General features: G+C 69.3%; 35 protein-coding genes, 1 other RNA gene and 1 pseudogene (2 of these 37 running past the window's edge). 15 read left to right on the top strand and 22 right to left on the bottom strand.

Features of this window, described 5'->3' with window-relative positions; genetic code table 11:
* From IHE47_RS07895 to IHE47_RS07905, 3 genes and pseudogenes are all read left to right on the top strand, one after another.
* Positions 1–578, top strand: the 3' portion of a protein-coding gene (locus tag IHE47_RS07895) for a methylglyoxal synthase (RefSeq protein WP_192105347.1). It extends 307 nt beyond the left edge of the window; only the last 578 of its 885 coding nucleotides appear in the window; the start codon falls outside the window, past its left edge; it ends in the stop codon at positions 576–578.
* Positions 579–658: 80 nt separating this feature from the next.
* Positions 659–947 (top strand): annotated as a pseudogene (locus tag IHE47_RS07900) (type II toxin-antitoxin system RelE/ParE family toxin).
* A gap of 3 nt (positions 948–950) precedes the next feature.
* Positions 951–1,244, top strand: a complete 294-nt coding sequence (locus IHE47_RS07905; protein WP_192105348.1) for an addiction module antidote protein — start codon at positions 951–953, stop codon at positions 1,242–1,244.
* Between the two features lie 76 nt (positions 1,245–1,320).
* Here IHE47_RS07905 and IHE47_RS07910 read toward each other — a convergent pair whose 3' ends face one another.
* From IHE47_RS07910 to IHE47_RS07920, 3 genes are all read right to left on the bottom strand, one after another.
* Positions 1,321–2,700, bottom strand: coding sequence for a DNA polymerase (locus IHE47_RS07910; RefSeq protein ID WP_192105349.1), 1,380 nt, complete (start codon positions 2,698–2,700; stop codon positions 1,321–1,323).
* Between the two features lie 330 nt (positions 2,701–3,030).
* The gene (locus tag IHE47_RS07915; protein WP_192105350.1) at positions 3,031–3,699 is read right to left on the bottom strand and encodes a MarC family protein; all 669 of its coding nucleotides are present in this window, start codon (positions 3,697–3,699) and stop codon (positions 3,031–3,033) included.
* A 180-nt stretch (positions 3,700–3,879) separates the two neighbouring features.
* Entirely contained in the window at positions 3,880–6,018 is a 2,139-nt protein-coding gene (locus IHE47_RS07920) for a beta-galactosidase (RefSeq protein ID WP_192105351.1), read from the bottom strand.
* 73 nt (positions 6,019–6,091) lie between these two features.
* Here IHE47_RS07920 and IHE47_RS07925 point away from each other — a divergent pair, with 73 nt between their 5' ends.
* From IHE47_RS07925 to IHE47_RS07945, 5 genes are all read left to right on the top strand, one after another.
* Positions 6,092–7,114, top strand: a complete 1,023-nt coding sequence (locus tag IHE47_RS07925; protein WP_192105352.1) for a phosphotransferase — start codon at positions 6,092–6,094, stop codon at positions 7,112–7,114.
* A complete protein-coding gene (locus tag IHE47_RS07930; RefSeq protein WP_192105353.1) occupies positions 7,107–8,441 on the top strand; it encodes an aminotransferase class III-fold pyridoxal phosphate-dependent enzyme in 1,335 nt (444 codons plus the stop codon). Before IHE47_RS07925 ends, IHE47_RS07930 begins: the two co-directional genes overlap by 8 nt.
* 340 nt (positions 8,442–8,781) lie before the next feature.
* Positions 8,782–11,334: a TonB-dependent receptor gene (locus tag IHE47_RS07935; RefSeq protein WP_192105354.1), complete on the top strand. Its 2,553-nt coding sequence runs from the start codon at positions 8,782–8,784 to the stop codon at positions 11,332–11,334.
* Between the two features lie 158 nt (positions 11,335–11,492).
* Positions 11,493–13,487 (top strand): trehalase family glycosidase, encoded by a 1,995-nt coding sequence (locus IHE47_RS07940; protein WP_192105355.1) that lies wholly within the window; start codon positions 11,493–11,495, stop codon positions 13,485–13,487.
* A 225-nt stretch (positions 13,488–13,712) separates the two neighbouring features.
* Positions 13,713–15,011, top strand: coding sequence for an amino acid permease (locus tag IHE47_RS07945; protein ID WP_225561696.1), 1,299 nt, complete (start codon positions 13,713–13,715; stop codon positions 15,009–15,011).
* Between the two features lie 35 nt (positions 15,012–15,046).
* Here the strand turns inward: IHE47_RS07945 and IHE47_RS07950 are convergent, their stop codons facing one another.
* The 7 genes from IHE47_RS07950 to IHE47_RS07980 all read right to left on the bottom strand — a co-directional run bounded on the left by IHE47_RS07950 (position 15,047) and on the right by IHE47_RS07980 (position 21,753).
* The gene (locus IHE47_RS07950; RefSeq protein WP_225561697.1) at positions 15,047–16,438 is read right to left on the bottom strand and encodes a sugar porter family MFS transporter; all 1,392 of its coding nucleotides are present in this window, start codon (positions 16,436–16,438) and stop codon (positions 15,047–15,049) included.
* 223 nt (positions 16,439–16,661) lie between these two features.
* Positions 16,662–17,579, bottom strand: coding sequence for an SMP-30/gluconolactonase/LRE family protein (locus IHE47_RS07955; protein WP_192105356.1), 918 nt, complete (start codon positions 17,577–17,579; stop codon positions 16,662–16,664).
* The gene (locus tag IHE47_RS07960) at positions 17,576–18,343 is read right to left on the bottom strand and encodes an SDR family oxidoreductase (RefSeq protein WP_192105357.1); all 768 of its coding nucleotides are present in this window, start codon (positions 18,341–18,343) and stop codon (positions 17,576–17,578) included. Before IHE47_RS07960 ends, IHE47_RS07955 begins: the two co-directional genes overlap by 4 nt.
* A 5-nt stretch (positions 18,344–18,348) precedes the next feature.
* Entirely contained in the window at positions 18,349–19,497 is a 1,149-nt protein-coding gene (dgoD, locus tag IHE47_RS07965) for a galactonate dehydratase (RefSeq protein ID WP_192105358.1), read from the bottom strand.
* Entirely contained in the window at positions 19,494–20,123 is a 630-nt protein-coding gene (locus IHE47_RS07970; protein ID WP_192105359.1) for a 2-dehydro-3-deoxy-6-phosphogalactonate aldolase, read from the bottom strand. Before IHE47_RS07970 ends, dgoD begins: the two co-directional genes overlap by 4 nt.
* Positions 20,117–21,049: a 2-dehydro-3-deoxygalactonokinase gene (locus tag IHE47_RS07975; RefSeq protein ID WP_192105360.1), complete on the bottom strand. Its 933-nt coding sequence runs from the start codon at positions 21,047–21,049 to the stop codon at positions 20,117–20,119. The genes IHE47_RS07970 and IHE47_RS07975 overlap by 7 nt, the downstream gene beginning before the upstream one ends.
* Complete coding sequence (locus IHE47_RS07980; RefSeq protein WP_192105361.1) at positions 21,046–21,753, bottom strand: FadR/GntR family transcriptional regulator; 708 nt, start codon at positions 21,751–21,753, stop codon at positions 21,046–21,048. Before IHE47_RS07980 ends, IHE47_RS07975 begins: the two co-directional genes overlap by 4 nt.
* Positions 21,754–22,201: 448 nt before the next feature.
* On the opposite strand from IHE47_RS07980, the gene IHE47_RS07985 reads away from it, so the two are divergent.
* From IHE47_RS07985 to IHE47_RS08000, 4 genes are all read left to right on the top strand, one after another.
* Entirely contained in the window at positions 22,202–24,118 is a 1,917-nt protein-coding gene (locus tag IHE47_RS07985) for a chloride channel protein (protein ID WP_192105362.1), read from the top strand.
* A 237-nt stretch (positions 24,119–24,355) separates the two neighbouring features.
* Positions 24,356–27,295 (top strand): TonB-dependent receptor, encoded by a 2,940-nt coding sequence (locus IHE47_RS07990; RefSeq protein ID WP_192105363.1) that lies wholly within the window; start codon positions 24,356–24,358, stop codon positions 27,293–27,295.
* A 193-nt stretch (positions 27,296–27,488) separates the two neighbouring features.
* Positions 27,489–29,090 (top strand): glycoside hydrolase family 30 beta sandwich domain-containing protein, encoded by a 1,602-nt coding sequence (locus IHE47_RS07995; RefSeq protein WP_192105364.1) that lies wholly within the window; start codon positions 27,489–27,491, stop codon positions 29,088–29,090.
* A gap of 55 nt (positions 29,091–29,145) precedes the next feature.
* Positions 29,146–30,552, top strand: a complete 1,407-nt coding sequence (locus tag IHE47_RS08000) for an alkaline phosphatase family protein (protein ID WP_225561698.1) — start codon at positions 29,146–29,148, stop codon at positions 30,550–30,552.
* 262 nt (positions 30,553–30,814) lie between these two features.
* On the opposite strand, the gene rpiA is transcribed toward IHE47_RS08000, so the two are convergent.
* The 6 genes from rpiA to IHE47_RS08030 form a co-directional block, all read right to left on the bottom strand.
* The gene (rpiA, locus tag IHE47_RS08005) at positions 30,815–31,453 is read right to left on the bottom strand and encodes a ribose-5-phosphate isomerase RpiA (protein ID WP_192105365.1); all 639 of its coding nucleotides are present in this window, start codon (positions 31,451–31,453) and stop codon (positions 30,815–30,817) included.
* Between the two features lie 34 nt (positions 31,454–31,487).
* A complete protein-coding gene (locus tag IHE47_RS08010) occupies positions 31,488–31,943 on the bottom strand; it encodes an EVE domain-containing protein (protein ID WP_192105366.1) in 456 nt (151 codons plus the stop codon).
* Positions 31,940–32,545, bottom strand: coding sequence for a 5-formyltetrahydrofolate cyclo-ligase (locus IHE47_RS08015; RefSeq protein WP_192105367.1), 606 nt, complete (start codon positions 32,543–32,545; stop codon positions 31,940–31,942). The genes IHE47_RS08010 and IHE47_RS08015 overlap by 4 nt, the downstream gene beginning before the upstream one ends.
* A gap of 59 nt (positions 32,546–32,604) precedes the next feature.
* Positions 32,605–32,791, bottom strand: a non-coding RNA gene (gene ssrS / locus IHE47_RS08020) — 6S RNA.
* A gap of 12 nt (positions 32,792–32,803) precedes the next feature.
* Positions 32,804–33,169, bottom strand: coding sequence for a cell division protein ZapA (locus IHE47_RS08025; protein WP_192105368.1), 366 nt, complete (start codon positions 33,167–33,169; stop codon positions 32,804–32,806).
* 4 nt (positions 33,170–33,173) lie between these two features.
* On the bottom strand, positions 33,174–33,413 hold the full coding sequence (locus IHE47_RS08030) for a TIGR02449 family protein (protein WP_192105369.1): 240 nt from the start codon (positions 33,411–33,413) through the stop codon (positions 33,174–33,176).
* A 147-nt stretch (positions 33,414–33,560) separates the two neighbouring features.
* Here IHE47_RS08030 and IHE47_RS08035 point away from each other — a divergent pair, with 147 nt between their 5' ends.
* Positions 33,561–34,127, top strand: a complete 567-nt coding sequence (locus IHE47_RS08035; protein WP_192105370.1) for a UPF0149 family protein — start codon at positions 33,561–33,563, stop codon at positions 34,125–34,127.
* Positions 34,124–35,470, top strand: a complete 1,347-nt coding sequence (locus tag IHE47_RS08040) for an aminopeptidase P N-terminal domain-containing protein (protein WP_192105371.1) — start codon at positions 34,124–34,126, stop codon at positions 35,468–35,470. The genes IHE47_RS08035 and IHE47_RS08040 overlap by 4 nt, the downstream gene beginning before the upstream one ends.
* 275 nt (positions 35,471–35,745) lie before the next feature.
* Here the strand turns inward: IHE47_RS08040 and IHE47_RS08045 are convergent, their stop codons facing one another.
* The 4 genes from IHE47_RS08045 to pepQ all read right to left on the bottom strand — a co-directional run bounded on the left by IHE47_RS08045 (position 35,746) and on the right by pepQ (position 54,689).
* Positions 35,746–50,328, bottom strand: a complete 14,583-nt coding sequence (locus IHE47_RS08045; protein ID WP_192105372.1) for an autotransporter-associated beta strand repeat-containing protein — start codon at positions 50,326–50,328, stop codon at positions 35,746–35,748.
* Positions 50,329–50,734: 406 nt separating this feature from the next.
* Complete coding sequence (locus IHE47_RS08050) at positions 50,735–52,591, bottom strand: ATP-binding protein (protein WP_192105373.1); 1,857 nt, start codon at positions 52,589–52,591, stop codon at positions 50,735–50,737.
* Positions 52,591–53,265, bottom strand: coding sequence for a response regulator transcription factor (locus IHE47_RS08055; RefSeq protein ID WP_192105374.1), 675 nt, complete (start codon positions 53,263–53,265; stop codon positions 52,591–52,593). Before IHE47_RS08055 ends, IHE47_RS08050 begins: the two co-directional genes overlap by 1 nt.
* A 104-nt stretch (positions 53,266–53,369) precedes the next feature.
* Positions 53,370–54,689, bottom strand: coding sequence for a Xaa-Pro dipeptidase (gene pepQ / locus IHE47_RS08060; RefSeq protein ID WP_192105375.1), 1,320 nt, complete (start codon positions 54,687–54,689; stop codon positions 53,370–53,372).
* A gap of 257 nt (positions 54,690–54,946) precedes the next feature.
* Between pepQ and IHE47_RS08065 the strand changes: the two genes are divergently transcribed.
* Positions 54,947–56,569, top strand: coding sequence for a tryptophan halogenase family protein (locus tag IHE47_RS08065; protein WP_192105376.1), 1,623 nt, complete (start codon positions 54,947–54,949; stop codon positions 56,567–56,569).
* Positions 56,570–56,746: 177 nt separating this feature from the next.
* Here IHE47_RS08065 and IHE47_RS08070 read toward each other — a convergent pair whose 3' ends face one another.
* A complete protein-coding gene (locus IHE47_RS08070; RefSeq protein WP_192105377.1) occupies positions 56,747–57,076 on the bottom strand; it encodes a PilZ domain-containing protein in 330 nt (109 codons plus the stop codon).
* Positions 57,073–57,671, bottom strand: the final stretch of a protein-coding gene (locus IHE47_RS08075) for a DUF1631 family protein (RefSeq protein WP_192105378.1). The gene runs 1,729 nt beyond the window's last position; the window shows 599 of its 2,328 coding nt (coding positions 1,730–2,328); its start codon lies beyond the right edge, outside the window; the stop codon is at positions 57,073–57,075. Before IHE47_RS08075 ends, IHE47_RS08070 begins: the two co-directional genes overlap by 4 nt.

Below are 57,671 nucleotides of genomic sequence, written 5' to 3' on the forward strand. Positions count from 1 at the left end.
TCCCCGAGGCGGTGGCGCTCAAGCGCCAGTGCGTGATCCACGCCAAGCCCTTCCTCTCCACGGTGGCCTCGGCCCGCGACTGGATCGAGCTGGAGCGCATGCACGCCGGGCTGGCGCCCGATCCCGGCGCGGACGACCTGTACGCGCTGGAGTCGCAGACGCTGGCCCTGATCGCCCACGACGCGATGAAGCCAGCGATGCTGGACTACGCCGCCCGCCACTTCGACGTGCTGTCGCGCTTCGCCCGCCGCGTGTCCACCGGCACCACCGGCCAGCGCCTCAACGAACTGGCCTGGAGCCGCGGCTGGCCGCAGGGCAGGCCGTGGGTGGACCGCTACCAGAGCGGCCCGCTGGGCGGCGACGCGCAGATCGCCGACCTGGTGCTGGAACGCCGCTGCCACCGCGCGATCTTCTTCGAGGACCCGCACGTGGCGCGCCAGCACGAGGCCGACATCCAGTTGCTGGAGCGCGCGGTGACCACGCTCACCGATGTGGCGGTGTGCATCACCACGCCGCGTGTGGCGGCGCGCTGGGCGGAGGCGGTGGAGTTGCGGCGGGGAAGGCGGGAGGCTGATTGAGTGTCAGTCTGGAAGTGAGTTCCCGGTTAGAGCTGTGAACTGCACTTGACAGCCATCATTGTGTGATCCACAGTTCACACATGGTCGAAATCATCACGAGCAACGTGTTCGATGCTTGGTTCGCGGGCTTGCGCGATGCTCACGCAAAGCGACGGATTCAGGGACCGGCTTGCCGTGGGTAATCCGGGTGACGTGAAGCCGGTGGGCGAAGGCGTCAGTGAGCTGCGTATCGAGCACGGCCCCGGCTACCGGGTGTACTTCCTGCAACGTGGCATGGTGCTGGTGGTGCTGCTCTGCGGCGGCGACAAGCGCACGCAAGCGGCGGACATTGCCGATGCCAAGGCCATCGCCAAACAGTGGAGAGGGTGAAAGATGACTACCGCAACGTTTCGCAAATGGGACAGCGCCGAGCACCTGCGCACCGAGGAAGATATTGCCCTGTATCTGGATGCCTGCATGGAGGATGGCGGCGATGATCCGGCTTTCATCGCGCATGCGTTGGGCGTGGTGGCCCGCGCCCGCAACATGAGCCAGCTTGCCCGCGATACCGGCATGACGCGCGAAGGCCTGTACAAGGCCTTGTCCGGCGAAGGCAATCCCAGCTTCGCCACGGTCTTGAAGGTGGCTCGAGCGCTGGGGCTGAAGCTTGCGTTCCAGCCAGCGTAGAAGAAGCTGCTGATGGTTTCCTTCCTGTTGAGGAAGAAGACTGATGGGGCCATCGCCAAAGGAAAAAATGGCGAGGCTAGTCGCGACTAGATGGTTTCCACGCGCGCGCACCGCTTTGCTCTTTTTCCCGCCGCCGATGCTCCCCTTCAGCCATCGCCTTGAACCGGTTGAGCGATTGCAGCCATAGCGCGTTGTGTTCGGCTTCCTGTTCGCTGTCGCCATCGGGGATGCGGTTGAACGGGATGCGCATCGGTGCGGCGTCGTGCTCCAGCGCGGCCTGCATGCCGCCGAAGTAGACCTTGTTGAGGCCGTATTTCGCGTTGATGCGATCCACCACGGCATCGATCCTGTGCGTGTCGCCGCTGGGTGCGAACAGCGAGCCGCTGGTCTGCGTGCGCTCGGCGAGGCGCGTCAGGGTGACGCTTGCCGACAACGGCACGGCACGCGCGGGGCCGGGCAGCGGGCGGTTGCGCACGCTGCCGGCGTCCAGCATCGCGGTGAGCAGGTGCAGCAGGTTGCGGCTGTCGTCGGTGGGGTCGAAGTTGATGCTGCTTTCCCAGCGCTGCTCGTAGCCGACGAAGCGGATGGCCACCGTCATCGCGCCGGCCAGCAGCTGCTCGCGGCGCAGGCGCATGGCGGCCTTCACCAGCAGCTTCTTCAGCACCGCCAGCGCGCCTTCGGGCGTACGCAGTTCGGGGCCGAGCACGTGCGAGTGGCCCAGCGAGCCACGCGTGGTCGCGGCGGCGGGCAGCCACGCGCCGCGCAGCAGGCCCCACATGCGTTCGCCTTCGATGCCGCCCCAGGCACGGCGCAGCACCAGTTTCGAGGCGGCGGTGAGTTGCGCCACGGTGGTGATGCCTTCGGCATGCAGGCGCGCTTCCATCGAGGCGCCGATGCCGCACAGGTCGCGCAGCTCCAGTCCGTGCAGCGCGTGCGGCAGGTCGGCCTGTTCGATCACCACCAGGCCGTCGGGCTTCCGCATGTCGGTGGCGGTCTTGGCGAGGAAGTCGTTGGGCGCGATGCCGACGGAGCAGCGGATCGCGCCACCGGGTGCGACCTTGGCGATCTCTTCCTTCACCTGCCGCGCGATGCGCTCGGCTTCCGCGCGCTGGCGCTGGCGGCCCACCAGTTCGCAGGCCATCTCGTCGATGGAGCCGACGTGGGCGATGGGGATGGCGTGGTCGATGGCTTCCTTCAGCCTGACGTGCCATTCCACGTACAGCTGTGGCCGTGCGGCGACGATGGCGATGCCGGGGCACAGCCGCCTCGCTTCGCGCACCATGGTGCCGGTGGAAACGCCGTGCGCCTTGGCCTCGTAGCTGGCGGCGATCAGGCTGGTGGTTTCCGCCGCCACCGGCGCCACGCCCACCGGCCGGCCGCGCAGCTCCGGCCGCTCGTGCTGCTCCACCGAGGCGAAGTAGCTGTTGAAGTCGATGAACAGGCTGCGCAGGGTCATGGCGGATGTATAGCTTGTGCCTGTCGCGCGGGGCGAGACTTGGTTTGAGGCCTTTTCCTGCAAGGGCAGAGGGGGCGATGGCGTGGCGCCCATCGCCACTCTACGCCTCCCTTGCCGGGACCTGATTGGCGTCGAGTCCCAGTCGCGCCATGTTCTGTCTCCCTCCTTTGCGTGCAGGGGAGGGCCGGGGTGGGGTCAAGTGCTTGCGAAAGCCATCCATGAGCGTCTTTCGCCAGGGTTCACCCCCTCCCGACCTCCCCCTGCACGCAGGGGGAGGAGCAAATCAGCTCACCGCTGGGACTCGACGCTCATCAGGTTGCCGGGCCGGCGTCAGCCAAACAGCGCCTTGAGTCCGGTGGTGGCGATCTGCAGGCCGATGCAGAAGATGAAGAACGCGATCAGCCGGTTGAAGATCTTCTCGCCCTGCGAGCCGAGGTAGCGCTCGATGCGCTGGGTGTTGAGGTAGAACACGGAGATCATTGCGCACATCACCACGATGGCCAGCAGGATCGCCGCCATGTTGAGCGCCAGCTGGCGCAGGTCGGTATCCGCGCCATGCGCACTCAGAGTCAGCAGCACCGAGATGGTGCCCGCGCCGGTGGTCAGCGGGAACGTCAGGGGGTAGAACAGCAGGTTGTCGATGTTCTTGTGCTTCGGCTCGGCGACGTCGCCGCCGGTGTTGCTGTCGGCGCTGTCGTCCTTGTCGGAGGTGAGGAAACCCCAGCCCATCTTGCAGATCATGATGCCGCCGGCCAGCTGCACCACGGGGATCGACAGGCCGAACAGTTTCAGCACCCATTCGCCGGCGATCAGCGTGACCGTGCAGATGCAGAACGCGTACAGGGTGATCTTGCGCACCGCCTGCTTCTTGCCGGCCTTGTCCAGCGGCGCGAGGTAGGGCATCACCACGAAGGCGGTGCCGATGGGGTTCACCACCGGGAACAGCGCCACCACGCCGATGAAGAGCAGGTGGATGAAGGTGTGGATTTCGGCGGCCATGCGCGGCGGGTCCTCGGGCGGGATCTGGCTGCGCATTCCGCTGGGGACGGCCATGCGCGCCGGGTATGCATGATACCGCCCATGTAGGAGCGCACCCCCGGATCAAGTCCGGGGCAGGCTCTGTGCGCGAATGCCTTGATGCTCGATCGGAGCAAGAGCCATCGCGCACAGGGTGTGCTCCTACGGCTGCTTCCACACCAGTACGCTTGCCGGGACCAGCGGCGTTTGCCCGTGCACGATGTTGGCCGAAGCCGGCAGCCGGACGTCGTAGGGCATGGGGTTGTAGTTCACCATGAAGTCGTAGCCGCCGCGCCACTCGTGGAACACGCCGGTGGGCAGGTCCTCGATGGCCACGCCCGCGCGCTGGTAGACGCTGCGCACGATCGCGCGCTCCAGCGCGCCGTCGTCGGTGGAGACGCCGATCATGGTGACCGTGCCCTTGCCCAGCTTGCGCGTGGTGGCGGCGGCCTTGCCGGCGTAATAGTTGTTGGCGTAGGTGGCGAGCACTTCGGTGCCGGGGCGCGGCACGAGGATGTCGGCCCAGCGGTGCCAGGCGTGCGTCTGGCCGTCGGCCTTCACTTCGCCGTCCGCCCCCTTGCCATCGGTATTGGGCGGCAGCATGTCGAAGCCGTCCACGTCGTCGCCGATCAGGTCGAGGATGGGTGCGTACCACGGCCCTTCGGGGAAATGGCCCAGCTCGTTCTTCTGCCCGGTGCGGCTGGTCAGGATCAGGTGGCCGCCCTGTTCCACGTAGCGCTTCCACTTCGCCACCAGCGCGGGGCTGACCATCTGGTAGGCCGGCGCGATGAGGAAGGGGTAGCGCTCGAAGTCGTCGCTTTCGCGGATGAAATCCATCGGCGCGCCGGTGGTCTTCACCGCCAGCGTGTAGCCGTTGCGGTAGGCCCAGCTGTGCCACAGCGTGGTCTGCGGCTGGATCTCCAGGTCCCAGAACACGTCCTGGCTCCACAGGTAGCCGGTGTAGCGCGCGGCGAGCCGTGCGGGCAGTTTGGCGTTCAGGTCGAGTTTCGCTTCCAGCGCCTTGATGTCGCGGATGGTGGCTACGTATTCGCGGCCGGTGCGCGAGGGCGTCACGCCGTCGGTGCCCACGATGCCCTCGTGGTACATCTCGCTGCCGCTCAGCGGGTGGCGGTAGCGGTAGGTGGCGACCAGCGAGGCGCCGGAGGCGAACGCGTGCCACAGCCACATGCCCACCGTGCCGGGCATGGGCTGCGGATTGATCCCGGCCCAGTTCACCTGGCCGGGCTGCAGCTCCATCACGCCGAAGGTGCCGTTGATGGTGCGGAAATACGCCGCGGCTTCCATCAGGTTCGCCGGCTTGCCGATGGCGTAGCTGTCGCCGCCCAGCACGTTGGTGCCGGCCACCGGGTAGAGCGTGAAGGTGGGGAAGTCGAGGTCGCGGGTGCGGCGCGGGTCGGTGTCGGTGCTGACGTTGGTGTAGTCGGTGGTCACCCACTGCCGGTTGCCGGCGTACCGGTGGATGATGTCGGCCTGGTCGTCGAGGAATTGTGCCTGCGTGTCGGCGCGGAAGCGCGCGAGGTCGAGCACGGCGTGCGGGCTCAGCTTGTCCTCGGCGGCCAGCGTGGTGTTGGGCAGCAGCACTTCGTCGAAGCTGCCGTAGCGCGTGCTCCAGAACGAGCCGCCCCAGGCCGCGTTCATCGCGTCGATGCTGCCGTATTTCCTGCGCAGCCAGGCCTGGAACGCTTTGCGCGCGCTGTCGCTGAAATCGGGGAAGGTGCTGGGCTCGTTGTCGATCTGCCAGCCCCACACGCGCGGGTCGTGGCCGTAGCGCTCGGCCATCGCGGTGACGATCTTCGCCACGAAGGCCTTGTAGGTGGGATCGGTCAGCGACACCTCCGCGCGGATGCCGTGCTCGTGGCGCTGGCCGTGCTCGTCCACGCGGTAGACCTGCGGGTAGCGCTGGCCCATCCAGCTCGGCACCGCCGCCGAGGGCGTGCCGAGGATCACGCGCAGGCCGGCCGCGTGGGCCAGTTCGATGGCGTGGTCCAGCCAGCGGAAGTCGTACTGGCCTTCCTTCGGCTCCAGGTAGGTCCAGCTGAATTCGGCCATGTGGGTGAACTTGAAGCCGAGCTTGGCCATGCCGTCGAAGTCGCGCTGCCACTGCGCCTGCGGCCACTGCTCCGGGTAGTAGTACACGCCGAAGCTGGTCGGTTCCGGCTGGTGCAGCAGCGCCGCGCCCTGCAGCTGCGAGGGCTGCCAGTGGCCGGTATCGGCGGGAGCGGCAGCGGCGGCGGTCGTCGCGAAGGCAGCGAGCAGGGCCGTCAGCAGGGACTTGCGCATGGTGGTTCGCCTTGAACTGGATGGGTGTTTATTTGTAATACTATATGCCTTCCCGCCATCAGGGTGTGCACCCTTGCCTGCATTGACTCCCGAAGCCGCACTGGCGCTGGCCGACCGGCATTGGCGCATCCGGGGCGTGGTGCGCGCGCTACCCTCGTATGCCGACCAGAACTTCCGCATCAGCGGCGAGCAGGGCGACTACGTGCTCAAGGTGGCACATCCCGCGTGGGCCGGCGCCGACCTGGACCTGGAAAACCAGGCCATGCTGACGCTGGCCGCACGCGAACCCGCGCTGCAATGGCCGCGCGTGATGCCCAGCGTGGGGGGCGAACACCTGCTGGCGCTGCCCATGGAAGGCGGCGTGCGCCACGTGCGTCTGCTGAGTTTCGTTCCTGGCATGACCTATGCCGTGGCCATCGACGCGGTGTCGCGCCAGCATCGCCCGGCATTGCATGAAAGCCTGGGCCGCGCCGTGGGCCTGCTGATCCGCGGCCTTGCAGGTTTCCGGCATCCGGCTGCCGCTCGCGCGCAGGACTGGAACCTGATGAGCCTGCCCGACGTGCGAGACGAGACCGACCACATCGAGGACGCCGCGCTGCGCGCCATCGTGGCGGCGCAGGTGGAATCGTTCTGCGCGCAGCTGCCTGCGTGGCGCACGCAGTTGCCGATCACCGTGCTGCACAACGATGCCAACGACCTCAACGTGATCGTGGCGCTGGACGGCGAGGGTGGTGGCGGGGTCAGCGCGGTCATCGACTTCGGCGACATGTGCACCAGCTTCCGCCTTTGCGAACTCGCCATCGCCTGCACCTACGCGATGCAGCACGAGGCCGATCCGGTGGCCTGCGCGCAGGCCATCGTGTGCGGCTGCCTGGAACTGTGCCCGCTGCAACGGGTGGAGCTGGAACAACTGCACGCCTTCATCCTCGCGCGCCTCTGCCACAGCGTGCTGATGGCCACGCGCGCGCACCGCGAGCAGCCGGACAACCCCTTCGTGCTGGTCTCGCAGCAGGGCGTGCGCGCCTTGCTGCGCACGCTGGCCGGCACCGATCCCCACGCCATCGTCGCCCCTTTCCTGGAAGCCTGCCATGAGTGATCGCACCGTCGCCGAAACCGTCCTTGCCGGCGTGCCCGAGCGCGGCAATGCCGAGCTGCTGGACCTGCGCAAGCGTCATCTCAATCCCACGCTCAGCGTGTCCTACCGCGAGCCGCTGAAGATCGTGCGCGGCGAAGGCGTGTGGCTGTACGACCAGCACGGCGAGGGCTACCTCGACATGGTCAACAACGTCTGCCACGTCGGGCATTGCCATCCACGCGTGGTGGCGGCCGGGCAGGCGCAGATGGCGCTGCTCAACACCAACACGCGCTACCTGCACGACAACATCGTCGAGTACGCGATGCGGCTCGTGGCGACGTTGCCGTCGCCGCTGTCGGTGGTATTCCTGACCAACTCGGGCACCGAGGCGAACGACCTTGCGCTGCGTTTGGCGCGCGCCCATACCAAGCGGCGTGGCGTGCTGGTGCTCGACCACGCCTACCACGGCCATTCGCCGTCCATGGTCGAGTTGAGTCCGTACAAGTTCAACGGCAAGGGCGGCGAAGGGCAGGTGCCGCATGTCGGCGTGGTCGGCATGCCGGACGTCTACCAAGGTGAATTCAGCGATGCGGCCACGGCGGGCAGGCAATACGCCGACCAGTTGCCGGCGGAGATCGCGGGGCTGCGCAAGCGTGGCTTCGATCCGGCGGTGTTCTACTGCGAATCGCTGCTCGGCTGCGGCGGCCAGATCGTGCTGCCGGACGGTTACCTGCGCGCAGCCTATGCGACCGTGCGCGCCGCCGGCGGCGTCTGCCTCGCGGACGAGGTGCAGGTGGGCTTCGGCCGCGCGGGCGAGCATTTCTGGGCGTTCGAGCAGCAGGGCGTGGTGCCGGACATCCTCACCATCGGCAAGCCGATCGGCAACGGCCACCCCATCGGCGCCGTAGTCACCACGCCGGAGATCGCCGCCAGTTTCGTCACCGGCATGGAGTACTTCAACACCTTCGGCGGCAACCCGGTGTCCAGCGCGATCGCGCTGGCCGTGCTTGACGTGATCCACGAGGAAGGGCTGCAGGAGAATGCGCGCGTGGTCGGCAACCTGCTGATGGACGGCCTGCGCGAGCTGCAGCAGCGCCATGCCTGCATCGGCGACGTGCGCGGCTGCGGCCTGTTCATCGGCGCCGAACTGGTCAGCGATGCCGCGGCGCGCACGCCCGACCGCGCCAGGGCGAAGCAGGTGGTCGAGGCGATGAAGGCCCGCCACATCCTGCTTTCCACCGAAGGCCCTGCCGACAACGTGCTGAAGATCAAGCCGCCGGTGGTATTCAGCGGACGCGACGCCGCGGAGTTCCTGGAAAAGCTCGACGCGGTGCTGCGCGAAGGCTGAGCGGGCGGCTGCCGGGCGAAAGAAAGCACGGGGCCGCAAGGCCCCGTTTTCGTCGGAGGCGCTTGGCCCCTGGCCGCCCCGCTTGATTCCGGCAATCGCGAAATGGCTGTCCGGTTCCGGCTTTCCATTCGTCTCCGAATGGAGGTTTCCGCACGTGGCGCTTGACTATTTTCATATTGTAGTATGAATAAACATTTTGTAATACGATGGGTCCACAGGCGTGGACTTCGCGTTCGAGCCGACCGCTCAAAAGAGGCAACGAGCCCGGTGAGCAGGTCCGCATGGGAAGGCGCCTGAGCAGCAACCAAGGCCAACATTCACTCCGGTAGGGGAGATCGACATGAAGCACCACCCGCAAATCAATCGACGCGCCTTGGCGGCCGCCATCAGCTTCATGCTGCTGTCGGGCGCTGCGGTCGCGCAGGACGCCACCACGCAGCCCGCGACGCAGCAGGCCGCGCCGGCGAAGACCAGCAAGGCCAAGCCGCAGCCGTCGGACACGAAGTCCGCGCAGACGCTGGACCAGGTCGTGGTCACCGGCACTCCCTCGGTCGGCGGCATCCGCAAGATCGACGCCAGCTACTCGATCACCACGGCGAGCAGCGAACAGATCCGCGAACTCAATCCGGTCAGCACGGCCGACCTGCTGAAGCTCTCGCCCGGCGTGTACCCGGAATCCTCCGGCGGCGAGACCGGCGCGAACATCGAGGTGGCCGGCTTCCCGTCGGACAGCGGCGCGCCCTTCGTGACGCTGCAGATGAACGGCTCGCCGCTGTTCCCGAAGTGGGATTACTTCACCGACGCGATGTTCCGCATCGACGACACCATCGACCGCGTCGAAGCGGTGCAGGGCGGCACCTCGGTGCTGTACGGCAACGGCCAGCCCGGCCTGATCGCGAACTTCATCCTGAAGGAAGGCTCCTCCAAGCCCGGCGGCGACATCGGCATCACCTACGGCTCGGAAGGCATGGAGCGGCTGGACGGCTTCTACGGCTTCCCGCTGGGCGCGAACAGCGGCTGGTACGCCAGCGTGGGCGGCTTCTGGCGCAAGTCCGACGGCGTGCGCGATCCGCAGTTCGCCTCGGACAAGGGCGGCCAGCTCAGCGCCACGCTCAGCCACGACCTGGAGCATGGCTCGCTGATGTTCTACGCGCGCGACCTCAAGGACAAGAACCAGTGGGTCACCGACACGCCGATCTACAACCCGTCCGCGGGCAAGTTCACGCCCTATCCGGGGTTCAACCCGCTCACCGGCACCTTCGGCAGCAATGCTGACCGCTACCAGTTCCTGCAGACCACGCCCTGCTTCACCAGCGGCTGCACGCCCGGCGGCGTGAACATCGACATGGCCAACGGCCAGGGCGGCGACATGCACGTGGTCGGCGCCAACCTCGACCTGGACTTCGACAACGGCTGGTCGCTCTCCGACAAGGCGCTGCTGGTCGGCGGCGACATGGACACCACGGCGTTCTTCAGCACCGGCGCCAACCCGAGCTCGCTGGGCGACTTCATCACCAGTTCCGCCGAAGGCTTCGGCCTGCCCGCCGGCGGCACCGCCACCGCGGTCTACACCAACAACGGCCAGGCGGCGGACCTGAACCAGAACGTCACGGTGCAGAACCCGGAGTACATCCACAAGCGCATCCACTCGATCAGCAACGAGTTCCAGCTGAGCAAGGAGATCTTCGAGGGCAACACGCTGACCTTCGGCAACTACACCGCGGTGTACGGCATGGACCACTCGGAGGACGACGGCCTCAACATGCTGTTGCAGGCGAAGAGCAACCCGACCCCGATCGCGGTGAACTACAACGTCGGCGGCACCGTCTACCAGCTCACCGACAGCCAGGGCCTGTTCTGGGCGCCGGGCCCGGCCTCGTGGATGGCGTTCAACGAGCACTGGCATGCCACCACGACGGCGTTCTACCTCGCCGACAACTGGACCGTGGGCCAGTGGCGCTTCGACGGCGGCGTGCGCTGGCAGCACGACAACATCGGCGGCAACTTCCAGAACACCACGTCGGGCGACCTCGACGACAACCCCCTCACCGTCTACAACAACCAGGCCGAATACCTGGTCGACAGCTGGACCCACTACGGCCAGAACCGCGGCGCGGCTTCCTGGACGCTGGGTGCCAACTACGAGCTGGCCAGCAACATGAGCGTGTACGGCCGCGTCAACAACGGCGCGTTCCTGCCCAGCTTCGACGACATCGTGAACCTCGGCAATCCGCCGACCGAGCACATCCACAACTATGAGATGGGCTTCAAGTACCAGGCGCCGTGGATCTACGCGGACATCGGCGTGTACCACCGCCAGTTCATCGGCGTGCCGTACTCGATCCAGTTGAGCACGGGCCTGGTCAGCCTGGTCTACGGCTCGATGACCAACGGCGTCAACGCGCAGGTGATGCTCAAGCCGTTCGAGAACTTCACGCTCGCGCTCAGCGGCAACTACATGCACGGCCACTACAACCGCTACTCGGGCTGCGTGACGTACCAGGCGCAGGACGGCAGCTACCTGTGCAGCAGCATCAACGGCATGCAGGTGGACCGCCAGCCGGAAATCCAGTACCGCGTGACGCCGGCCTACGAAGTGCCGACCCGCTGGGGCAGCCTGAAGTTCTGGGCCACCTACGAACACATCGGCGACCGTTACAGCGACCAGTTGCAGCAGCAGCCGATGGGCAGCTACTACGACCTGAGCTTCGGCGCCAACGCCAACATCGGCGAAAAGTGGGTGCTGAGCCTGCGCGGCACCAACATGACCAACCAGATCGGCATCACCGAAGGCAATGCGCGCCTGTTCGGCTTCGCCAGCGAAGGCGGCGTGATCCTGGCCCGCTCGATCGAGGGCCGCGAGGTGAACTTCCAGGTCAAGTACAAGTTCTGACGCCAGTCGTCGCGTGGAATGCCTGAGCCCCTCTCCCGCATGCGGGAGAGGGGTTGGGGAGAGGGGCTCTTCGCGGCAAGTCGTACCCTCTCCCCCAACCCCTCTCCCACAAGTGGGAGCGGGGAGTCATTGCTTGCCTCAAGCGGAGACACGGCTCCATGCGTCCATTCATCAAGCCTCTGCTGCTTGCCGCGGCCATGGCCGCGGCATTCGCCGTGCAGGCAGGCCAGCCTGCCGCGCCATACCAGGACCTGCTCGATTTCCACGGCTCGCCGCGCACGGCGGCGGACCGCAGCTTCAACATCTTCTTCGACATGGGCGCGTGGCAGGGCTACAGCCTGCCGCGCGCCGGCGATGCGGGCACGGGTTTCTCCGGCCCCTTCGTGCACAGCCTCGGCGCCGGCCAGTGGGCGGGCGTGCGCCTTGCCGCGCTGTCCTTGCGTGATGCCAGCGGCGACATCGCGCTCAAGGACGTGGCCAGCCATGCCATGCCGGGTGCGCTGGAGCGCGAGTTCTCGGCGCAGGGCCTGGACGTGCGGCAGACGCTGTTCTTCGCGGACTCGTGGCACGCGCTGGTGCGCATAGAGCTGGAGGCGGGCAAGGCGCGCGACGTCGAGCTGGCGATCGGCGGCAACACGATGCCGCTGCCGGGCAGCCACCTTGCCAGCGATGGCGCCGCGGTGACGCAAGGCTTCGCCGGTTCGCCTTCCACGCTCACCACGCAGTTGCACGCGGATGGACTGGCGGCGGACCACGCCAGCGTATCGGGCAACGACTATCGCATTGCGCTGGACCAGCCGCTGCATCTCGAAGCCGGCAAGCCCGTCACGCTCTACTTGGTGCAGACGCTGCGCTACGACACGCAGGCGCAGCCGCCCGCCATCGACTACGCCCACGCGTGGGACGCGAATCGCGCGCGCTGGGCGGCCTACCTGAAATCCGCGGACACCAGCCATCTCGCCGGCCTGCCCGACGACGTGGCGCGGCGCGTGGCCGCCAAGGCCGTGGTCACCCTGATCGGCAACTGGCGCGCAGCGCGCGGCGACCTGCACCACGACGGTGTGATCCCCTCGTATTCCAATCCGGACTTCAACGGTTTCTGGGCCTGGGATTCGTGGAAGCACGCGGCGGCGCTGGCGTGGTTCGCGCCGGATCTCGCGCGCGCGCAGATCCGCGCCATGTTCGATTACCAGGGCGCCGACGGCATGGTGCCCGACTGCATCTACCTCGACCACGCCGACGACAACTGGCGCGACAGCAAGCCGCCGCTGGCGACCTGGGCGGTGATGCAGGTGTATCGCGCCACCGGCGACCGCGCCTTCCTCGCGGAGATGTACGACAAGCTGGTGCGCTACCACCGCTGGTGGTTCGCCGACCGCGACCACGACCACAACGGCCTCGCCGAATTCGGTTCCACCGACGGCACGCGCATCGCCGCGGCATGGGAGAGCGGCATGGACAACGCCGTGCGTTTCGACGGCGCGAAAATGCTCAAGAACAGCGAACACGCGTGGTCGCTGGACCAGGAATCCGTCGATCTCAACGCGTACCTCCAGCGCGAGGCGGCGGAACTGGCGCAAATCGCCGGCGTGCTGGGCAAGCCGCAGGACCAGCGGCAGTGGCAGGCCCAGGCCGACGCGATGAAGGCCGCGATCCAGTCGCGCATGTACGACGCCAAGCTGGGCTGGTTCTTCGATGCCAGGCTGGGCAAGCCGGACCTGGTGCGCGTGTACGGTTCGGAAGGCTGGGCACCGCTGTGGGCCGGCGTGGCGACGCCCGCGCAGGCCGCGGCGGTCGAAAAGACCATGATGGATGCGCGCAAGTTCGCCACCACCATGCCGTTCCCCACGCTGGCCGCGGACGATCCGCACTTCTCGCCGATCAAGGGCTACTGGCGCGGGCCGGTGTGGATGGACCAGTCGCTGTTCGGCGTCGAGGCGCTGCAGCGTTACGGTTACACCAGGGAAGCCGATGCGATGGCGCGCCGGTTGGTACTGAACGCGAAGGGGCTGGCGGCAGGGCAGGCGACGTTCCGCGAGAACTACGACCCGCTGACCGGCAACGGCTACCAGTCGCAGAACTTCAGCTGGTCGGCGGCGAGCTATCTGTTGTTGCTCGGAGACAAGGACGATACTGCGCCAAGGATTCAATGATCAGGGGAGTTTGGACGCTGGTCATTCCGGTGCAGGCCGGACAAGCGCGAAGTGCACAGAACACCCATAGGGCGGCCCCGCAGGGGCGGGCGCAGCGAGTCATCCAGTAACGACGACGCCTGCTCGAGCTGTACGGCCACCGGACGACCAGCTTCGCTGTTGTGACGCGTCTCCGGCCTGTGCCGGAATGATGGGCAGTCGGGTTTTCCCCAGGGGGCATCGCGCATGGGCACGAGCAAGCGTCAGATCGGGCTGGTCGCCGCCACGGCGCTGGTGCTGGGCAACATGATTGGCTCGGGCGTGTTCATGTTGCCCGCGACGCTGGCGCCCTACGGCGGCTACAGCGTGGTCGGCTGGCTGGTCAGCGCCGCTGGCGCGCTGCTGCTGGCCGGCGTGTTCTATCGCCTCGCCCGCCGCGCGCCGCGCGCCGGCGGGCCGTATGCGTACAGCCGCGAAGCCTTCGGCGACTGCGTCGGTTTCCTGGTGGCGTGGGCCTACTGGTTTTCGACGGTTGGCGGCAATGCGGCGATCGCGGTGGGGTTCGCCAGTTACCTCTCGATCTTCGTGCCGGCGATGGGCGCCAGTCCGCTGTTTGGCGCGCTGGCCGCGCTGGCGGCGATCTGGGTGACCACGCTCGTGAACATGGCCGGTGTGCGCAGCGCGGGTGCGATGCAAGTGGCGACCACGGTGCTGAAGATCGCGCCGCTTCTGGCGCTGATGCTGTTTGGCCTGGCGCACTTCGATCCGCACCTGCTGGTACCCGGCAAGGGCGCGGGGTCGCCGTGGAACGCCATCAACGTCAGCGTGGCGGCGACGCTGATGGCGTTCATCGGTCTGGAGTGCGCCACGATCCCGGCGGGGCACGTGCGCGACCCGGAGCGGACCATCCCGCGCGCCACCTTGCTGGGCACCCTCATCGCGGCGCTGGTGTACGTGGCCTGCACCACGGTGGTGATGGGCATGCTGCCCGCAGCCGCGCTGGCGAAGTCGCAGGCGCCGTTCGCCGATGCGGGGCAGATCCTGTGGGGCGGCTGGGCGAGGTATCTGATCGCGGGCGCAGCCGCCGTCTCCTGCTTCGGTGCGCTCAACGGCTGGACGCTGGTCGCCGGGCAGTTCCCGCAGGCGGTGGCGCGGGACGGCTTGTTCCCGAGGTTCTTCGCGCGCGAGTCGAAGCGCGGTGCGCCGGTGCCGGCCCTGCTGGTCGCGGCGGGGGTCAACAGTCTGCTGGTGCTGGCGAACTATACCCGCGGCATGGTCGGCATGTTCACCTTCATGGTGCTGCTGACCGTCCTGGGCAACGTGATCGCCTACCTGTTCTGCGCCATGGCGGACGTGGCGCTGGCGTACCGGGAAGGTCGCCCGGTGCCGCTGCGCGATCCCGTGCTGGCCTGCGCCGCCTTCGGCTTTTCGATCTGGGCTGTCATCGGCGCGGGCGCGGACGCGGCGTACTGGAACCTCATCCTGCTGGTGCTGGGGCTGCCGGTCTACGTGTGGCAGACACGGCGCCGTGCATCCGCTGCGTGACGACCGCCGTTGCGGCGGCCGTCACGGTGGGGCGCTTACTGCCCGATCCTGCGCAACGCCTTGCCGGCCATCAGGTTGCGCTCGATCTGTTCCAGCGTGACGCCCTTGGTCTCCGGCACCAGCCAGACGGTGAGCGCGATGAACACCACGTTGAAGGCGCCGTAGAGCCAGAACGTCTCGGCCTGGCCGATGCTGTTGAGCAGCGGCAGGAACGAGAGGCCGACCAGCCAGTTCGCCACCCAGTTGGTGAAGGTGGAGCAGCCGATGCCGAAGTCGCGGCCCTTGAGCGGCTGGATCTCCGAGCACAGCGTCCAGATCAGCGGGCCGGCCGACATCGCGAAGCCCACGATGAACACCAGCAGCATGCCCACGGTGAAGAACTGCTCGCCGTGCGTGTGGATGCCCAGCTTCATCATCGTGCCGACCACGCCGAGGCCGATCGCCATCACCACGAAGCCGATGTACAGGATGGGCTTGCGGCCCAGCTTGTCCACCAGGCCGATGGCGATGAAGGTGGCCAGCACGTTGACCAGGCCGACGATGGCGGTGAACCACATCTGCGACTCGGTGTCGTAGCCCATGCCCTGGAAGATGCGCGGCGCGTAGTACATCACCACGTTCATGCCGGTGAGCTGCTGCATCACCTGCAACAGCACGCCCAGCCACACCGAACGGCGGAAGTTGGCGTTCTGCAGGAACATCCCCACGCCGCCCTGCGGCGTCTTCAGCTGTTCCTGGATCTCGCCGACCTCCTTGGCGATGGCGGCGCGGTCGCCGAGCAGCCGCTGCAGCACCTGCTCGGCCTCGGTCTGGCGACCCTTCATCAGCAGCCAGCGCGGGCTTTCCGGCAGGAAGGCCACGCCGAGCAGGAACAACGCGCCGGGGATCGCGATGATGCCCAGCATCCAGCGCCAGTTGCCCGAGTAGCTGAGCGCGGTGTCGGAGAGGAAGGCGACCAGGATGCCGATGGTGATCATCAGCTGGTACATCGAGATCATCGCGCCGCGGATCGATTCCGGCGCCACTTCGGCCAGGTACAGCGGCGCGGTGAAGCTGGCCAGGCCGATCGCGACGCCCAGGATGAGGCGGCCCACGATCAGTACGTCGGGCGTCGGCGCCGCGCCGCACAGCACCGAGCCGCCGACGAACAGCACGGCGCCGAGGATCATCGTGCGCTTGCGGCCCAGCTGGCTGGACAGCCAGCCGGCCACCAGCGCGCCCAGCGCGGCGCCGAGCATCATCACGCTGACGATCCAGCCGAGGGTGTCGTCGCTGATGCCGAAGTCCTTCTGCAGGAACTGCTGCGCGCCGGAGATCACGCCGATGTCGAGGCCGAACATCAGGCCCGCCAGCGCGGCGAGGATGCAGACGAAGATCGCGGTGGCCTTGCTGTGCCTGGCGGCGGGTTGTGCGCTGGTGATGCTCATCAATGTCTCCCCGTGGAATGGCGTGCGTGCGGCTTGTGCTTTTGCGCCCACCGTCCTTGGCGGGCGCCCTTCGGGCCATCGCTGGCGCGTTGTCAAAAATCGCTCCAGGCGATTTTTTGCCGTCATTCCGGCGAAAGCCGGAATCCAGTGACTTTGCACTTCATGCCGACAGGCACTGGATCCCGGCCTGCGCCGGGATGACGAGCAGAGTCGTCGTCCGTAATCATGGAGTGTCGCCCACCGGCGGCCTGCCTGCAAAGCGCCGCTCGGGCAGGCCGCGCCGGCCGACCTGCGCGGCGAACAGCGCGCCGGCCAGCGGTTCGCCTGCCAGCACGTCGGCATCCAGCCCATCGCGCGCGCTGGTGACGTAGAGCGTGTCGAGCGCGGCACCGCCGAAAGCCGGCCGCGTGGGCTGGCTCGCGGCCAGCGGCAGGATGCGGTCCACGCTGCCGTCCGCGCGGTAGCGCACCACGCGGCCCAGGCCCCATTGCGCGTTCCACAGGCCGCCGTCGACGTCCACGCAGGAGCCGTCCGGCTCGCCCGCGGTGTCGCGCAGGTCGGCGAACAGACGCGTGTCGCCCAGCGTGTCGCCGTAGTCGCAGCAGCGGATCGTGCGCGCCAGCGAATCGCAGTAGTACAGCGTGCCGCCGTCGGGGCTGAAGGCGAGGCTGTTGCTGATCGCCACGCCTTCCAGCGGCAGCCTTTCCAGCGCGAGGTCGGCGTCGAGCCGCCAGAAGCCGCCGATGGGCTGCTTCGCGCCGCCGTCGGCGGGCTCGTGCAGGGTGCCGAACACGAAGCGGCCTTGCCGGTCGCAGGCGCCGTCGTTGCAGCGCGTGGGCAATTGCGGTTCGACTTCATGCAGCGTGTGCAGCGCGCCGTCTTCGAGGCGGAAGAACGCCAGCCGCGAAGCCAGCGCCAGCAGCAGCCAGCCGTCCGCTTCGCACAGCGCGAACGAGGCGAGGCGCTCGGGCAGCTGCCAATGCCTCGCCTCGCCGCTGGAGGGGGTATAGCGCCACAACGTCGAAGCGTGGATGTCGGTCCAGTACAGCGCCTGCGCGCGCCCGCACCAGGTGATGCCTTCGCCCAGCGTGTTGCGTGCCTCGAGTACCGCCTGCATGGCCGCCTGCGCCGGCGCGCTCATACCCAGCCGCCGTCGACGATGAAGTCCTGCCCGGTGCACATGCGGCTGTCGTCGGCGGCGAGGAACAGCGCCATGCGCGCCAGGTCCCCGGCCATCAGGTAGCCGGGCATGCACTGCACGCGCGCGATCTCGGCCTCGCCCTCGGCGTCCAGCCACAGCGCGCGCTGCTTCTCGGTGATCGCCCAGCCGGGCACCAGCGCGTTGATGCGGATGTGCTGTTGCCCCAGCTCGCGCGCCATGCCGTTGACGAAGCCGTGCACCGCGGCCTTGGCCATCGCGTACAGCGGGTAGCCGGCGTTCTTCTTCATCCAGCCGGTGGAGCCCAGGCAGATGATGGAGCCGCCGCCCAGCCGCTGCATGTCGGGGATCACCGCCTGCGTGGCGAACACCTGGTGGCGCAGGTTCACCGCCACGTTGCGCTCGAACGCGGCGGCGTCCACGTCGGCCAGCGCATGGCGCACGTCGTTGGCGGCGTTGTTGACCAGCACGGCGATCGGGCCGATGTGCGCGCGTGCCGTGGTGATGGCGGCCTGCAGCGCATCGAGGTCGGTGAGGTCGCAGCGCAGGAACAGCGGCGCGTGCGCCACGTCCTCCAGGCCGTCGAGCACGGATTGCGCGCCCGTGGCGTCCACGTCGAGGAAGGCCACCTTCGCGCCCTGCCGCGCGAAGTGCTCGACGAAGGCGGCGCCGATGCCGCTGGCGCCGCCGGTGACCAGCACGCTGCGGCCCTGCAGGCTGGGATAGCTGGCGTAGCGGTCGGCCATTGCGCTCACCACTCCGCCACGCTGCCGTCGGCGTGGCGCCAGACCGGGTTGTGCCACTGGTGGCCCACCGCGGCACGCTCGGCCACGTAGGCCTCGTTCACCTCGATGCCCAGGCCCGGACCCTTCGGCATGGCCACGAAGCCGTCGGCGTAGGCGAACACGCTGCGGTCGGTGACGTAGTCGAGCAAGTCGTTGCCGGCGTTGTAGTGGATGCCCAGGCTCTGTTCCTGGATGAAGGCGTTGTGGCACACCGCGTCGATCTGCAGGTTCGCGGCCAGCGCGATGGGGCCGAGCGGGCAGTGCAGCGCCAGCGCCACGTCGTAGGCCTCGGCCATCGCGGCGATCTTGCACGTCTCGGTGATGCCGCCGGCATGCGAGGGGTCGGGCTGGATGATGTCCACGCCGCCGGTCTGCAGCACGCGCTTGAAGTCCCAGCGCGAGTACAGGCGCTCGCCCAGCGCGATCGGCGCAGGCGAGATCGCGGCCAGCTCGGGCAGGCACTCCAGGTATTCGGAGAGCACCGGCTCCTCGATGAACATCAGCTTGAACGGCGCCAGCTCGCGCATCAGCACCTTGGCCATCGGCTTGTGCACGCGGCCGTGGAAATCCACGCCGATGCCGACGTGCGGGCCCACCGCGTCGCGGATCGCCTGCACGTTTTCCAGCACGCGCTCGACCTTGTCGTAGGTATCGACGTACTGCAGTTCCTCGGTGGCGTTCATCTTCACCGCGGTGAAGCCGCGCGCCACGGCCTCCTGCGCGGCGCGCGCGGTGTCGGCGGGGCGGTCGCCGCCGATCCAGGAGTACACGCGGATGCGCTCGCGCACCGGGCCGCCAAGCAGTTCGTGCACCGGCTTGCCGAGGTCCTTGCCCTTGATGTCCCACAGCGCCTGGTCGATGCCGGCGATCGCGCTCATCAGCACCGGGCCGCCGCGGTAGAAGCCGCCGCGGTAGAGCACGCTCCAGTGGTCCTCGATGTGGCGCGGGTCCTTGCCGACCAGGTAGTCCGACAGTTCCTCCACGGCGGCGGCCACGGTGTGTGCGCGGCCCTCCACCACCGGCTCACCCCAGCCGCTGATCCCGGCATCGGTGTCGATGCGCAGGAACAGCCAGCGCGGCGGCACCTTGTAGACGGTGAGCTTGGTGATCTTCATGCGTAGGTGTCCAGATTGTGCAGGGCATGCGCGAAAGCGTGCGCACGCCGGGAGGTGTCGTCGAGGGTGCGGCCCGGCGCGAACAGCGCCGAGCCGATGCCGAAACCGGTGGCGCCGGCGGCAAGCCACGGCGCCATGTTGTCGGGCGCGATGCCGCCCACCGGCAGCACCGGCACGTCGCGCGGCAACACCGCGCGCCAGGCCTTGAGCACGGCGGGCGAGGATTGCTCGGCAGGGAACAGCTTCAGGCCGTCGGCGCCGGCGGCGAGCGCGGCGAAGGCTTCGGTGGGCGTGGCCACGCCGGGCACGCAGAGCAGGCCGGCGGCCTTGGCGGCGCGGATCACCGTGGTGTCGGCATGCGGCATCACGATCAGGCGGCCGCCTGCGTTCGCCACGGCCTCCACGTCGGCCGGCGTCATCACCGTGCCCGCGCCGACCAGCACGTCCGTACCCAGTGCCTCGGCGAGCAGGGCGATGCTGTCGAACGGCTGCGGCGAGTTGAGCGGTACTTCCAGCACGCGGAAGCCGGCTGCGACGATGGCGCGGCCGGTGGCCACCGCTTCGTCGGGCACGAGGCCGCGCAGGATCGCCACCAGCGGCAGGGGTTGTAGCCACGGGGTCAGCATGCGCGGGATTCCTCTGGAGCGGGATGGACCAGCCCGGCCAGCGTCGCCAGCTGCCGCAGGCCGTGGGCGGCGGCGTCCGCGATCGGCGGCGGCAGGTCGATGTCGAACAGCGCGGCGGCGCGGCGATAGCGCCCGCACAGCGCAGCCTCGCCGATCAGCTGCAGCGGCGTGTCGCGGCGGGCCAGGCCGCTGGCCAGCGCGGCGCGGAATTCCTCGCCGATCAGCAGGCCGGAGAGATAGTCGGGCACGGACGCGGGCGCCAGCGCGCCGTCCAGCATCAGCGCGCGCGCGGAGAACAGGCGGCCCAGTGCGCCGGCCGCGCCGCTGCCGCGCGCATCGGCGACGCCGCGCGCGAAGGCTTCCGCGTCGTCCGCGGCCTCGGCGCCGGTGGCACCGAGGATGGAATGCCGCAGCAGCACCGCGAACAGCTCGCCGGTCATCACGGTGCGGAAGCCGGTCACCGCGCCGTCGCGCACCACCGCCCACTTGCTGTGCGTGCCGGGCAGGATGAAGGTGGCGGCCCCGGCCAGCGCCGGGCGCAACGCCAGTGCGCCGACCAGCTGGGTTTCCTCGCCGCGCATCACGTCGGGGCCGAGCGGGTCGCGCAGGCCGGGGACCAGATGGACGTCCATGCCGTCGGCGGCACGCACACTGCCCAGCGCGCCGCCGAGCTGCATCGCGTTGGCGGGCGTGTCGAGGTAGGGCATCTCATGCCAGCCGTTGCGGCTGCCCACCATGCCGCAGGCCAGCCGCGGCAACGCGGGCCAGCCGGCGGTGATGCCGGCCAGCGCGGCGTCGCAGCCGCCCTCGGGCAGGTGGCGGATGCCCCAGGGGCGCGTGCGTGTTTCCGCCAGCCGGCCCGCGCCGTCGAAACGGAAGGCGCGCAGGCTGCTGGTGCCCCAGTCGAGTGCGATCAGCCCGCTCATGTCTTCTTCGTGTGGCGCCGGATGTTGCTGCGCGAATCGCTCACCGTCTTCTGCATCGCCGCCCGCGCCACTTCCGGCTGGCGGCGGCGGATCGCGTCCAGCACCTTCTTGTGGTGCGGCAGCGAGTACTTGAAGTCGATGGCCTTGCGCGCGGACAGCGCCAGGTAGCTGCCCAGCGCCGTCTCGACCACCGAGAACAGCGAGATCATCAGCTCGTTGTGCGTGGCGTGCAGGATCGCCTCATGGAAGGCCAGGTCCGCCACCGACCATTCCTCGCGGCCATTCGCTGCGGCCATGGCCTCGTAGGCGCCCTCGATGGCGGCGAGCTGCTCCGCGCTGCGCCGGCGCGCGGCAGCGGCCGCGGCGGCGGGCTCGATCACCTCGCGCATCTCGGCCAGCTTCTCGACGAAATCCTCGGTGGGCATCGAGGCGCAGCGCCAGGCCAGCACGTCGGCATCGAGCTGGTTCCAGTGCAGGGTGTCGCGCACGCGGGTGCCGGTCTTCTGCTTGGACTCGATCAGGCCCTTGGCCGACAGCACCTTCATCGCCTCGCGCAGCGCGGTGCGGCTGACCTTCATGCGCTCGGCCAACAGTTCCTCGCGCGGCAGGTTCTCGCCCGGCGCGATCTCGCCGCCGACGATCAGCCGACCCAACTCCTGCACCACCTGACCGTGCAGGTTGCGTACCACGACGGGCTTCACCATGCCTGTTCTCCCTGCGATGCATCGTGGCCCCGGGGCCACTGGAATGAATTTGTAATACTTTATAGCAGCTTGGCCGCGCCGCGTCATCGTTTGTGCCGGTGGCGGCGTGCGGACCCCGGTCACCGGCCCCGGGGCTGCCCCTTGCCGCGGGTGGCACGGTGGCGGGCCGGATGGAGGCTGCAGCGCGGAGAACCTTGCCGCGATCCTCCCCGTCCCGCCCGGAGCGCCGTGGCAAGGATGGCCGTCCCGTGTCCGGCGAAAACGCAAAACCCGTCACCCTCGCCGATGCGGGCAAATGGACGAAAGACCACGCCAGGCCCGCGGCGTGGCCGGTTCCGGCCGTCTGGACGTCCGTCGATGGCCGACCGGCATCCCGCAAGATCCTGCCTCTTCGGTTCATTTGGCCCGCGGCGTAGAATCCCCGCTTTTGAATCCTGGCGGACCTCCGATGACCTTCCCGGCTGACCATTCCCCCGGCCACGCGGACGTGCGCACCGAGGGCAGCACCGACGCGCTGCCGTTGTCGCCAGCGCTGGGCGTGACGCTGGATGCGGCGAAGATGCCGCGCCGCTCCACCCTGGTCGACCGCCGCGTGCTGCGCATCACCGCGGTGTCGGTGGTGCTGGGCATCGGCGCCGCGCTGATCGCGAAGGTCCTCACCATGCTGATCGGCCTGATCACCAACCTGGTGTTCTACGGCCGCATCTCCACCGCGTTTTCCTCGCCTGCCGACGCGGTGCCGCACCTGGGCTGGTGGGTGGTGCTGATCCCCGCGCTGGGCGGCGTGATCGTGGGCTTCATGGCGCGCTGGGGCTCGCGCGCGATCCGCGGCCACGGCATCCCCGAGGCGATGGAGCAGGTGCTGCTCAACGAATCGAAGATCCCGCCGCGGATCACCTTCCTCAAGCCGATTTCCTCGGCCATCGCGATCGGTACCGGCGGCCCGTTCGGCGCGGAGGGCCCGATCATCGCCACCGGTGGCGCGCTGGGTTCCTTCGTCGGCCAGGTGATGAAGGTCACCGGCAGCGAACGCAAGGTGCTGCTGGCTGCCGGTGCGGCTGCGGGCATGTCGGCGATCTTCTCTTCGCCCATCGCGGCCGTGGTGCTGGCGGTGGAGCTGCTGTTGTTCGAACTGCGCCCGCGCTCGCTGATCCCGGTGTCGCTGGCCTGCGTGGCCGCCACCGGCATGCGCTATGTGCTGATGGGCACCGCGCCGGTGTTCGCGATGCCGGTGCTGGCCTCGCCGGGCGGCTGGGCGCTGGCGACCTACGTGCTGGTCGGCGCGGTGGTCGGCCTGGTCAGCGTGTGGACCACGCGCATCGTCTACGGCATCGAGGACTGGTTCGAGAAGCTGCCCATCCATTGGATGTGGTGGCCTGCGCTGGGCGGCCTGGCGGTGGGTGTGATCGGCTACTTCGCGCCGCTGACCCTGGGCGTGGGCTATACCAACATCGAGGACATCGTGAACGGCCGGCTGACGCTGGCGGCGCTGGCCTTCCTGTGCGTGATGAAGTTCCTGTCCTGGTCGATCTCGCTGGGCAGCGGCACCTCCGGCGGCACGCTGGCGCCGCTGTTCACCATCGGCGGCGCGCTGGGCGCGATGATGGGCATCGGCGTGGCCGCGCTGGCGCCGCACTTCGGCGTCGACCCGCGCATCGCCGCGCTGGTGGGCATGGCGGCGATCTTCGCCGGTGCCTCGCGCGCGCTGCTTACCGCGGTGGTGTTCGCGTTCGAGACCACCGCGCAGCCCGCGGGCCTGCTGCCGCTGCTGGGCGGTTGTGCCGCGGCCTACCTGATCTCCGCGCTGATGATGCGCAACACCATCATGACCGAGAAGATCGCGCGCCGCGGCGTGCGTGTACCTGCCGAATACGCGGCCGACTACCTCGACCAAGTGGCGGTGGGCGACGCCTGCGCGCGCGACGTGGTGACGCTGAAGACGACGCAGGCGCTGGCCGAAGTGCGCCACTGGTTCATCGAGGGCACGCCGGAAACCCAGCACCAGGGCTACCCGGTGGTGGACGAGCAGGGCCGCGTGCAGGGCGTGCTCACCCGCCGCAGCCTGCTCGACCCGCAATGGCACTACACGCTGACCCTGGGCGAGCTGGTCACGCGCCCGCCGGTGGCGGTGACCGAGGACAACTCGCTGCGCGAGGCCGCGGACCACATGGTGGCCGAGGGCGTGGGCCGGCTGCTCGTGGTGAGCAAGGACGACCCGCACAGGCTGGTCGGCTTCCTCACCCGCGGCGACATCCTCGCCGCGCATGGGCGGCGCCTGCGCGAGGCGCGGCATTCCTCGCGCTACCTGCGCTTCCGCGACGGGCTCAAGCCGCGGCCGGAGGAGGCGGTGGCTTCCCGCCACTGAACCGACCGTTGGAACAGCACGAAAAAACGGCCCTCGCGGGCCGTTTTTTCGTGTTGCGTGCGACATGCTGCGATCCGCGATTTGTTGCGCACGCGGGTGAAGATCATGGATGCTCGCAGGCAGCGTCGCGCGGATCGCGGCCCGATCAGGGGCGGGCCGTTTCCTCCGCATGGCGCCGCGCGCCGTGAAGCGCGGCAGGGGGACCATGGCAGGAATCACTTCGGGGAGGCAAAACGGATGAATCGACAGAATCAAGCATGGGGCGGGAAGGGCGTCGCGTTGCGGCGGCGCCGGCTGGCGGTGGCATGCGCCACTGCGTGGCTGTTCGCCGTGCCGGGCGCCGCGGTGCTGGCGCAGGACGCATCGGGCCAGCAGCCGTCGGACCAGCAGGCCCAGGCGAAGCCGGCGGCGGCGAAGGATGCGAAGCAGGAATCCAAGGCCGACAAGCAGAAGAAGGCCGACGCCAGCCAGCTCGGCGCGGTGGTGGTGAACGGCATCAGCACCAGCATCCAGAGCGCGCTGGACACCAAGCGGAACTCCAACGACATCGTCGAGGCGATCTCCGCCGAGGACATCGGCAAGCTGCCGGACGTGAGCATCGCCGACAGCCTGGCGCGCCTGCCGGGCCTGACCACGCAGCGCGTGGACGGCCAGGCCAGCGCGATCTCGATACGCGGCCTGGACCCGAATTTCGCGGGCACCACGCTCAACGGCCGCGAGCAGGCGACGATAGGCGAGAACCGCGGCGTGGAGTACGACCAGTACCCGGCCGAGCTGATCAACGGCGCCACGGTCTACAAGACGCCGGACGCCAGCGTGATCGGCCAGGGCCTGGCCGGCACGGTGGACCTGCAGACCATCAATCCGCTGGACCTGTCCAAGCGCACCATGGTGTTCAACCTGCGCGGCGAGCACAACAGCAACGGCGACCTCAATCCCGGCACCGGCACGGGCACCATGGGCCATCGCGCCAGCTTCTCCTACATCGACCAGTTCCTCGACCACACGCTGGGCGTCGCCATCGGCTTCGCGCAGCTCGCCCAGCCGACCCAGCGGAAGCAGTACCAGGCCTGGTGGTGGGGCGCCGACAACGGCAGCGCGGGCATGGACCAGAACTGGGGCGCGCCCACCGTGCCCGGCATGCCGGACAACGTGAACGCGCTGCAGGGCATGCAGCTGCGCTCGCAGTCGCAGGACGAGAAGCGCAACGGCCTGATGGCCGTGCTGGAGTGGGCGCCCAACGAGACGTACTACTCGAAGCTGGACATGTACTACTCCACCTTCAACAAGCGCGCGTTCAACAACGGCCTGCAGTGGAACAGCAACGTCTACGGCCCGCCCTACGACGGCATTTCCTACTCGGACCTGGGCCTCTCGCCGGGCTCGCCGCTGCCCGTGGTGACCTCGGGCAACATGAGCGGCATCGCGCCCATCCTGCAGAACGAATACACCAAGGAGCACGACAAGCTGTATTCGATCGGCTGGAACAACAAGCTCTACCTCGGCGACTGGACGACCTCGCTGGACCTGTCGTCGTCCTCGGCGCGGGTGAAGCTGCACGACGCCTACCTGTTCGCCGGCCTCGCCAACGGCGGGCTCACCGACGTGGGCTTCAACATCCCGACCGGCCAGGGGTTCCCCGATTTCAGCCCGGACGTGAACCTGGCCGATCCGTCCAGCGTGGTCTTCACCGACCCGGCCGGCTACGGCTACAACGGCCGCGAGGAGTTCGACAGCCAGAACGACCGCATCAACGCGTTCCGCCTGCAGGCGAGCCGCACGCTGGACTGGTGGGTCTTCAGCGGGATGGACCTCGGCTTCGACTATTCCGACCGCACCAAGACCAAGCACGCCGACGTGTACTTCGCGTGGCTGAACGGCAACGGCGACACCGACAGCACCTACCAGTCCGCGATGGGCACGCCGGTCAATTCCGCTTGGCTCTACGGCCCGACCTCGCTGGGCTACGGCGGCATCCCCGGCATCCTCAACTACAACGTGCTGGGCGCGATGTACAGCCAGTTCTACCTCACGCCGGAGAACGGCGCGGGCGACTGGAGCCGCAATTACACCATCGAGGAAAAGGTGCCGCTGGCCTACGTCAAGTTCGACATCGAGACGGAGGTGGCGGGCATCCCGCTGCGCGGCAACGCGGGCGTGCAGTTCGTGCACACCGACCAGTCCTCCGACGCGCTGCAGACCGACAACAGCGGCAATCTGGTCGGCGCGATCCACGGCGGCACCACGTACAACAACGTGCTGCCCAGCCTCAACCTGGCCGCCCAGTTGAGCGACAGCCAGTACCTGCGCTTCGGCCTGGCCAAGACCATGACGCGCGGCCGCATCGACGACGAGAAGATCTCGTCCTCCGCGGGCGTGGCCAAGATCACCGCGGGGCCGCAGGCGGGGCAGGTGGTGTGGTCGGGCAGCGGCGGCAACCCGTTGCTGAAGCCCTACGTGGCGGTGGGCACCGACATCTCGTGGGAGAAGTATTTCGGCGATGCCAGCTACGTGTCGGTGGCGGTGTTCAAGAAGAACCTGCTGAACTACATCTACGACAAGACCATCCTCAACTACGACTTCTCCCATTACATCAACAACACGCCGACCCTGACGCCGACCAGCAACTACGGCGCCTTCACCACGCCGGAGAACGGCACCGGCGGTTCGATGAACGGCCTGGAGCTGGCCGGCTCGTTCGAAGGCGGCCTGCTGGCGCACGCGCTGGAGGGCTTCGGCGTGCAGGTCAACTACTCGCTGGTCAACAGCGACATCCCCACCAGCTCCGTCTCGGCGATCCCGGGCGGTCCCAAGACCCTGCCCGGCCTGTCGCACAAGAGCGGCAACGTCACGCTGTACTACGAGCGCAACGGATTCTCGGCGCGCATCGCGCAGCGCTACCGCTCCTCGTTCACCGGCGAGGCGGTGGCGCTGTTCGACCAGCTCGGCTACACCAAGATCCTGGCGAACCGGCAGACCGACCTGCAGCTGGAATACGACTTCAGCCAGGGGCCGATGACGGGCCTGTCGGTACTGCTGCAGGTGAACAACCTGGCCAACTCGCCGGATGCCACGGTGCAGTACGCCTACCTCGCCAACAACGTGCCGATGACCATGCCGCTGGAATACGACACCTGGGGCCGCACCGTGCTGCTCGGTTTCAGCTACAAGCTGTGAGTGGAGCGGCCAGGGACGGCCGCCTGCCTGGTCCGGGCGATCATGGATGGTCGCAAGGGCCTGGCCCGGGCGGGCTTGCCGCCCGGGGCGGTATCGGGGCAAGCTTCGGCGACCCGTCGCCAGGCGTCGTGATGCGGTCGCAGCAGAGAGATTTTCTTGATCCACAAGGCCAACCCCGTGGCGAGCGCCGCGCATGAGTGAACCGCAGGGCATCTCCGGCCGCATGGCGGCTGTGCTGCTTGCCCTGCTTACCGCGTGTGCATTGGGCGCGTTGCGCGTGCCCCTGCGTCTGCCGTCCGCGCCCATGCTGTTGGTGCCGGCGATGCCCGATGGTTCGGAAGTCCAGTTGTGGCTCAGCACGCAGGACCGCAAGCTGCGCCTGGTGCGGCAGCCGGACATCCCGCTGGCCGTGGCGGACGCGAATGCGCCGCCGCCGGCGGCCGACATCACCATCGACGCCACGCGCAGCTTCCAGACCATCACGGGTTTCGGCGCGGCGATGACCGACTCGTCGGCGTGGCTGCTCGACCACGCGATGGACGACGACCAGCGCTTCGCCCTGCTGCAGGAGCTGTTCGGCCCGCCGCCGGGACTCAACCTCGACATGGCGCGCGTGAGCATCGGCGCCTCGGACTTCTCGCTCAAGCCCTACACGCTGGACGACATGCCCGCGGGCCAGACCGACCCCGGACTGGCGCACTTCAACCTCGCCGCCAGCTCGCAGGATGTGGTGCCGGTGCTGCGCGAGGCGATGGAGATCAATCCGCAGCTGCACGTCATCGCCACGCCGTGGAGCGCGCCGGCATGGATGAAGAGCATCGACGCGCTGAACGGCGGCACGCTGCAGCAGCAGTACGAAGCGGTGTACGCCCAGTACCTGGTGAAGTACGTCGATGCCATGCAGGCGCAGGGCGTGCCGGTCTGGGCGCTGACCGTGCAGAACGAGCCGGGCTTCGAGCCGCTGACCTACCCGGGCATGCTGCTGCCCGCCGAGGCGCGCGCGCGCATCATCGGGCAGTACCTCGGTCCCGCGCTGGCGAGCCGCGACCCGCGGCCGCTGATCCTCGACTGGGACCACAACTGGGATGCGCCCGAACAGCCGCTGGCCGTGCTCGCCGACGCCACGGCGCAGCGCTACGTCGACGGCGTCGCCTGGCATTGCTACGCGGGCAGCACGGGTGCGCAGACCCGCGTGCACCGCGCGTACCCGGACAAGGACGCGTACCTGACCGAGTGTTCGGGCGGCGACTGGGCCTCGGCGAAGAACGGCGAGCTGCTGCTGTTCGCGCGCGACGTGCTGATGATGAGCCTGCGCGACTGGGCGCGCGGCGCGGTGTACTGGAACCTCGCGCTGGACCAGAAGCACGGCCCGCATTCCGGCGGCTGCGCCGACTGCAAGGGCATGGTGACGATCGACTCCGCGACCGGGGCGGTCCATCGCAACGACGAGTACTACGCCTTCGCCCACTACAGCCGCTTCGTGCTGCCCGGCGCCGTGCGCGTGTGGTCGGACGACACCGGCCCGGACATCCACAACGTGGCGTTCCGCAACGCCGGCGACGGCTCCATCGTGCTGGTGGTGGCCAACGGCAGGAACGCGCCGCGCCATGTCGGCGTGGTGCAGGGCAGGTTGTCGTTCGAGTACACGATGCCGCCGGAGAGCGTGGCGACGTTCACCTGGAATCCCGACCAGGCCACGCACTCGTGGCAGCGCCGCGTGCGCAGCCTGATCGACAAGGCGTTGCGCGCCGCCACGCCGGCCGGGGCGGCGGCGGTGCATGCCGGTACGCCGTGAGCAATGATGGCCGTGCCCAGGCGCGGCATGGTTTTTTCCGGAGGAGGATGGCGTGATGAGTGCAGGCATCGTCGGGTGGCGCAGCTTCGCGGTGGCGATGCTGCTGGCCGGTATCGCCGCGTGGTCGCCGCACGCGCACGCGCACGCCGCGTCGCGGCCCAGGGTGGTGGTCATCAGCCTGGACGCCTTCGGCGCGCAGAGCCTGCGGGAGCCCGAACTGCCCGCGCCCACCCTGCATGCGCTGATGCAGGAGGGCGTGCATGCCGTGTCGATGCAGCCGATCAACCCCACCATCACCTGGCCGAACCACACCAGCATGGTCACCGGCGACGACGCCAGCCGCCACCACGTGCTGGTCAACGGCCTGATCGTGGGCCAGCGCGAGGCCACGCCGCCGCGCATCGACATGAAGGCGCCCAAGGACAGGCTGGTCGCCGTGCCCACCGTGTACGACGCCGCGCACGCGGCGGGCCTGGTCACGGCCGAGGTGGACTGGGTCGCCGTGATGGACGCGCCGACGATAACCTGGCGCTTCCCCGAAAACCCCGACCCCGACGGTGCGATCGAGCAGGAGCTGGTCCGGCAGGGCGCGGTCACGCGCGACGAGCTGGCGCATTTCGGCAAGCCGTCGCAGGCCTGGCGCGACCTTGTGTACACGCGCGCGGCGGTGGACATCATCCGGCAGCACCATCCCGACCTGCTGTTGCTGCACCTGCTGGCGCTGGACAGCATCGAGCACGCGACCGGCTACGGCAACGATTCCGGACGCAACACCATCGCCTTCCTCGACGATCGCGTGAAGGAAGTGATCGACGCCGTGCGCGCCGCCGGCGAGCTGGACCGCACCACCTTCATCATCGTCTCCGACCACGGCCAGGAGAGCGTGCACCACCTGCTCAACCCCAACGTGCCGCTGGGCGAGGCCGGCCTGCAGGCCGACACGGCGAGCCAGCCTGCGTTCGCCATCCCCGAGGGCGGCTTCGCGCTGGTGTTCCAGAAGAACGCCACCGAAGCCTCGCGGCAGGCATTGAAGAAATTGTTCGAGGGCAGGCCCGGCATCCGCGCCGCGCTGACGCCGGACGAAGCCGCGAAGATGGGCTGGCCGACCCCGCCGCTGACGTTGCCGCCAAACGCGTCGGCGAGGTTCCGCGCGCTGCCGACGCAGAGCGATCAGGCGCCCGACCTGTTGCTCTACCCGGACAACGATTACGAATTCGACGACAAGTACGCCACGCAGTACGACGCGCCCACCTTGCAGCGTGGCGCGCACGGCTACCCGAATTCGGAGCCGCTGATGCAGGCGATCTTCATCGCCGCGGGCGCAGGTATCCAGGGCAAGGGCGTTGAGATTCCGGCGTTCCCCAACGTGGACATCGCGCCCACCATCGCGCAGTTGCTGCACCTCAAGTTCGACGATGCGAAGGGGAAACCGCTCGCCGCGATTCTCGCACCGTCACCTTGACGCTCCGCTTGAAGCCCCTCGCCCGCTTGCGGACGCGGGGAAGGGCCATGGATGGCCCTGCCTTGAGGAGCGAGGAAGAGGGGTTGGGGAGAGGGCGCTTTTGCAACGTCGCGAAAAGCCGAACCCTCTCCCGCCCTTACTCGCGTCATCCCTGCCGCTCGCCCCTGCGGGGCCAGCTTCGCTGTTCCGAAGGCGCATCCTGCGCCTGTTGGTCGGGCACCCTCTCCCGCAAGCGGGAGAGGGGAGTCAGGGCGAGCCTGGATCAGATTTCCTTGTCGCCCACCAGCACCACGTCCGCCGGCCGTTGCGCGAACAAACCCACGGTGACCACGCCGGCGAGCTGGTTGAGCTGCCGCTCCAGCCCCGCCGGGTCGGTGATGCGCCAGCCGTGCACGTCGATGATCCAGTTGCCGTTGTCGGTGGTCACGCCGTCGCGCCACACCGGCTGGCCGCCCAGCTTCACGATCTCGCGGCTGACCAGGCTGCGCGCCATCGGGATCACCTCGATCGGCAGCGGGAACCTGCCCAGCACGTCCACGCGCTTGCTGGAGTCGATGATGCAGACGAACTTCTGCGCCGCCGCCGCGCAGATCTTCTCGCGGGTCAGCGCCGCGCCGCCGCCCTTGGTCAGGCGCTTGTGCGGGTCGCACTCGTCGGCGCCGTCGATGTAGATGCCGATCGGGCCCACGGCGTTGAGGTCGAACACCTCGATGCCGTGCTGCTTCATGCGCGCGGTGGACTGCTCGGAGCTGGACACCGCGCCCTGGATGCGGTCCTTGATGCCGGCCAGCGCGTCGATGAAATAGGCCACCGTGCTGCCGGTGCCCACGCCCACGATGGCGCCGTCCTCGACGTAGCGCAGCGCGGCTTCGCCGGCGAGTTGTTTTTCGTTCGTGCTCATGCCTGTGTTCCGGTGGAGATGGAAAGGGTGTGGATCACTCGAGCGCGAGGATGTGCCGCCAGTGCGCGGCCTCGACCGGCTGCACCGACAGGCGGCTGCCCTTGCGCAGCAGCACCATGCCGTCCAGCGCGGCGTCGGCCTGCAGCTCCTTCAGCGTGATGGTGCGCTTGAGCTTCTTCACGAACTTCACGTCCACCAGCATCCAGCGCGGGTTGTCGCGCGAGCTGCCGGCGTCGAAGTACTTGCTCTTGGGGTCGAACTGGCTGGGATCCGGGTAGGCGTCGGTGGCCACCTCGGCGATGCCCACGATGCCGGGCTCGGCGCAGTTGGAGTGGTAGAAGAACACCTTGTCGCCCACGCGCATGCCGTCGCGCATGTAGTTGCGCGCCTGGTAGTTGCGCACGCCGTCCCAGGCCTCGTGCTTCTTGCGCTTGAGGTCGTCGATGGAGAAGGCGTCCGGCTCGGACTTCATCAGCCAGTGGTTCTTCATGCGGCGGGCTCCGTGGCATGGCAATCGATCAGCTCGCGGTCGGTGGCCACGTAGTCCAGCGGCACGTCCCACGGCTGCGCATCGAGCCGTTCGACTTCCTGGAAATCATAGGCTACGCCCACCAGCAGCGGCTCGGTGGGGCGCGCCTGGTCCCTGAGGAAGGCGAAGCTGCGGTCGTACCAGCCGCCGCCGTGGCCGAGGCGGTGGCCGTGGCGGTCGAACGCCAGCAGCGGCACCAGCACCAGGTCGAGCTGGAACGGCGCGAACCACTCGCGCGGGGCCACCGGCTCGGGGATGCCGTAGCGGTTCGGCGCCACGTCGTCGCCGTTGTTCCACGGCGCGAAGTGCAGTTCCTTGTTCCTGGCCAGCAGCGGCAGCAGGAAGCGCTGGCCGCGCGTGGCCAGCGGCGGGATCACCAGGTTCAGCGGCAGCTCGCCGCCGGTGGCCCAGTAGCCGGCCACGCGCACGTCGGTGAGGTATTCCGGCAACTGCTCCAGCGAGCGGCGCAGCCCCTGCGCGGCGGCGATGCGGGCCGGCGGCGGCAGCGTGCGGCGGCGTTCGGCCATCTGCTGGCGCAATTCGTGGCGTTGTGCGGCGTCCACGCGGGCTCTCCATCAAAACGCCCCGTCCATCGAACGACGAACGGGGCGTGGAATAAGTGGCGTCAACCGCGATGCCGCTGCCCACCAAACGACCTTGATCCACGATGGATCAGGTGGGAGGGCGACAGGGTCTCGAGGCTTTCCGCACGCGGCGGACATGCACAACGACCGATGAAAAGCCGACCCGGGGCCGTATTTAGGAACAAGGCAAATGTAAGAGTGTGCCGGCGCACACCGCAGAAAACGCCGGGGACGATTTTAGGCTTTCGGGAACAAATCCGCCACCGTGCTGGGTGCCACCGTGCTGGACGCCGGCGCGGCGGCGCCTTCCAGCGCGTACTCCAGCCGTTGCCGCATCGCGGCGAGGCGCAGCGCGGTCTGCTGGCCGTCGCCGCCCTGCTGCTTGCGCAGCGCCAGCAGCTCGTGGGTCATGCTCACCGCGGCGAGCACTGCAAGGCGCTCGAAGCTGGGTGCGCGGGCATTGGCGCGCAACTCGCGCATCTTGCGGTCGAGCAGGGCGGCGGCCTCGACCAGGCCTTCGCGCTCTTCCGGCGCGCAGGCGATCAGGAATTCGCGGTCGATCAGCCGCAGCGCGACCGGGTCATTGCTGCCGGGTGTAGTCATTGCTTCAGCCATTGCCTTCGAGCGACTTCAGTCGCTGGATCATCGCCTCGACCCGGCTGCGCGCCTGCTCGTTGCGCGCGAGCAGGTTGGCACGTTCGCCCGACAACTGCTCCTGGCTGTGCCGCAGGCTGCGGTTTTCCTCGCTGAGCCGGCGCACGGTATCGAGCAGCCGGTCGACCTGGCGGCCAAGCGCTTCCAGTTCAATCTGGACGGGATCGGGCGAGGCGGATTCGGCGGGGGTCATGCGCCGAACTATAACGGGGCGCCCGTAGGAGCGCACCCTGTGCGCGATGGCTTTTGCCCTGATCGGAGCGCAAGGCCATCGCGTACGGGGTGCGCTCCTGCGGGGGCGGCAACGTAGAATGGCGGATCGTCCCACCAGGAACCCGCCATGCCGGCCAACGAACCGCTCAGCCATGACCAACTGGACGCGCTGATCGTGCGCCTGCGCCTGGGCGTGGACGCCAGCGAGCTGCACGGTTCGCTGTGCGGCTACCTCGCTGGTGGCGCCACCTCCGACGGCGGCAGGCTGCTCACCGCGCTGGAACTGGAGGGCGCCGAAGGCGTCACGCCTTCGCCTGCCGACCAGGTCGCGCTGGACGCCCTGTTGCGGCAGTGCCGCGACGCGCTGGCCGATCCCGACCTCGGTTTCGAACCGCTGCTGCCGGACGCCGACCGCCCGCTGGACGAACGCGCCGAGGCGGTGGTGGACTGGTGCCGCGGCTTCCTCGGCGGCTTCGGCCTCGCCGGCACCGACGCGCACGCCAAGCTGTCGGACGACGCGCAGGAAGTGCTGCGCGACTTCGGCACCGTCGCCGCCTCGTCGTTCGACTTCGGCGACGCCGCCGAGGACGAGGACGCGCTGATCGAGGTGCAGGAATTCCTGCGCGTGGGCGCGCTGCTGCTGTACACCGAGTCCGCCGGCCGCGGCCCGTCCGGCAGCGACCGCCTGCATTGAGCGCCGCGCCCGACCGCGTCGCGGTGGCCGCCATCGCGGGCGAGGAGTTCGCGCGCCGCCGCCGCCAGCTGATGGCGATGGCGGGCGAGGACGCGGTGCTGCTGGTGGCCGCCGCGCCCGAGCGCCTGCGCAACGCCGACGCCACCTGGCCATACCGGCAGGACTCGGACTTCCACTACCTCGCCGGATTCCCCGAGCCCGACGCGGTGCTGGCGCTGCTGCCCGGCCGCCTGCACGGCGAGGCCGTGCTGTTCTGCCGCGAGCGCGACGCCGAGCAGGCGCGCTGGCACGGCCCGTCCATCGGCACCGAACGCGCGGTGGCCGACTACGGCATGGACGATGCGTTCCCGATCGACGACATCGACGACATCCTGCCCGGCATGATCGAGGGCAGGGCGCGCGTGTACTGCCACTTCGGCCGCGAGCCCGCGTTCGACGCGCAGCTGCTGGGCTGGATGCGCCGCCTGCGCCAGTTGCGCGGCGGCGGCGTGGCGCCCAAGGAATTCGTCGCGCTGGGCCACCTGCTGCACGACCTGCGCCTGTACAAGTCGCGCGCCGAACTGAAGTTGATGCGCGCCGCCGCCGGCATCGCCGGCGAGGCGCACCTCGCCGCATGGCGTTGCGCGCTGCCGGGCCGCCACGAATACGAAGTGGAGGCCGAGCTGCTGCACGCCATGCGCAGCCGCGGCGCCGTGCCCGCGTTCACCCCCATCGTCGCGGCCGGCAGCAACGCCTGCGTGATGCACTACCAGCACAACCGCGCGCGGTTGATGGATGGTGACCTGCTGCTGATCGACGCCGGCGCCGAGCTGGACTGTTACGCCAGCGACATCAGCCGCACCATCCCGGTCAACGGCCGCTACAGCCGCGAGCAGCGCGCGCTGTACGAGGTGGTGCTGGCCGCGCAACTGGCCGCCATCGACGAGGTGCGCCCGGGCCAGCCGTTCGACGCCGCGCACCACGCCGCGGTGCGTGTGCTCGCCGAGGGCTTGTGCGCGCTGGGCCTGCTCCAGGGCGATGCCGACACCGCCATCGCCGAAGGCGCCCACCAGCGTTTCTTCCCCGGCAAGACCGGCCACTGGCTGGGCCTGGACGTGCACGACGCCGGCGACTACCGCATAGCCGGCGTCTCGCGCGTGCTGGAGCCGGGCATGGTGGTGACAGTGGAGCCGGGGCTCTACGTGCCACCCGATGACGCGGGCGTGGACGAGCGCTGGCGCGGCATCGGCATCCGCATCGAGGACGACGTGGCGGTGGTGCGCGACGGCCATGAAGTGCTCAGCAGCGCCGTGCCGAAAGAGCCGGAAGCGATCGAGGCGCTGCTGGCCGGGCGTCGCGCGTGAGCGCCGCCTGACCGAGGGACTTCTCGCCGGCTGCGGCCCATTCCGGTGGTGCAGTGGCGTCGCGATGCCGGTCGCGCCACCGATCACCCCAGGGGCGTCCATGCGGATCGCGGCGAAGAGACCGGCACCGGGCAACTTGGGATGTGCTGGACGCACGGCAACGCCTCGACGGGCGCGAAGGCGCGACCCGGCGCGCGGGGCGGTGCAGAAGCCGCGGTTGGCGAAGGGATGCGTGCCGCACCGCCCGGCGGACCGCGCCGGGCGGTGCATGACGATCAGAACTTCCAGTCCAGGCTGATGCGGCCGGACTGGTCGCGCGCCTGCTTGCCGAACTGGCCCTGCCAGGTGCCATCCACCGACACGTCCGGCGCGATGGTGAAGCTGATGCCCAGGTTGGCCACGCCGGCATTGCGCAGCACCGGCGTGCCGGCGATGTCGAAGCTGTCGCCGCCGCTGGCGAAGCGCATCGTGTCCACCGGCAACACGTCGCCCCAGGCATGCTGCCAGCCCAGGCTGGCGTGGGCATGCAGGCCGTGGTTCGCCGCGCCGAGGTCGAAGCTGGCGCGCAGGCCCAGCGTGCCGTAGCCGACGGTGCTGTCCTGCGCGGCCACGTCCAGCGCGGCCGGGGTGCCGTTCTCCCGCACGGCGGGCGTGCCGAGTCGCTCCACCGCCAGGTTGGCGAATGGCGCCAGCACGGTGTTGCCGAGCGCGAAGGGCAGGCTGCCGTCGATGTAGGCCTGCGTGGTGCGCGCGCGGTAGCTGCTGTCGGCGGTGCCGTCGAACGAACCGAAGCCGATGCTGCGGTGGGTGTCCACCTTCTGCCAGCCGTAGATCGCCGCGCCCTGCCACAGCAGCGCGCCGGTCTGCGCGCTGCCGTAGATGCCGAGGTGCTGGTCGAGGGTGTGCGCGTCGGAGCCCAGCGCGTCGATGCGCGTGCTGCCTTCGCCCGTGCCCATTACCGCGCCGAGCCGCGCCTCGCCGCCCACCGGCATGTCCACGCCGAACAGCAGGCCGCTGCCGTTGCCGTCCATGGTCGAGGCGTTGCCGTCGCCGTCGTGGCTGCCCCAGTGGCCCCAGGCGGACGTCCACGCGGTGACGCCGTCGGCATCGGTCACGTTCAGGCCGTTCGCGTCGTTGCCCTGGCCGGCGAGGTGCTGGTTGATCGCGTCGCGCACGTAGTGGTCGTTGTCGGCGATCGCGGTGCGGACGGAAGCGTGGATCTCACCGCTGAGCTGGTCGAAGGCGTGGCGTGCGGTGGGCACGTCCAGCATCAGGACGCCGTCGTACACCGCGTTGCCGAGGCCCAGCGATTGCGTGCCCGTCGCGGCGGCGCGCTCGTTGGCCGTCAGCGCCACGTCGGGGAAGGCGACGGCGTTGCGCGGCAGGGAGAGCTCCACCGCATTGGCCGCGTAGACCAGGGTCGGGCTGATGAAGGCGAAGTTGGTGGTGAGGCTGGCGAACGTTCCGCTCACGCCGCCGGTGGCGGTGAGGATGGTGAAGGTCGGACCATACGCCAGGCCGGCCGCGCTGTCGGCCAGCACCAGGGTGCCGCCGGCCAGGGTGGCCGTGCCGTTGACCGCCAGCAGGCTGGCCTGCCCGGTCGCCGTGATCTCCGCCTCCAGCACGCCGCCGGCGCCCTGGGTGAAGTTGCCGCCTATCGTCAGCGTGCCGACGGAGCCGCCGGCCCACACGGTGCCGTTGTTGCTGACGTCGCCGGCTATCGTGCCGTGGCCGCGCAGCGTCGCCCCGCTGGCCACGGTGACGTTGCCGCCCAGCATCGCCGACGGCGTGGCCGCATCGCCCACTTCCAGCGTGCCGGCCTGCACCGTGGTGGTGCCGGCGAAGGCGCTGCTGTCGCCGTCGAGGATCAGGCTGCCCGCGCCGCTCTTGGCGATGCTGCCGTTGCCGGAGATCGCGCCCGCGAACGTGCCGTCGCCGGCCTGGTCGAGCACCAGCGCCGCATTGTCGGTGATGTTGCCCGGCAGGCTCGCCGCGCTGGCCGTCAGCGTGCCGGCGCCGATCGTGGTGCCGCCGGTGTAGGTGTTCGCGCCGGTCAGCGTCTCGCTGCCGCCGGTGACGGCGAGGCCGCCGCTGCCGCCGATCACCCCGGCGAAGCTGCCGCTGGCGTTGCTCAGGGTGAGCGTCCGGCTGCCGAGGTTCACCGCGCCGCTGCCGCCGAGCGAGGTGATGGACGCGCCGCCCGTGCTGGCACTGATGTCGAGCATGCCGTTGTCGGTCACGCCGGAGGAAGCGGCAAGGCTGCCCTTGCCCGACAAGGCCAGCGTGCCGCCGCCGATCGTGGTGGCGCCGGTGTAGGTGTTGGCGCCGGTGAGCGTTTCCGTGCCGCCGGCCAGGGTGAGGCCGCCGCTGCCGCCGATCACGCCGGCGAAGCTGCCGCCGGCGTTGCTCAGGGTGAGCGTCCGGCTGCCGAGGTTCACCGCGCCGTTGCCGCCGAGCGAGGTGATGGACGCGCCGCCCGTGCTGCCGCTGATGTCCAGCGTGCCGTTGTCGGTCACGCCGGAGGAAGCAGCGAGGCTGCCGCTGCCCGACAGCGCCAGGGTGCCCGAGGCGATCGTGGTGGCGCCGGTATAGGTGTTCACGCCGGCCAGCGTCTCGGTGCCGGCGCCTTGCTTGGTGATGCCGCCCATGCCGGTGATGGCGCCGGCGAAGGTCTGGCTGGTCGAGTCGCCGAAGGCCAGGCCGTTGCCGCCGAGGTCGATGCCCGAACCGCTGGCGCCACTCAGCGCGCCGATGGCCTGGGCGTGGCCTGAGCCGCTGATGTCGAATGTCGCGCCACTGCCCAGGGCCACGGCCCCGGTGGACGCCAGCGAGGCACCTGCGCCCAGCGCCAGCGTGCCGGCGTTGATCGTGGTGCCGCCGGTGAACGTGTCCGCGCCCGTGAGCGTCAACGTCGCGGCGCCGTCCTTGCTCAAGGAGCCGGTGCCGGAGATCGTGCCGCCGAGCGTGATCGCATTCGAGCCGAGCACGTCCAGGTTGTTGTCCAGCGCGATGTCGTTCGCGATGCCCACCGCCGTGTCCGCATCCAGCCGGGCCGCGCCGGCCACCGTCAACGCCCCGGTGCCCAACGCGCCGTCGTTGCCCAGGACCAGGGTGCCGCCGCCGAGGGTGGTGCCGCCGCTGTAGGTGTTCGCGGCCGTGAGTACCAGGGTGCCGTAGTCGGTCTTGTCGAGGCCCGCAGTGCCGGCGATCACGTCGGCGATCGTCGCGGTCATCGTCGAGCCGGCGCTGGTGCCGTTGCCCACGCGGATGACCGGGGCCGCGCCGCCGCTGCCGACGAGCGTGATCGTGCCGCCGGTGAGCGTGTAGCCGCTGGAAGCGAACTGCAGGCCGGTGGCCTGCACCGCGCCGGCGCTGTCGTCCACCGTCACCGTGCCCGCCGCGCCACCGAACACGGCGAAGCCGGGTTGCGGCTGCATGGCGCCGTTGGTCGCGGTGCCGCTGGCGTTCGTCCAGTTGGCCGACGTGGCGGACCACGTGCCGCTGCCGCCGCCCATCTGCGTCGCCGACGCCTGGCCGTTGGCGTTCCAGACGGCCAGGGTCAGGCCGGTGCTGTCGACCAGGTTGATCTCCTTCTGTGTCGCCAGGGTCTGCAGGGCGACGGTCTGGCCGGCCGGCACGGTGCCGAGCGCGAGGCCGCCGTTGCTCTCGGTCAGCGTGCCGCCCCAGGTGAACAGGGTGTAGATGCCCGCGCCCATGCCACCGGCGTCGGTGATGTTGAGCGTGGCGCCGTCCAGGGTCAGGTTGCCGCCCACGGCGATGCGGTCGCCGGTGCCGGCGGTCTGCAGCGTGGCGCCGGGCGCGCCCAGCTCGTAATCCAGCACGCTGCCCTGTGCGGCGGCGAAGTCGCCGTTGACGGTGAGCGTGCCGATGGAACCGCCCGGTGCGACGATGCCGCCGGAAAGCACGGACACGTTGCCGCCGATGCTGCCGTGGCCGGCCAGCGTGGCGCCGCTGGCTACGGTGACGTTGCCGCCCAGCGTGGCGGTCGGCGTGGTCGCATCGCCCACTTCCAGCGTGCCGCTGGCCACCGTGGTGCTGCCGGCGAAGGCGCTGCTGTTGCCGTCGAGGACCAGCGTGCCCGCACCGCTCTTGGTCACGCTGCCGTTGCCGGAGATCGCGCCGGCGAAGGTGCCGTTGCCGGCCTGGTTGAACACCAGCATGGCGTTGTCGATGACGTTGCCCGGCAGGCTGGCCGTGCTGGCCACGAGGGTGCCCGCGCTGATCGTGGTGCCGCCGGTGTAGGCATTGGCGCCGGTGAGCGTTTCGGTACCGGCCGTGAGCGCCAGGCCGCCGCTGCCGCCGATCACGCCGCCGAAGCTGTCGCCGGCGAGGCTCAGCGTCAGCGACTGGCCGCCGAGGGCGACCGCGCCGGTGCCCGACAGCGAGGCGATGGAGGCGCCGTTCGCGGTGCCGCTGAGGTCGAGCGTGCCGTTGTCGGCCACGCCGGAGGAAGCGGCGATGCTGCCCGTGCCCGACAGCGCCAGCGTGCCGCCGCTGATCGTGGTGGCGCCGGTGTAGGTGTTGGCGCCGGTGAGCGTTTCGGTGCCGGTCGTGAGCGCCAGGCTGCCGCTGCCGCCGATCACGCCGCCGAAGCTGCCGCCGGCGTGGCTCAACGTCAGCGACTTGGTGCCGAGGGTCACCGTGCCAGTACCCGACAGCGAGGCGATGGAGGCGCCGTTCGCATTGCCGCTGATGTCGAACGTGCCGTTGTCGGCCACGCCGGAGGAAGCGGCGATGCTGCCCGTGCCGGACAAGGCCAGCGTGCCGCCGCTGATGGTGGTGGCGCCGGTATAGGTGTTGCTGCCGGTGAGCGTTTCGGTACCGGCCGTGAGCGCCAGGCCGCCGCTGCCGCCGATCACGCCGCCGAAGCTGTCGCCGGCGAGGCTCAGCGTCAGCGACTGGCCGCCGAGGGCGACCGCGCCGGTGCCGGACAGCGAGGCGATGGAGGCACCTCCCGTGCTGCCGCTGAGGTCGAACGTGCCGTTGTCGGCCACGCCGGAGGAAGCGGCGATGCTGCCCGCGCCGGACAGCGCCAGCGTGCCGCCGCTGATGGTGGTGGCGCCGGTGTAGGTGTTCGCGCCAGTGAGCACCAGGGTGCCGTAGTCGGTCTTGTCGAGGCCCGCGCTGCCGGCGATCACGTCGGCAATCGTCGCAGTGATAGCCGCGCCGGCGCTGTTGCCGTTGCCCACGCGGACGACCGGGGCCGCGCCGCCGCTGCCCACCAGGGTGAGCGTGCCGCCGGTCAGCGTGTAGCCGCTGTTGATGAACTGCATGCCGGTGGCCTGCACCGCACCGGCGCTGTCGTCCACCGTCACCGTACCCGCCGCGCCGCCGAACACGGCGAAGCCCGGCTGCGGGTCCATCGCGCCGTTCGGCGCGGTGCCGGCGGCGTCCGTCCAGTTGGCCGAGGTGGTCGACCACGTGCCGTTGCCGCCGCCCATCTGCGTCGCCGACGCCTGGCCGTTGGCGTTCCAGAAGGCCAGGGCGAGGTTGACGCTGTCGATCAGGTTGATCTGGTTCGACAGGGTCTGCAGGGACAGTATCTGGCTGGCCGGCGTGGTGCCGAGCGCGAGGCCGCCGTTGCTCTCGGTCAGCGTGCCGCCCCAGGTGAACACGGTGTAGAGGCCGGCGCCCATGCCGCCGGCGTCGGTGACGTTGAGCGTGGCGCCGTCCAGGGTCAGGTTGCCGCCCACGGCGATGCGGTCGCCGGTGCCGGCGGTCTGCAGCGTGGCGCCGGGCGCGCCCAGCTCGTAATCCAGCAGGCTGCCCTGTGCGGCGGCGAAGTCGCCGTTGACGGTGAGTGTGCCGATGGAGCCGCCCGGCGCGACGATGCCGCCGGAAAGCACGGACACGTTGCCGCCGATCGTGCCGTGGCCGGCCAGCGTGGCGCCGCTGGCTACGGTGACGTTGCCGCCCAGCATGGCCGTCGGCGTGGACGCGTCGCCCACCGCCAGCGTGCCGGTGGCGACGGTGGTGGTGCCGGTGAAGGTGCCGCTGTTGCCGTCGAGGACCAGCGCGCCCGCGCCGCTCTTGGTCACGCCGCCGTTGCCGGAGATCGCGCCGGCGAAGGTGCCGTTGCCGGCCTGGTTGAACACCAGCATGGCATTGTCGATGACGTTGCCCGGCAGGCTGGCCGTGCTGGCCACGAGGGCGCCCGCGCTGATCGTGGTGCCGCCGGTGTAGGCATTGGCACCGGTCAGGGTCTCCGTGCCGGTGCCCTGCATGGTGATGCCGCCCGTGCCGCTGATGCTGCCGGCGAAGGTCTGGCTGCTTGCGTCGCCGAAGGCCAGGCTGTTGCCGCCGAGCTTGATGATCGAGCCGCTGGCGCCTTGCAGCGCGCCGATGGTTTCGTTCGCACCCGCGCCGCTGATGTCGAACGTCGCGCCGCTGCTGTCGATCAGCACGGCCCCGGTGGATGCCAGCGACGCGCCTGCGCCCAGTGCAAGCGTGCCGCTGTTGACGACGGTGCCGCCGGTGAACGTGTCCGCCCCGGTGAGCGTCAGGGTCGCGGCGCCGTCCTTGGTCAACGCGCCCGCCCCCGAGATCGTGCCGCCGAACGTGAGCGCGTTCGAGCCGAGCACATCCAGGTTGCTGTCGATCGTGATGGCGTTGCCGATGGTCAGCGCGCTGTTCGCATCCAGCGTGGGCGAGCCGGCGACCGTCAACGCGCCCGTGCCCAGCGCGGCGTCGTTGCCCAGGATCAGCTCGCCGCCGGCGAGGGTGGTGCCGCCGCCGTAGGTGCTGGCGCCGTCCAGGGTCTGCGTGCCGGTGCCGGCCTTTTTCACGCCGCCGGTGCCGTTGATCGAACCGCTGAAGGTCGTGTTGCCGGAGCCGGCGATCACCAGCGTGTTGCCGCCGAGCGCCACCGAGCTGCCCGCCACGCCGCTCAGTGAGCCGATGCCGGTGTTCAGGCTGGAGGCGGCGGAAATATCGAACGCCGCACCGGCGGCGGCGAGGTTCAGCGCGCCCGTGCTTGCGAGGCTGCCGTTTGCGCCGATCGCCAGCGTGCCGGCATCGATGGTGGTGCCGCCGGTGAACGTGTTGGCGCCGCTCAAGGTCGCCGTGCCGGTGCCTTGCTTGGTGATGCCGCCCGAGCCGGCGATGACGCCGGCGAACGTCGTGCTGGTCGCGTCGCCGAAGGTCAGGCCGTTCGCGCCGAGGTTGACGGTGGAGCCGGCCACGCCGTCCAGCGCGCCGATGGTTTCGTTCGCGCCCGCGTTGCCGAGGTCGAACGTCGTGCCAGTGCCGGCGAGCGTCACCGCCCCCGTGGCCGCCAGCGAGCCGCCCGCGCCCAGCGCCAGGGTGCCGTAACCTATCGTGGTGCCGCCGGTGTAGGTGTTCGCGCCGGTGAGCACCAGGGTGCCGTAGTCGGTCTTGTCGAGGCCCGCCGTGCCGGCGATCACGTCGGCCACCGTTGCGGTGATCGATGCGTCGGCGCTGTTGCCGTCGCCCACGTTGACGACCGGGGTCGCACCGCCGGTGCCGGCCATCAGGTTGATCGTGCCGCCGGTCAGCGTGTAGCCGCTGGAAACGAACTGCATGCCGGTGGCCGACACCGTGCCGGCCACCGTCACCGTGCCGGCGGCGCCGCCGAACACGGCGAAGCCGGGCTGCGGACTCATCGCGCCGTTCGGCGCGGTGCCGGCGGCGTCCGTCCAGTTGGCCGAGGTGGTCGACCACGTGCCGCTGCCGCCGCCCATCTGCGTCGCCGATGCCAGGCCGTTGGCGTTCCAGACGGCCAGGACCACGCCGCTGCTGTCGATCAGGTTGATCTGGTTCGACAGGGTCTGCAGGGACAGTATCTGGCCGGCCGGCGTGGTGCCCAGCGTGAGGCCGCCGTTGGCCTCCGTCAGCGTGCCGCTGTAGCTGAAGATGTTGTACAGGCCCGGCCCCATGCCACCGGCATCGGTGACGTTGAGCGTGGCGCCGTTCAAGGTCAGGTTGCCGCCCACCACGATGCGGTCGCCGGTGCCGGCGGTCTGCAGGTTCGCGCCGGGCGCGCCCAGCTCGTAGTCCAGCACGCTGCCCTGCGCGGCGGTGAAGTTGCCGTTGACGGTGAGCGTGCCGATGGAACCACCCGGCGCGACGATGCCGCCGGCCAGCACGTTCACGTTGCCGACGATGGTGCCGTGGCCGCCCAGCGTCGCGCCGCTGTCCACCTGCGCGTTGCCGGCGATCGAGGCGGTGGGGCTGGAGGCATCGCCCACCAGCAGCGTGCCGCCGGCCACTTCGGTCAGGCCCGTGTAGGTGTTGCTGCCGTCCAGCGTCAGCGTGCCGGTGCCGGCCTTGGTGAGGCCGCCGCCCGTGCCGCCGTTGTTGCCGCCATCGGCGATCACGCCGGCGAACGTCGTGTTGCCGCCCAGACCGCCGGTTTCGAGGATGTTGCCGCCGAGCAGGATGCTGCTGGCGGCGTCGCCGGAAACCTGCCCGAGCGCCAGCGTGCCGGTATGCCCGCTGATGTCCAGGATGCCGCCGAAGCCGTCGTTCACCGTGGCGTTCGCTGCGGTCGAGCTGCCGTTGAAGTACACGGTGCCGCCCTGCATCACGTTGCCGTTGCTGCCGGTGAGCGTGCCCGTGGTCGCGCCGTTGAGCGTCACGCCGTTGTCGAACGTGGCGGTACCCGCGTCCGACGAACCGGCGAACGTGATGGTGCCGCCGCGGATGGTGTTGTTGGTGATCGTGCCGTTGGTGACCACCGAGATGCCGGCATCGGTGGTGCTCAGGCCGTTGTCGTACGTGCCGCTGCCTGCACTCGATGTGCCGCTGAACGTGATGTTGCCGCCACCGATCGTGTTGCTGGAAATGGTGACCGTGTCCGTGTTGAGGCCGGTCAGGAAGCTGCCGAGGTTCGTGCCGTTGTCGATGGTCGCCGAGCCCGCGCTTGCCGTGCCCGCAAACGTGACGTTGCCGCCCAGCACCGTGTCGCCGGAAAGCGTGCCGCCGTTGCTGCTGGGGCTGCCGAGGCCGCCATTCAGCCCGCTCACATCGAGGCTGTTGTCGATGCTGGCGCTGCCCGCGCTGGTGCCGGTACCGAACGCCAGCGTGCCGCCCTGCAAGGTGCTGTTGGTGAGCGCGTTGATGTCGCCCGTCGCGCTGCCGATGCCGCTGAGCGTGCCGCTGATCGAGATGCCGTTGTGGATATGCGCCGCATCGGCGGTGGAGCTGTCGGCAAACATGAGGGTGCCGCCGCTCAGCGTGTCCGTGTCGAGCTCGATGGTGGTGGGGTTGTTGAGGCCGGGAATGCCGCTGAACGTGCCTGACATGGTCATGCCGTTCTCGATGCTCGCACTGCCCGCATCGGCATTGCCGTTGAACGAGGCCGTGCCACCGCTGATCGCGCCGTTGCTGATGACGATGGTCAAGCCTGCCGGTGGCGTGGCGGGCAGGCTGATACCGCCCACATCCGCCACGAAGCCATTGACGATGGACTGGCTCGCGCCGCCCAGCGTCACGCCCTGGCCGAAGTTGATGGTGCCGCCGTATGGCGTGCCTTCGTAGGTGGTGAGGTTGAAGATGCCGGGGATGATCGGGATGACTATCTTGACGTTGCTGCTGCCCGTGTTGGTGACGTCGTTGGTGAAGCTGCCGGTGCCGGCGATGTTCAGTGCGGCGCCTGCGCCGGAAATCAGGCCGGTGTTCGCATTGATGGAGCCGCCACCCGACACCGATACCAGACCCGTGCCCAGCGCACCCGGCGTGGCATCCAGCGTGCCGCTGGCGACCTGGGTGGCCGCGATGCCGCTGCCCAGGCCACTGCCGTCGTAGGTGTTCGTGCCGTCGAGCGTGAGCACGCCCGTCGTGCCCATGCTCACGTTCACGCCGCCGGTACCGGAGATGGTGCCGCTGTAGGTCAGGCTGTCGCTGCGCTCGAAATACAGATAGCCGTTGTCCACCACGTCGCCCGAGATCGAACCCGAGGTGCCGCCGTTGCCGACGGTCAGCGACGTCGCGCCGTACTGGGTGAAGCCACCGATGGTGATGTCGCCGGTGTTGCTGCCGGTCAGCGTCACGTAGCCTGCCTGCACGTCGAGGCCGGCACCGAACGAGTTGTTGCCCGACAGCGTGAGGCCGCCGCCGCCGGTGATGTCGACCGCGCCGGTCGTGCCGGTGATGGCGCCGCTGATCGTGTACTGGCCGTTGACCTGCGCATCGAGCGTGGCCGGCCCGGTGATCGAAATCGCATTGGCCAGCGTGTCGCCGAAGAACAGGGTGGAGTCGAAGCCCAGCGTGGTGCCCGCCGCCATCGTCACCGTGCCGGAGCCGAACGGCGTCGCCGTCACATAGTTGGACTGGCTGCCCGCCACCAAGGTGCCAGCGCTGAGCGTGGTGCCGCCGCTGTACGTGTTGTTGGCCGTCAGCTCGAGCGTGCCGCCGCCGGTTTTTTCCACGATGCCGGGCGTGGTCGGATCGGTGTCGGAAATCACGCCGCTGACCGTCTCGGTGTTGCCGGCGGCCACGTCGAAAGTCGGGTCGCCGGTCAACGTGAAGGCGTTGGCCAGCGTCAGGCCGCTCGTGGTAAAGCCCAGCGTGGTGTCCTGCGCCATCGCCACCGTGCCGCTGCCCAGTGCCGAGGCGTTGCCCACGTCGATCTCGCCGTCGTCGAGGCTGGTGCCGGCGTAGCTGTTGCTGCCGGTGAGCGTGAGCGTGCCGCTGCCGGTCTTGGTCAGCGCGTAGCCACCGCTGATGCTGCCGTCCACCTCAAGGCTGGCATCCGTCTGCAAGGTGCTGTCAGCCGTCAGAGTGATGCTGCGGCCAGTGGTGAACGCCGCCGTGTTTTCCAGCGTGCCGCCGCCCAGCGTGAGGCCGCCCGTGCTTGCGCCGAGGTTGTCGTCCGCCGCCACCGACAAGATGCCGCCGCTGATCGTGGTGCCGCCGCTATAGGTGTTGATGCCGGTAAGCGTCAGCGTGCCCGTGCCCACCTTGATGATGCCGTCGCCGTTGCTGGCGGCGGTCGTGGAGGCCAGGTTCGCCATGTCCACGTCGTCGGTAATCACGCCGCTGATCGTGTCGTTCTGGTTCGACGCGCCGAGGGTCAGGTTGAACGGAATGTCGTAGGTGCTGTTGCTGTTGTCGTAATTGGCACCCAGCAGCACGTTGCCCGCGCCAGACAACGAGCCGATCGACGTCGCCGCATTGGCACCCGGCCCGGCACCTGAAATGAACACTGCGCTGTTGGCACCGTTGATGATGGTGGCATTGCTGGCGGTAACCGCACCGCCCAGGTCGATCATGCCGCTCGCGTAGCTGTTCGGGTTGGTGATATTGCCGGGCGCAACGCTGCTGTAGCTGTTGGTGAACGTGGCCGTGCCGGCATCGGCACCTTGCAGCAACGTCCAGCCGCCAGCACTGTTGGTGATGCTGGCACTGCCAGCGGTGGAACCCGGCTCGAAGATGACGCCAAAGGCCCCAAACCCCTGGGTGTTGGTGATGGTGGCATTGGCCGCGCTGCTGCCCGAGGAAAACACCGTGGTGCCGCTGGTGTTGATGATGGCGGCCGTGCCAGCGTCGGTGTTTTGCAGAAAGACGACGCCCGTGTTGCTGGTGTCGGTACTGTTGTTGATGGTGAGGCTACCCGCACTCACCTCAATGGGGTTGCCGTTGGTATCGTTGCCGGGGCTTTGGAACTGGAGCTGGCCATACTGCTGCACGTTCACCGCGCCGGTGCCCAGCGCGGTGTCGCTCTCCGCAATCAGGCGCCCCGGGTTGCCGCTGGTGCCGGTGAGGTAAGTGCCGCCGCCGTAGCTGTTGTTGCCCGTGAGCGTGAGCGTGCCCGCGCCCTCCTGCGTCAGCGTGCCCGTGCCCGAAATGTTGTTGGCAGCCGTGGTGTTGCCGGTGTTGTCGTACACCAGCGCGGCGTCGTTGATGATGTCGCCCGTGCCGAGCGAACCATCGCCGGTGAGGTCGCCCACTTGCAGCATGCCGCTGCTGATCGTCCACGTGCCGGTCATGGCGGCACCACTGCCGGTGACCGTCCACGTGCTGCTGCCGGTCTTGGCGTAGCTGGCAAAGCCGTAGAACTCCGGCGTGCCCGTCCACGCCGGTGCCGTGCTGGTGATCGCCGACGTGTCGAACGTGCCATTGACCGTGCCGCCCAGCGCCAGCGTGTCGCCGCTGGTGCCGTTGGGCATGCTGGTCACGTTGCCGCCAAGGCTGAAACCGCTGTCCAGCGTGAGCGTGTTGCCGCCACCGGTGAGGAGGATGGCGGGAGTCGTGCTCGGCGAATCAGGCGTGATGATGCCGGCCAGCTCCAGCGATTGCCCGCCCTGCAACATCCACTGCGGCCCCGTGCTGGTGCCGGTGAAGACCAGCGTGCCGCTGCCCCGCGCCAGATTCACGGTGCTGTTGGTAACGCCAAGTTCTTCGTCGATGGTGCCCGAAAGCGTTGTTGCGCCGGCGTCAATGGTCAGATACGCGCCGCCGCCGCCCACCAGGATGTTGCGCCCCGAGCTGAAACCGTCCGCCGTTCTCAGCCACGCGCCGTTGATCGTGATGCTGCTCGAAGCCAAACCCAGCGCGCCATCGGCGGCCACGTACACCACGGCACCGCCGTTGATGAAAGTGCCACCCGCATAACTGTTGTTGGCATTGTCCAGCTCCAGCGTGCTGGGGCCGGTGGCGGTCAGCGCACCCGTGCCCGACACCACGCCCGTCAAGTCGATGCTGCCAAAGCTGTTGGTGATGTCGAACGTGCCGCCTTGGCTGCCCAGCGTCACCGCGCGTGTGGAGGCAACGATGTTGCCGCCGTCGTACTCCAGCGTGCCGCCGTTGAGCGTGAGGCCACCCGATGCCACGCCGAGGCTGGCGTCGCTGGTGATCACCACCGTGCCGCCGTCGATATACGTGCCGCCGCTGTAGCTGTTGGTGCCGTCGGCAACGCTGCCGTTGAGCGTGAGCGTGCCAGTGCCGGTCTTGGTCAGGCTGCCCGTGCCGCTGATGGCGGCATCCAGCGTCATGTCGTCATCCGTCTCCAACGTGCCGCCGTTGGCACCCAGCGTGATGGTGCGGACGCTGGTCATCGCCGCCATGTTCTCCAGCGTGCCGCCGTTGAGCGTGAGGCCGCTGGTGCTGCCACCGAGGTTGTCGTCTGCGGCAATCGCAATCGCGCCCGCATTGATCGTGGTGCCACCGGTGTAGCTGTTGGTACCGCTGAGCGTCAGTGTGGATACGCCATCCTTGATCAACGCGCCGCCATTGGAAATCGTGCCGCTCAGCGTGAGGTCGTTCGAGCCAAGCACGTCCAGCGTGGTGGTGTTGAAAACGTAGATGTCGTTGCCGATGCTCAAACCGGGGGCGTCGGTATCCAACGTCACCGTGCCGCCGCCGATGACGTGGGCGTACAACACTCCACTGCTCAACGCAGTGTTGGTGTCGAGCACCAACCCGCCCGCATTGAGGTAGGTGCCGCCGGCGTAGGTGTTGGCACCGGCCAGCGTCAACGTGGCAAGCCCGTTCTTGGTCAACCCGGCGGCACCGCCACCCGAAATCACGCCGCTGAGCGTGAGGTCGTTCGTGCCAAGCACGGTCAGCGCATCGGAATTGAGGATCAGGATGGCGTTGGCGATGGATACGGTGGCACTCGCGTCCAGCTGGACATTGCTGGCGACTTCCAGCGCACCCGTACCCAGCGCGCTGTCGTTGCCGAACACCAGCGTGCCGCCACCCGTCATGGTGGTGCCGCCGGTGTAGGTATTCGTGCCGCTCAACGTCAACGTGCCGCTGTCCGTCAGCACCAGCGCGCCGCCGCCCGGGGCGCTGCCGCTGATCACGCCGGAAATGGTGGTGCTGGTGCCGGCAAGGCCGGTGTCGATGGTGGTTACGCCGTTGGTGATCAACGCGCTGTTGCCCAGCGTGCCGCCGGAGAGGTTCAAGCCACTGGCAGCCACGTCGATGGTGGCCGTGGCAATGTTCGTCACCTCCACCGCGCCGTTCAACACCGAGCCCGACTCCAGCGTCAGCGTGTTGCTGCCGCTGGTGAACAGGATGGCGTCGCCATTGCTGCCGGCGCTGCCAGGGTGTGGCCCGCTGCCGCCTGCGCCATCCGAGCCACCGTTGATGGTGCCGTAATTGGTGATGGTGAGGCCAGCACCGGCAATGCCGCTGCCGCCGCCACCACCGCCACCACCGCCACCACTAGCACTAGCACCACCAGCACCGCCGTTGCCACCACTGATGGTGCCGTTGTTGATGATGGTGCCACCAGCACTGAAAAGCACACCATCACCGCCACCGCCACCGCCACCGGCATAGAAGCCGCTACCGCCCGCGCCGCCGTGGCCGCCGCTGAGGGTGACGCCATTGTTGATGGTCAGGGAGCCGGCGCCGGACACATAGACGGCGGCACCGCCGCCGCCGCCGCCGTAGCCATATGTGCCACTCACTGTTGCACCCGCAGCACCCGCGCCGCCACTTTGGCTCGAACTCAGGGCCTGAGTGCCGGAGAGTGTGGTGCCAACGGTGCCGCCGTTGGCGGCAGGTTTCCCATAATAGCCTAGGGCAATGCCACCACTACCACCGACGCCACTGGTGGAAGAGTTGCCGTTGGAACGGTAGGCGCCGCCGCCGCTGCCACTGGCTCCACCCGAGCCACTGGGGGTACCGCCACTGTTGCCACCTGCACCGCCTTGCCCACCTATCGGCGGCACCTGTGCCGCCACCTGCGGCGCAACCACGCTCAATGCCGCAGTCAACACCAAGGTGAGCGCCATCGCCAGCGGATGCCTGCGCAGCGGTGATGTGCCTTCACCCGTGGCCGCGCCGCCCTGCGAGTGCGCGAACTCCGAGGCGACTTGCAGCACGCGCAGCGCGCGGTTCCAGACCAGACGGTAGATGCGGTTCATGGTGGTGCCCTTGTGGTGGTACTTGTGCGGCGTGGAATGGAAGCTGCGGGGGTCAGGCGCTGCGCCTGGTGCGTGGCCCCGGGCACAACGACGCGGCCAGCCGCGCGCAACCCGGGCGCGGCTGGCCGTGGATGGCATGGACGGGATGGAACACGGAGCCCCCTGCTGCGTGTCGGAATGAGTGGTCGTCCCGTTCGTGGAGACGGAACGGTGCGCCTGCATTATTAGTTGGCGCGGGTGCGGGCGCATACCCCCGAAATCGGGGGTGTTGCTCTTCACCCTCCGGGTGGCTGGGAGTGAGTGTCAGGTCGGAGCGCATGGCCGACGTCCGGTGCATGTCGTCAACGACTCGCTCCGCCCGGACCCTCACCCGGCTGGCGCCACCCGCTCCCGACGGGAGCGGGGATCAGCGGGTGTCTTGCGCCAGTGGCACGTCCAGCCGCAGCGCGGCGCCCTGGCCGGGGCCGGCTTCGATGGCGAGCCGGCCGTCCATGCGCGCGGCACGGTGGCGCAGGCTGGCCATGCCGGCGCCGCCGGCGCCGTGGTTGGCCGGGTCGAAGCCGCGGCCGTCGTCGCGCACTTCCGCGCGCAGGCGGTCGCCATCGCGCTGCACGCGCACGTCGACCCGGTGGGCGGCGCTGTGCTTCAGCACGTTGGTCAGCGCCTCCTGCAGGAAGCGCAGCAGGTCGAGGCTGCGGGCGGCGCCGAGGTGGCAGTCGTCCAGGCCGTCGAGTCGCCAGCGGCTGTCGATGCCGGCAAGGTCGAGGCGCTGGCTCCAGCGGTGCCGCAGCGTCGCCAGCAGGCCGGCGAGGTCGGTGTCCTGCTCGTGGGTGGTGGTGTCGATCACCAGGCGCAGGTCGTCGCGCAGTTCCTTCAGGGTGGCGACGGTGCGCGCGGTTTCCGGCGCGGGCGGGGATTGCTCCAGCGCGGCGATGGCGCCGAGCAGGCTGCCGCCGAAGCCGTCGTGCAGGTCGCGCACCAGGTTGAGGCGTTCGCCGATGCGGGTGTTGTCGAGCGCCAGTGCGTGTTCGCGCGAGAGCGTGTCGGACAGCCGCGCGGTGGCCACGTCCACCTCATGGCGCAACTCGACGTTGAAACTTTCGACGCGGCGCATCGCGGCGCTGAAGCGCCAGGCCACCGCGAAGCCCATGCCGACCAGGGTGAGCGGCGAGGTGACTGCGCCCAGGTCGTTGTTGCTGGCGGGGAGTACCTCGAAATAGACCAGCATATCGACCAGCGATACCAGCACGGGCGCCGCCAGGCAGGCGGCCAGCACGCGCAAGTCGGCGCGCGGCGTGCGCGCCGCATGCCACTGGAAGGCCAGGATGGCCGCGTAGTCGAGTGCGATCGTGGGCACGATCCAGAGGTTGCGCCACGCCCCCATGGCGTGCGGCGTGGACAGCGCCATCAGCAGCGCCGCAATGGTGGCCAGCAGCAGCACGGTTTCCGTCCGCCGCCAGCGCAGCCCGCAGAAGCGCAACAGGAACACGCAGAACGTGGTGCCCGAGGCCAGGAACATGGCGGCGTTCATCCCCTCCCAGGCATCCGTGCCCGCCAGGGGCCAGGTGCTGGTGGCCACGAAGTTCCAGGCGTAGGCGGCGCCGAACAGGGTGGTGAGGGCGTACCAGCCGAATACCGTTTCCCGCCGGCGCAACAGCCAGAACATCAGGAACAGCACGCCCAGCACCGCGCTCAAGGCGAAGTTGAACAGGTGGATGTCGAAGCGCCAGAACATCGCGCGCCGGTAGCCGGCACGGACCGTCGCGGGGTCGCCGATGCTGACCGTGCCGAGGCCGGGCTGGTAGGCGGCCAGGCCGGAGACGCGCACCAGCAGGGTGTTGTCCCCCGCGCGCAGCAGCGGGCGGTCGAGCAGGAAGTACTGCGGCACGGTCCAACTGCGCGACAGCGGTTCGACCAGGTGCGCATCGCGATGGACCAGGCTGCCGTTGACCCGGACCTCGTCGGCCATGCAGACGTAGTCCAGCAGCAGGCCGATCGGCGCATCCGCATCGGCCTGGTTCCAGTGCAGCCGGTACCACACCACGCCATCGTGCCGCGGCCAGCGCTTGTTCCAGTAGTCCATCAGTTGCACCGGCACCCAGCCGGTGGCGGGCGGCGCGTCGGCGTTCCAGCCGGAGGGCGCCGCTTCGGCCTGCTGCAGCGTGCGGATCCGCGCCGCCGGCGATTCGTCCGTTCCCTGCCGCGCGCAGGCGGCCAGCAGCGCCAGCAGGCCAAGCAGCAACGCGACGCGCCAGCGCGCCATCAACGCAGCAGGCCGCGCGACTTGGCCGCGAACACGGCGGCGGTGCGCGAGCCGACCGCCAGCTTGCGGTAGATCTTCTTGGTGTAGTCCTCGATGGTGAAGCGCGAGAGTTCGGTCAATTCCGCGATCTCGCGGTTGCTGTGGCCGCGCGCCACCAGGTTGAGGATCTCGGTCTCGCGGTCGGACAGCGCATGCTCGTCGCCGTTCGCGGTCGCCGCGGGCTGGGCGGCCGGCAGCAGGGTCAGGATGCGTCGGGCGACGAAGGGGTCGATCGGCGCGCCGCCGCGGCGGATGTTCTGTAGCGCGAGTTCCAGCTCGACGTCCTCGCGTTCCTTCAGCAGGTAGCCGATCGCGCCGGCCTGCAGGGCGGCGAGCACGACCTCCTCGTCGCCCCAGGCCGAGATCACCACCGTCGTCACCTGCGGGTGATGTGCATGCAGCCAGCCGATCAGCTCGATGCCGTTGCCGTCGGGCAGGCCGATGTCGACCAGGGCGAGGCGGGGCACCTGCAGCGCGATCCGCGCCCTGGCCCCGGCGATGCTGGCGGCGGTGTCGATGGCCTGCACGCCGCCGCCGGCCAACCCGCCGAGCAGGCGCGCGAGGCGCCGTTGCGTCGCGGTGTCGTCCTCCACGATCAGCGCCGGGTCGAGTTCGATTCCGTCGGTCGTCGCCATTCCCTGCATCCAGCTCTGCTCGGTGGATCCATTATGCGTGGATCGCGTCGCAGCTTCATGTGGCCGGCCTGGCATTTGCCTGCGAGGCCGCGGCCCGGCGTGCTTCAGTCGGGCCGGGCGAAGGCATCGCGCGTGAGGTTTTCCGGCGCGCCGTCGGTGCAGGCCACATCGTCCTCGATGCGGATGCCGCCGTAGGGGCGGAAGGCGTCCACCCTGGCCCAGTCGATGTCGGCGGCGACCGGCTTGTCGCGCAGTCCGGCCAGCAGCATGTCGATGAAGTACAGGCCCGGTTCGATGGTCACCACCATGCCCGGCTGCAGCACGCGGGTCATGCGCAAATACGGATGGCCTTCAGGGCGCGGGATGCTGCCGCCGTGTTCGCCCTGCTGGAAGCCGGCCACGTCGTGCACTTGCAGGCCGATGGAATGGCCGAGGCCGTGCGGGAAGAACGCGCTGGTGACGCCGGATTCCACCGCGCCCTCGGCGCTCATGCGGATGAGGCCGTGCTCGCGCAGCACGCCGGCGATCACGTGGTGGGCGTGGATGTGCAGTTCGGGATAGCCCTGGCCGGCGCGCACCCTGGCCACGAAGCCCTGCTGCGCGGCGTCCATGCTTTCGACCAGCGCCTGGAACCCGGCGTGGCCGTGCGCCGCGTAGGTGCGGGTGATGTCGCTGGCGTAGCCCGCGCAGCTGGCCCCGGCGTCGATCAGGAAGGAGCGGTGCCCGGCCGGCGGCGTGCGGTCGAAGTGCATGTAGTGCAGCACCGCGCCGTGCTCGTTGAGGCCGACGATGCTGGCGTAGGGCAGTTCGGCGTCGGTCTGCCGCGCGGCGGCGAGGTAGGCGAGGTGGATGCCGAATTCGCTTTCGCCTGCGCGGAACGCGGCTTCCGCCGCGCGGTGGGCGCGCGCGCCGATGCGGCTGGCCTCGCGCATCAGCGCCAGTTCGTAGGGCGTCTTGTACGAGCGGTGCCAGTGCAGGTAGTCGAGCACGGCCTGCGGGTTGTTGGCCGTGACGCCGTCGATGGCGGGGCAGGCCGGCGCGAGTACCGCGCTGTGTCCCTTTGGCAACTGCGCCACGGCTTCCGCCGCGCTGCGCACGGTGACGATGTCGAAGTGTTCCACCCAGTAGCCGTGCGGCGCCTCCGGCACCACGTGCCAGTAGTCGCGTGGCTGCACGAACACCAGCTTCGGCTTCGCGCCCGGCGTGTAGGCGATCCAGCTGCCGGGCGCGTCGGCCAGCGGCAGCCAGTGCCTGAAGTGCGGGTTGGCGACGAAGGGGTAGTCCTGGTCGTCGAGGAACTTGCCCAGTGGCGTGCCCGCGGCGACCAGCAGGTGGTCGAAGCCGCCCAGCGCCAGTGCTGCATCGGCGTGCTTGCGCAAGGTGGCAAGGTGCGCGGTGTAGAGCGGGACAAGCGACGCGTTCATGCGGGTTCCGGCGTGGGTTGGGCGGCGTGCAAGTGTAACGTGCGGCGGAAACGCGTCTGGCCGTTTCGTGGAACATCTGCACGCTTTACGCTAGGGGCGTTTGGCTTTTGCCCGTCATTCCGGCGAAAGCCGGAATCCAGTGCCTTTGGCTTTGGCGGTTCACAGAAACTGGATTCCGGCTTTCGCCGGAATGACAGGCAAGGCCAAGGCCCGAGTTTCCCAGGCGCTTCACTCACCCGCTCAAGCAGGTAGTCTGCATGGCCGACGTCGCCACCGTCTTCAACGAGAACATCACGCCCTACGCCCCCGGCCCGCGCACCGAGGCCGAGCCGCCGGTGAAGCACGTCGTGGTGGTCGGTGGCGGCACGGCGGGCTGGATGACGGCGCTGCTGCTGGCCAATTCCGACTACGGCCCGCGCCTGCAGGTGACGGTGCTGGAGTCGCCGCAGGTGGGCATCATCGGCGTGGGCGAGGGTTCCACGCCGTGGTTGCGCGGCTTCTTCGACGGGCTGGGCATCGAGGAATCGGAATGGATGCCCGCCTGCAACGCGACCTACAAGAACGGCATCCGCTTCGACGGCTGGAGCACCCGGCCGGGCTACGCGAGCTACTTCCATCCGTTCGCGTCGATGCTCGACAACATGACGATGACGCAGTTCATCGACAACGTGCATCGCCGGCTGGAAGGCGAGGACGTGGAGGCCCACCCCGACCGCTACTTCATCGCCGACCGGCTGGCGCGCAAGGGCCTGGGGCCGCGGCCGCGGCACGATTTCCCGTTCGACGTGTGGTACGCCTACCACTTCGACTCGACCCTGCTCGGCGCCTTCCTCGGCAGGAAGGCGGTGGAGCGCGGCGTGCGCCATGTTTCCCGCCACGTCAACGAAGTGACCTTGAACGAACAGGGCGACATCGCCGCGCTGCAGTTGGACGGCGGCGGGACGCTGGCGGCGGACTTCTTCGTGGACTGCACCGGCTTCGCCTCGCTGCTGATCGGCAAGGCGCTGAAGACGCCGTACGTGTCGTTCGCCGAGAACCTGTTCAACGACGCCGCGGTCGCCATGCCGTCGCCCGCCGACGGCTACCGCGAACGCCCGCTGCATGGCGAGACCGTGTCCACCGCGCTGCGCCATGGCTGGATCTGGAAGATCCCGCTGGCGCACCGCCAGGGCAACGGCTACGTATACAGCACCGCGCACTGCTCGCCGGACGAGGCGGAGACCGAGATGCGCGTCCACCTCGGCCTGCTCGACGATCCCACGCCCGCGCGCCACCTGCGCATGCGCGTGGGACGCGTCACCAAGCATTGGAACCGCAACTGCGTGGCGATCGGCCTGGCGCAGGGCTTCATCGAGCCGCTGGAGGCCACCGCCCTGCTGTTCGTGCAGCGCACCGCGTCGATGCTGGTGAAGGCGCTCGAGAAAGGCGACCTGGGCGAGCAGGCGCAGGACGCCTTCAACGACGCGATCAACGACCGTTTCGAAGGCACGCGCGACTACGTCGTCACGCACTACAAGACCAACACGCGCACCGACACCGACTACTGGCGCGCCAACGCCGCCAACGTCAACCTGTCGCAGCCGCTGCAGCGCCTGCTGCGCACCTGGCTGTCCAGCCGTCCCATCGTGGGCGGCTTGCAGCAGGGCAGCTACGGCCGCGGTTACCCGGCGATGTCGTGGTACTGCCTGCTGGCCGGCATGGGCCTGTTCCCGGACATGCCCGGGACGCCCGCCGCGTCGCCCGGCAGGTTGCGCCACAACCTCGCCGCGATCGACAACCTGCTGGAACGCAGCGCCGCGAATTTCCCCGAACACCGCGCCCTGCTCGCGGACATCCCGCCCCGGCCCACGGAATCCTCGCTGCAGTTGTACCTGTGGTGACGACGGGCATTGTCCACAAAGGGGTTCGCCGCTGGACGGATGACTTCATTGTTCCGCGGCAGGAGCGGCTTCAGCCGCGATGTGCTTCAGGTTTCCCGGGTGCTTCACCAAAAGCATTCGCGCACAGGGTGCTCCTACAAACGGGGGTTGGGGCGCAAAAGGGCGGGGCGCCGACCCTCAGCCCTGCCGCAGCCAGCGCTCCAGCAACTGCCCATGGCTGTTGCCGACCGCGATGATGCGGTAGCCGGCCCAGAACTGCCCCGGGCTGGCGGCGGGCTCGTGCCATTGCTCCTGCAGCCCGAGCTCGACGTGGCCGCCGGCGTCGGGCAGGGCGATGCGCACCTGGTAGATGCCCTCGCTGCGCGGCTCGCGGCCGCCGATCAGCAGCAGGCCGCTGGCGGAGACGTTGCATACGTTGCCCAGTGGCTGCTCGGCGATGGTGTCGATGGCCACGATGCCGGCATCGACCGGCTTGCGCGGTGCGCGGCGCTGGTCGCGCGTGCTCATGGGCGGGCTCCGGGCTGCTTGGCCGGGGAAGGTCGGGTGGTGCGCAGCAGGCTGCCGGTGAGCGAATGCCAGGCGCGGTCGAGCAGGCCGTCGCGTTGCGCCGGCATTTCGCGCACCTCGCCGCTGGCCATGGCGCGGGCCAGGTCGCGCAGGTTCATTTCCTCGCTGCGCTGGCCGCGGCGGGTGATGAACAGGCTCTTGCCGGTGACCGGCGAGAACCAGGCCAGCTTGCGCCGGCTGGTCTGGCCGGTGGCGCGGTCGGTGAATTCGAACCAGCTGCCGTAGGGCAACTGGCGCAGGCGGTTGTGGATGCGCGCTTCCTGCGGGCCCAGCGGCGGTTCGTGGCCGTCGTCCGACGTCGCGGCGTGCTTGCCCTGCGTCGACTCGCCCAGCCGCTGGCGCTGCTTTAGGCGCAGCGCGAGGTCGGTGGCGCTGGGCAGTTCCGCGGCATGCGCCGGCGGCGCGGCGGTCGCCGGCGCATGCGTCTCCACTGCCGGCGTGTCCCGGGCGGCGGCGCCACCCGGCGGCGACGGCACGGCGGCAGGCGGCGTGGCGGTCGTGGCTTCCACCGTGCCTTCGCCGATCAGGCGCAGCG

The sequence above is a fragment of the Rhodanobacter sp. DHB23 genome, from assembly GCF_014842975.1.
In the GTDB taxonomy this organism is placed as follows: domain Bacteria; phylum Pseudomonadota; class Gammaproteobacteria; order Xanthomonadales; family Rhodanobacteraceae; genus Rhodanobacter_A.

What these genes read in the sequence shown, in the direction of transcription:
- IHE47_RS07905 (WP_192105348.1), top strand. Translation starts at nt 951, where the DNA reads ATGACTACCGCAACGTTTCGCAAATGGGACAGCGCCGAGCACCTGCGC.
- IHE47_RS07910 (WP_192105349.1), bottom strand. Translation starts at nt 2,700, where the DNA reads ATGACCCTGCGCAGCCTGTTCATCGACTTCAACAGCTACTTCGCCTCG.
- IHE47_RS07915 (WP_192105350.1), bottom strand. Translation starts at nt 3,699, where the DNA reads ATGGCCGCCGAAATCCACACCTTCATCCACCTGCTCTTCATCGGCGTG.
- IHE47_RS07920 (WP_192105351.1), bottom strand. Translation starts at nt 6,018, where the DNA reads ATGCGCAAGTCCCTGCTGACGGCCCTGCTCGCTGCCTTCGCGACGACC.
- IHE47_RS07930 (WP_192105353.1), top strand. Translation starts at nt 7,107, where the DNA reads ATGAGTGATCGCACCGTCGCCGAAACCGTCCTTGCCGGCGTGCCCGAG.
- IHE47_RS07935 (WP_192105354.1), top strand. Translation starts at nt 8,782, where the DNA reads ATGAAGCACCACCCGCAAATCAATCGACGCGCCTTGGCGGCCGCCATC.
- IHE47_RS07940 (WP_192105355.1), top strand. Translation starts at nt 11,493, where the DNA reads ATGCGTCCATTCATCAAGCCTCTGCTGCTTGCCGCGGCCATGGCCGCG.
- IHE47_RS07945 (WP_225561696.1), top strand. Translation starts at nt 13,713, where the DNA reads ATGGGCACGAGCAAGCGTCAGATCGGGCTGGTCGCCGCCACGGCGCTG.
- IHE47_RS07950 (WP_225561697.1), bottom strand. Translation starts at nt 16,438, where the DNA reads ATGAGCATCACCAGCGCACAACCCGCCGCCAGGCACAGCAAGGCCACC.
- IHE47_RS07955 (WP_192105356.1), bottom strand. Translation starts at nt 17,579, where the DNA reads ATGAGCGCGCCGGCGCAGGCGGCCATGCAGGCGGTACTCGAGGCACGC.
- IHE47_RS07960 (WP_192105357.1), bottom strand. Translation starts at nt 18,343, where the DNA reads ATGGCCGACCGCTACGCCAGCTATCCCAGCCTGCAGGGCCGCAGCGTG.
- dgoD (WP_192105358.1), bottom strand. Translation starts at nt 19,497, where the DNA reads ATGAAGATCACCAAGCTCACCGTCTACAAGGTGCCGCCGCGCTGGCTG.
- IHE47_RS07970 (WP_192105359.1), bottom strand. Translation starts at nt 20,123, where the DNA reads ATGCTGACCCCGTGGCTACAACCCCTGCCGCTGGTGGCGATCCTGCGC.
- IHE47_RS07975 (WP_192105360.1), bottom strand. Translation starts at nt 21,049, where the DNA reads ATGAGCGGGCTGATCGCACTCGACTGGGGCACCAGCAGCCTGCGCGCC.
- IHE47_RS07980 (WP_192105361.1), bottom strand. Translation starts at nt 21,753, where the DNA reads ATGGTGAAGCCCGTCGTGGTACGCAACCTGCACGGTCAGGTGGTGCAG.
- IHE47_RS07985 (WP_192105362.1), top strand. Translation starts at nt 22,202, where the DNA reads ATGACCTTCCCGGCTGACCATTCCCCCGGCCACGCGGACGTGCGCACC.
- IHE47_RS07990 (WP_192105363.1), top strand. Translation starts at nt 24,356, where the DNA reads ATGAATCGACAGAATCAAGCATGGGGCGGGAAGGGCGTCGCGTTGCGG.
- IHE47_RS07995 (WP_192105364.1), top strand. Translation starts at nt 27,489, where the DNA reads ATGAGTGAACCGCAGGGCATCTCCGGCCGCATGGCGGCTGTGCTGCTT.
- IHE47_RS08000 (WP_225561698.1), top strand. Translation starts at nt 29,146, where the DNA reads ATGAGTGCAGGCATCGTCGGGTGGCGCAGCTTCGCGGTGGCGATGCTG.
- rpiA (WP_192105365.1), bottom strand. Translation starts at nt 31,453, where the DNA reads ATGAGCACGAACGAAAAACAACTCGCCGGCGAAGCCGCGCTGCGCTAC.
- IHE47_RS08010 (WP_192105366.1), bottom strand. Translation starts at nt 31,943, where the DNA reads ATGAAGAACCACTGGCTGATGAAGTCCGAGCCGGACGCCTTCTCCATC.
- IHE47_RS08025 (WP_192105368.1), bottom strand. Translation starts at nt 33,169, where the DNA reads ATGACTACACCCGGCAGCAATGACCCGGTCGCGCTGCGGCTGATCGAC.
- IHE47_RS08030 (WP_192105369.1), bottom strand. Translation starts at nt 33,413, where the DNA reads ATGACCCCCGCCGAATCCGCCTCGCCCGATCCCGTCCAGATTGAACTG.
- IHE47_RS08035 (WP_192105370.1), top strand. Translation starts at nt 33,561, where the DNA reads ATGCCGGCCAACGAACCGCTCAGCCATGACCAACTGGACGCGCTGATC.
- IHE47_RS08045 (WP_192105372.1), bottom strand. Translation starts at nt 50,328, where the DNA reads ATGAACCGCATCTACCGTCTGGTCTGGAACCGCGCGCTGCGCGTGCTG.
- IHE47_RS08050 (WP_192105373.1), bottom strand. Translation starts at nt 52,591, where the DNA reads ATGGCGCGCTGGCGCGTCGCGTTGCTGCTTGGCCTGCTGGCGCTGCTG.
- IHE47_RS08055 (WP_192105374.1), bottom strand. Translation starts at nt 53,265, where the DNA reads ATGGCGACGACCGACGGAATCGAACTCGACCCGGCGCTGATCGTGGAG.
- pepQ (WP_192105375.1), bottom strand. Translation starts at nt 54,689, where the DNA reads ATGAACGCGTCGCTTGTCCCGCTCTACACCGCGCACCTTGCCACCTTG.
- IHE47_RS08065 (WP_192105376.1), top strand. Translation starts at nt 54,947, where the DNA reads ATGGCCGACGTCGCCACCGTCTTCAACGAGAACATCACGCCCTACGCC.
- IHE47_RS08070 (WP_192105377.1), bottom strand. Translation starts at nt 57,076, where the DNA reads ATGAGCACGCGCGACCAGCGCCGCGCACCGCGCAAGCCGGTCGATGCC.